This window comes from Candidatus Polarisedimenticolaceae bacterium (genome assembly GCA_036275915.1).
GTDB lineage: Bacteria > Acidobacteriota > Polarisedimenticolia > Polarisedimenticolales > DASRJG01 > DASRJG01.
The window spans coordinates 1-57,671 of sequence record DASUCV010000006.1 but is presented as its reverse complement, the minus strand read 5'-3'; the positions used below and the strand labels follow the sequence as shown (position 1 = coordinate 57,671).

The following is a 57,671-nucleotide window of genomic DNA, read 5'->3' as shown; positions in this document are numbered from 1 at the left end:
GGAACGCGCCGCGGCGATGGGGGTGGCGCTCGTCACGGGGCTCGCGGCCGCACACGTGCTCCTCCGGCCGGGGCTGCCGCAGGTCCACGACGATCTTCACGTGTGGGGGTTCTGGGCGTACGCGCGCGCCGCGCAGGCCGGGCACTGGATGCCGATGTGGATCCCCGACCTCGGCGCGGGGATGCCGCTCCTCCAGTTCTACGGACCCGTCAGCTTCCTCTCGGTCCTTCCCGGGGTTCTCGCGCATGCGGCGCCCGTCGCGCTCTGGAAAGAGGCGATGGTGCAGTCCGACGTGCTCGCGGTCGTCGCGGTGCTCCTCGGCGCGCGCCTCCTCGGCGCCGGATGGCGCGGTGCGTCGGTCGCGGCCGTCGCGATGGCGTTCTCGCCGTGGCGATTGACCGTCGTCAATTTCCGCGGCGCGGTCGGCGAATGCACGGCGCTCGCGTTCGCGCCCATCGTCGCGGCGGCGGTGCTGTCGCTCGCGAAGCGTCCGTCGCGAGGCGCCGCCTGGGCATTTGGAGCCGGGCTCGCGCTCCTCGTGCCGACGCACCTCATCACGCTGTTCTGCCTCGGGATCGCTCTCGTTCCCGCGATCGTCGTACAGGAGCTCGCCGGGACGGAAGCGCCGGTGATGAAGCGATTCGCCGGACTCGCGGTGCCCGGAGCGATCGCGATCGGCCTCGTCGCCGTGTGGCTCGTCCCCTGCATCGTCGAGGGGAAGGACACCAGCCTCTCGATGCAGACCGAGACGCACCGTTACTTCATCTATGACGAGCACGGCGTCGGAGCGCGCGACCTGCTCGTGCGGCGCGAGTGGGACACGCTGCGGTCGTCGCTCAAGGCGAGCGACCGGGCGGCCGGCGCCGAAGGACAGCAGATGCCGTTCTACATCGGCCTCGTGCTGTTCGGAGCGGCGCTCACGTCACCGTGGTGGTCACGGTCGCGTGCGACGTGGGCGCCGGCCGCCGGCGCTCTCGCGGGGCTGGTCTTCTCGAGCGCGCCCGCCGCGATCGCGATGACGCATCTGCCGATGATCCACAAGATCCAGTTCCCGTGGCGGTTCCTGACCGCGGGGACGATCCTCGCATGCTACGCGGTCGGGCTCGGCGTGTCGGCGCTCGTCGAGACGAAGCCGCGGTGGACACGAGCGCTTCCCGTGCTTCTCCTCCCTGCGCTCCTCGTCTTCGACGGCGCGCCCTACACCGGCGCCGCCGGCTGGATACCGCCTTATCACGGCATCACGCACTGGGTGCGCGACCCGAAGAGCAACGGAACGGAGCCGTTCGACACGGTCATGCGCCCGGTCCCGCAAGATTGGTCCGGCGCGTCCGGCCTCATGCGCGTCGGCGATCTCACCCTGCCGCCCGACGACACGACGACTCCCGTCGCGCTCTTCTGGGTCTCTTACCCTGAGTGGATGACGCCGCCTCTCTATCGAGCCTGCCTCGCCGCCGACAGCGCGAACGACTGGGCCGCACTCGGCGTCTCGCGCTTCTTCTTCCCCAATCACGACCACGCCGCCGTGCTCGAGCCCGCGCCGTACGCGGCCTTCGAGCGCGAAGGACGTGAGATCGACGCCGGCGCGTTCACGCGCGAGCCCGGCCACATCGCGCTTCATCTGTCGGCGCCTTCGGGGGGTTCTTCCATCGTCATCCGCGAGCAGATGTTCCCCGGCTGGGAAGCGCGCGTCGACGGCAAGCTCGTGCCGATCGCGACGACGCAGGTCGGCTACATGCGCCTCGCCTTGACGGAAGGCGCGCACGAGGTCGTGCTCGACTACACGCGCCACACGCCAGCGCGGCGCACGGGGCTCGTGATGAGCGTCATGACGATTTTCGTGGCTCTGGCGATACGGAAGAGATCCTAAATCGTCGTCCCGTCGGGGATCACCGCGTTCTTCTTGACGACGACGATCCCCTCGCGGATGGCCCAGTCGGGGCCGTCGGCTTCCTTCACGTCGTCGCGGTTGACGATACGCACGTGGCGGCCGATGCGAGCGTTCTTGTCGACGATGGCGCCCTGGATGAGCGAGCCCTCGCCGATGCCGAGCGCGGGAGATCCGGGCGGGCCGTCGGGCGGGTACGGATCGCTGCCCATGATCAGCGAGCGGCGGACGGTGGCGCGGTTCATCGTCGTGCGCACGCCGATGATCGAGTCCTCGACGGTGCACGCCTCGAGCGTCGTGCCGTCCGAGAGGATCGAGCGGTTGATGCGCACCCCGTTGAGGCGGCTTCCTGGCAGGTAGCGCGGGTGCGTGAAGAACGGCCAGTCGGCGTCGTGGAACGAGAACGGCGGGTCGGGCTTCACGAGGTCCATGTGCGCCTCGTAGAAGGCGCCGATCGTCCCGATGTCGCGCCAGTAGCCGTCGAAGAGGTGCGCATGGACCTTGCCGTTCTTCACCGCCTCGGGGAGGACGTGCTGCCCGAAGTCGTGACGCGTCGGGCTCTCGAGGCACTTCGCGAGGAACGACTTGTCGAAGAGGTAGATCCCCATCGACGCGAGGTACGGGTGGTCGCCGCCGCCTTCGCGCTCGAGACCCTCACGGGCTTTCGCGTCCTTCGGCTTCTCGCGGAACTCGACGATGCGGCCCCTGGCGTCGACGCGCATCGCGCCGAACCCCGCGATCTCGGCCTCGGTGCACGGCAGCGCGGCGACCGTGACGTCGGCCTTCGCCTCGAGGTGCTCCTTGAGGATGCTGCGGTAGTCCATCCGGTACATGTGGTCGCCGGAGAGGATGAGCACGAGGTCGCCGCGCGACTCGAGCACGATCTCGAGGTTCTGCCGCACGGCGTCGGCGGTGCCCTGGAACCACGTCTCGCCGCGCGGCGTCTGCTGCGCCGCCAGGATCTGGACGAAGCCGCGCGAGAAGAGGTCGAACTTGTAGGTGCGCACGATGTGGCGGTGCAAGGACACCGAGTTGAACTGGGTGAGGACGAACATCCGCTCCATTCCCGAGTGGATGCCGTTGCTGATCGGGATGTCGATAAGGCGGTACTTGCCGGCGATCGGGACCGCGGGCTTCGCGCGGTCGCGCGTCAACGGATCGAGTCGGTTGCCTCGGCCCCCGCCCAGAATCACGGTGATGACGTCCTGCTCCCGCCCGAGGACGACGGCCATGGTCTCTCCTAGATGTGGAAGCCGCCGGTGCTCAAGCGGTGCCAGCACGACGCGCAGTACTTCTCGGGCTTGAGGTCGACGTCGGCGAGCGCAGCGGTCGTGAACATCGCGCAGCCGCGGTCGCCGCAATCGGGGAGACCGCGCAGGCGCCCCAAGGTCATGAGCGTGAGCTTGACGAGACGCGCGCGCTGCTTCACCGGATCGGTCTTCCGCTTGTAGAACGCCTCGAGGAGCCGCCGGCTGGAGAGAACGGCGGCCTTTCCCTTCGCATCGATCTCGCCGAAGACGCCGTCGGTCTGCGGCCGGAAGAGATCGACGTCGGTGAAGAACATCGCGAGGTCGGGCGGCCCGGGCGGCGCCGCGGTGCCCGGAGTGCTTCCGATGCGCTTCGCCGCCTTGAGGCGCGGCAGGTCGGCCCGGAGCGCCCCGAGCATCGGCCCCGCCAAGTGCTGCTTGCGCCCCGGGTCGTCCCCCGCCTTCGGAACGGGGGCGGGCTCGCGCAGCTCGACCGTGCCGTGGATCACCTTCGCGACGCGGGTCGCGACCGCTTCGACCTCCGCAACGTCGAACCGGCCGACCGGAATGAAGGCGATGCGGAGATCCATTGGGGAGACTGTACCATCGTCGTGATGGAGACCCACCGCCGCCTGCTCGACGAGATCGAGGGCGCGGCCTCGCTCAGCTCCGGGGACGCGGTTGCGCTCCTCGGGAGCGCCCTCGACGCCGCGGCGCGGGCCGAGGAGAGCGACCGGGATGCGCTCGATCGGAGCGCGCTCCAGATTCTCCGCGACGCCCCGCACCGCGACCGCATCCTCGAGCGGCTCGACCTCGAGTCGCTCGCCGCGCTCTCGGGCCGGGTCGCCGCGCGCCGCGATCGCACCGAAGCGTGGGACCTCCTCGACCTGCTGCGCCGTCCGGCAGTGCTGCGCCGTATCGCGCAGGCCGGCGCCACCGCCGCGTGGGCCGAGCGCATCCTCGCGCTCGTCGACCGATCGAATCTGACGATGGCGACGCTCCTCAGGCGGCGCGCCGCCGAGTACGGCGCCAAGGTCTTCTTCGAGGCCGCGGCGGCCGGCACGCCGCGCAGCCTGACGTGGCGCCAGTTCGCGGCGCGCGTCGAGGCGCTCGCGCGCGGGCTCGTCGCGCTCGCCGCGGGGCGCGAGCCGCGCGTCGCGATCGTGTCCGAGAACCGCCTCGAGATGGCGGTCGCCGATCTCGCGTGCCACGCGGCCGGACTCGTCTCGGTCATGATCCCCGCCTCGGCGACCGAGGCCGACGCGGGGTTCATGCTGCGGCAATCGGGGGCGACGATCGCGATCGGCGGCTCGCGCGAGATCCTCGCGTTGCTCCGGCGCGTCAAGGAATCGATCCCCGGCATGGACGCTCCGGTCGCGATGGACGCCTCGATCGCGGGCGGCCTCACGACGCTCGACGCGATCGCCGGGCGCGCCGGCGAAACGCCGCTCGAGGATCTCGACCGGCGCCGCCTCGCGGTGAGCGCCGGCGACCTCGCGACGATCATGTACACGTCCGGGACGACCGGCACACCGAAGGGGATCTGCTTCTCGCACCGCAACGTCGTCTTCAAGCGGTTCGCGCGCGCGCTGGCGCTCCCCGAGATCGGCGAGGACGACGTCTTCCTCTGTTATCTGCCGCTGTTCCACACCTTCGGCCGCTTCCTGGAGCTCTACGGCTCGATCTTCTGGGGCGCGACGTACGTCGCGCTCGACAACCCGTCGGTCGAGGCGCTCGTCGCGGGCATGCGCCGCTGGCGGCCGACCGTCTTCATCAGCGTGCCGAAGAAGTGGCTCCAGGTCCACGAGACGATCGTGCGCGAGGCCGATCCCGACAAGGTCGGCGACGACGAGATCGGCGCGGCGGTGAAGCGGATCACCGGCGGCCGCCTGCGCTGGGGCCTCTCGGCGGCCGGCCACCTCGACGCCGAGGTGTTCCGCTTCTTCCAGCAGCACGGCGTCGAGCTGATGAGCGGCTTCGGGATGACCGAGGCGACCGGCGGCATCACGATGACGCGCCCGGGCGCGTACAAGGACGACTCGCTCGGGCCCGCGCTGCCGGGGATCGAGCTGCGGATCGACGCCGACGGCGAGCTCGCGGTGCGGGGGCCGTACGTCATGATCGGCCACGTCGCGTCACCGGAGGGCGAGCGCACGCTCGACGCCGATGGGTGGTTCCGCACCGGCGACCTCATGACGATCGACGGCGAACGCCACATCCGCCTCGTCGACCGCAAGAAGGAGATCTACAAGAACATCAAGGGAGAGACGATCGCGCCGCAGCGAATCGAGCTGCTCTTCCGCGACTTCGCCTCGGTCGGCCGCGTCTTCCTCGTCGGCGACCACCGCGAGTACAACACCGCGCTCATCTGGCCGAACCCCGAGACGCAGGACGTCGACTTCGCGTCGATGACCGCCGAGGAGAGAAAGTCCCACTTCCGGTCGATCGTCGCCTCGGTGAACGCGTTCCTCGCCCCCTACGAGCGCATCGTCGACTTCGCGCTCATCGACCGCGACCTCTCGCAGGAGAAGGACGAGCTGACGCCGAAGGGGACGCCGCGCCGCAAGATCGTCGAGACGCACTTCGCCGAGACGATCCGTCTCCTCTACCGGCGCGTGCAGCTCAAGGTCGGCGGCCTCGAGATCGTCTTCCCGAACTGGCTCTTCCAGGCGGTCGGCCTCACCGCGCAGGACCTCACGATCGAGCCGGAGCGGATCGCGCTGCCGGGGCAGCACGTCGGCCTCACGCTGCGGCGTCTCCAGGAGGGCGTCGCGCTCGTCGGGTCGTGTGTGTACGTGCACCCGCCGCGCGAGGCGGTTCCCCTCGGCGTCCTCCTCACCACGCCGCGCCTGTGGATGGGGAACGAGGAGCTGGTCGAGTTCGCGCCGATCGAGACGCGCCTCAGGGAGCGGCCGGGACGCGCCGGGGACATGATCGAGAGGCGAGGGCGTCTCTTCCCCGGGCCGTCCGACCCCGCCCCCGCCGACGCGGTGCGGCGCGCGCTGTCGCTTGCGCACCCGGACCTCATCGACCTCCACGCGGCCGCGCGCCTGCTCGAGTCGTCCGACGAGGACGGCGCGCTCGACGCGGTGCGCCTCCTGGAGCGCGTCGCGGTCGGAGAAGAATCGGCGATCAGCGAGCCGGCGCGCGAGCTGCTTCGCCGGGCGTCGGCGTCGCCCTATCTCGCCGTCCGGCGCCGGGCCTTCACCGTGCTCGTGCCGTTCGAGCGCGAGGGCCGCGTCCAGGGGACGCTGCGGCGATTCCTCGCGGCCCCCGGCGTGCTGCTCGATACGGACACGCGTGCCGCGCTCTGCGAGCGCAACCTCTCCACCGCCCGGCTCGACGCGTTCCTCACCGAGGCGAGCGAGGCCGGCCGCGGAGCGGAGGGAGGTCGCGCGCGCGAGCGGCGCGCCGCCGCCCTCTTCAGGTTCCTGGCGGAGTACGGCGCGTCGCATCCCTCGCGTTACCGCGCGCTCCGCGCCTTCTTCGTTCGCACAATGCTCTTCGCCGCGACCGAGTCCGCGCGCGAGGAGGCATTCCGCGCCCTCGACGATCTGGTCAAGGGTTTCCGCGGATGGCTGGGACCGACAGTGCAGGTCGCGGTCGATTCGGAGACCGGCCAGGAGTACCGGTGGGCGGACGTCGTCGCGTTCGACGACGGCGTTCCGCAGGGCGACCGCGAGCGCATCCTCGGTGCGATCCGCGGAACGTCGTTCCTGCGCGAAGCGGTGTTCCTCTTCTCCGGCGGCGCCGAGCCGCGCCTCCCCGACATTCCGCCGGGTGGGATCTGGATCCGTCCGCTGGGATCGCGCCCCGACAAGTCGGTCTACCGGATCACCGTGCAGACGCGCTTCCAGGGCGCGTACGACCTCGCCGTGAACCTCAACCACGGCCGGCCGAAGGAGCGGGTGCGGGACGAGATCCACTGGCTCGTCCTCTGCGGCGAGCCGGGCACGAGCGATCCCCTCGTCGAGGACTTCGGCGGCTACTGGCCCGAGCAGGACCTCTGGAGCGAGGAGTTCATCCCCGGCGAATCGCTCGACCGCACGCTCCGGCGCGTCGCGCGCCAGGGCGACGAGGAGCGCTTCCGGGGTCTCTGGCCCTACTTCGCGTGGAGCGCGCTCGCCGCGCACGTCGACTTCTGGAACCGCACGGGGCGCCAGCGCGAGATCGCCGATCCCGGCATGGCGAACCTCATCGTTCCTCCGCACGACTACCAATCGGGCGCGCGCATCGTCTCGGTCGCCGCCGTCCGCGAGCACCGCGGGCTCGTCCCGATGCTGCGGTTCTTCCACGAGGAGCTCCTGAAGCCCGTCGAGGCGGCGCATCCGGTTCTTGCGGGCGCGGCCGGCTGGGACATGCTCTTCTCGCCCGTCATGGAGATCATCGGCGAGGAAGAAGGAACGAGGCTCCTTCGCGAAGCGCTCCACCGCGAAGCGAACGGGATGCCCGACGATATGCGGGCGGGGCTCGCGCGCTTCCTGGACGGTGTCGATCGCCTCGGCTTCCGCCCGCTCCGTCTCTACTTCGCGATCCGCCGCTACCGACGCTGGGCCGACCTGTCGGCCGACGCCACCCCGCAGGCCCGCGCCCGCACGATGCACGAGTTCTGGGACACGTACGGCCTGGCGAAGCTCGCTCGCGGCTACCCCGAGACGCGCGCGCGTTTCTTTCTCCAGACCGTGTTCAAGGACTCGCCGGCGCCGCTCGCGGAGGGTCTCGAGGAGATCGTCGGCCGCCTGCGGCGAGGCGAGCTCCCGAGCGACGGCCTCATCGACGCCGTCGCCGACCTGCGGGCGCGCCTCGACGTCTCCGCCGCGGACGACTACTTCCTCGCGCGCCTCTCCTTCCCCTACCTGCGCCCGGAGGACGAGGCCGGCTTCGTCGTCCACGACGCCCCCGGCGGCCGCGCGCAGAACGAGATCGTCGTCACCCTCGAGGACCACGACGGAGCCGCGTTCCAGGTCCGCCACGCGCTCTCACCGAAGGAGGTCGCGCGCCTCCATCGCCTCTTCCTCGCGGCGAGCCTCGATGTCCGCTTCCGCCCCGAGCACCAGTACCTCGTCGCCGTCAACGACAAGGGCACGCTCATCGGCGGCATCGTCTACGAGATCGAGGACGAAGGACGCTCCGCCCACCTCGAGAAGATCGTGGTCGCCGAGCGCTACCGGAAGAAGGGCGTCGCCGACGGATTGATGCAGGAATTCTTCAATCGCGTGAAGGCATCGGGCGCCGGCACCGTGACCACGGGCTTCTTCCGCCCCGAGTACTTCTACGGCTATGGCTTCAAGATCGAGAAGCGCTACGCGGGGCTCGTCAAAGAGCTCTCGTAGGGACCTCCGCGAAACCGTTCCCGGAATGAGCGCATCTACAATGTGAACCGCATGCAGATCGCTCGCTTGATCCTCGCCGTCGTCGCGGCTTACGCCGGGGTCGGCGCCGCCTTCGCGATTCCTTTCCTTTCAAGAGGGATCCTGCGAATCGACCCGGCGGCCCGCGGGACCGGTTGGGGATTCCGGTTGCTCATCCTTCCGGGAGTGGTGACGCTTTGGCCTGTCTTGGCGGCGCGCTGGGCCAGGTCTCTTGGATCGCGATCGTGACGCGCGGAATGCGCAGGCTCCACCGATGGGCCTGGATCCTCCTCGCAATCGCGCTGCCGTTCATCGTGTGGCTCGGGCTCTCCAGGCGCGATGTCCTTCCGCCGTCGCGTGTCCTTCCCGGGATAGCGGGTGAATCGCCGGGCTCCCGATGAGCGCGACGTATCGAGCGATCTCGTGGACCCCCTTCAAGAGACGCTACGACGCGGCGATCGCCGCGGGCGTGATCGTTTACCTGGCGGTCTTCGTGAGCGCCGGTCTTGCGGTCCATCCGTCGGCGACGATCGAGACGATCCTGATCCGCGCCTTGGGCAGTCTGGCATTCGTCCTGCTCACGGTGATCCTCTCGATCGGCCCCGCCTGCCGGCTCGACGTCCGATGGTTACCGCTCCTCTACAACCGCCGCCATCTCGGGGTGACGACCTTTCTCGTCGCCTTGGCGCACGGCGCCTTCGCGACGGTGCAGTTCCATGCGTTGGGCGACGTCTCGCCGCTCGTCAGCCTGCTCGGAGGCGACCCCGGTTTCCAGACGATGGGTCTCATGGCCCTGGCGATCCTGTTCGTGATGGCTGCCACGAGCCACGATTTCTGGCTTGCGACGCTCTCGGCCCCCATCTGGAAGTCGCTCCATGTCGGCGTCTACGCGGCGTACGCGCTCGTCGTCGCTCATGTCGCCTTCGGCGCGCTGCGCTCCGAGGTGCACCCGATCCTCGCGATCGGCACCGGCCTCGACGTTCTCTGGATCGCCGGTCTCCACCTCGCTGCGGGATGGAAGGAGCGCGCTGATGACGCCGAGCGGCCGCGAACTCCCGCGGACTGGATCGACGCGGGCCCGGCGCTCGAGATTCCCGACGGGCGTGCTCGGATCGTGTGCGCGGCCGGCGAGCGGATCGCCGTCTTCCGGTACGGGAACAAGGTCGCCGCGGTCTCGAACCTCTGTCAGCATCAAAACGGTCCCCTCGGGGAAGGACGAGTCTTGGACGGCTGCATCACCTGCCCGTGGCACGGCTATCAATACCTTCCGGAGTCGGGGCGCTCGCCCGAGCCGTTCACGGAGCGGATTCCGACGTTCGACACGCGTCTCATCGACGGGCGGGTCTTCGTGAACCCGCACGCGCACCCGCCGGGAACTCCGGTGCCGCCCTCCATGATCCATGGCTGACCGCGTGCGTCCCGAGGAGCCGTTCTTCGTCGGCTACCTGCCGGCTCCGGAGAGCGCCCGGCGGCGGATGTGGCGCACCGCGCTGGTTTTCATCGTCGCTCTCGGCGGCCTCGCGGCGCTCGTCGCCGCGTCGACGGGACCGTTCGATCGCTCGCTGTTCGAGTTCGACCAGGTGCGCGAGTACCGCGGCACGCTGGAAGCGCATCCCGTCCCCGCCGTTTCGATCGTCGACCCCGGCGCGCGTTCGCCGTTCGGCGTCCGGCGTCTCCTCCTCGTCGCCCCGGGAAAACACGGTGCCGCGACGATCGCCGAAGCGTTCGACGGTGCGCAAGTCACCCTTCGCGGCAAGCGGATCGCGCGGGACGGTCGAGAGATGATCGAAGTCGTCGAAGGCAGCATCGCGCGGGCGAGCGTCCCCGGCGTGCCCGTGCCGGCGGCCTCGATCGACGATCTCGGCACGTGGACCTTGAGCGGTGAGATCGTCGACGGCAAGTGCTTTCTCGGCGTGATGAACCCGGGCCGGCTCGAGGTCCATCGCGCCTGCGCGATCCGGTGCATCAGCGGCGGCATCCCGCCTCTGCTCTACGCCCGGGACTCGAGCGGACGGGAAGCCGAGGTCGTGCTCGTCTCGTCCACCGGGGCTCCCGTCAACCGAGAGGTCCTCGACCTGGTCGCGCGCCCCGTCTCGATCACCGGCCGCCTCGAGCGACGCGACGACCTGTATTACCTGTATGCGGACCCGAGGGAGTACCGGCGACTCGACTGATCAGATCTGCGCGCGCACGTCGAGCTGGTTTCCCTTGCGCCCGCCCCGGACCAGCTCGGTATCGGCGATCCGCCCTGCCACCAAGAGCTTCGCCATCTCGACCGTCCGGCGCGCGAGGGCCTTGGCCCCGTCATGGAGCGCGCGGCTTTCCGCGACGTAACGGACGTTGTTCTCCATGTCTTCCGCGCTCCACCCGCGGGAATGGGCAATGTAGGGAAATTGCGGAAACTGGCAGCCCAGCTCCGCGAAGAACCCCATCATGGAGCCGGCCACCGCTTGCACGTTGTCCTGGCCACCCGTGACGATGAACGACGTCGCCTTGCAGTGCATCAAGCGCCGGTTCGCGATGGTCTCCTGATTTTGGATGCAGTTCATCCGCTCGACCATCTTGTGGTATAGGCTGCTGGCGGTGCCCCAGCGGATCGGCGTCGCGATCACGATCGCATCGGCCCAATGCACGAACGCCTCGTAAACCCGATCCAGCTGATCGGTCGGGTCCATCTGCGTGATCGAGCACGGCCAGGTGCAGGCCCGCGCGCTCTTCGAGTAGTAGCCCTCGCAGGGACGGAACGCGAGATCGCGCAGGCGGATGAGCCGTGTCTCGCACCCCTCCGCCGCGGCCTCGCCTAAGGCCGCGCCGAGCAGCTCGTCCGACGTGCTGAATCGCGGGTGTTCCAGGTTCATCATCGTCGTCGAGATGCCGGCGACGCGGATCGGTCCGGGTTCACGGAGGACATCCCGCGCCAGAGGGTGCGGTTCGTGAGGCTTCTTGTTCCGCTTGGTCGCCGACGCGAGGTCGATCAGAACCCGCCCCTCTTCGACCTTCACCGCATACGCGGGCACGCGGTCTTCCTCGAACCCCGGTTCGCCTTCCCCGGTCGCGCGGTGGAACTTCCAGTAATGCCAGGGGCACACGACATAGTCCCCGTCCAGCGCTCCTTGACCCAGAGGTCCTCCCGCATGATTGCAGGCCCCCGAAATCGCCGAAAATGCACCATCGCGGTGGATCAGCGCGAGACGGGTCCGCCGGACCGTCACCTCCTGTAACGATTGCTTGGAAAGATCTTCGACCGAGCCGACGTCCACCCAATCGCTCACGGCTTCCCCCTTCCCGACGCGCGGGGGAGTCTCGCACGAGCCGTCGCTTCACGAGCCGTGAGTCTTGTGTAACCATCTGGCGGCCCGTGCATCTGAGTGCAGGAGGCCGACCATGCGCGTGGAGGCAGCTCTGGCAGACCGTACGACGGATCTATCGTCCATCCTCACGCTCAACGTCGCCCTTCTGATGCAGGCCGAGGAGCTTCTCGAGCGTATCGACGACGCACACTACCTGAGGACCGACCCTCTATCGCCGGGGGGCGGTATCTCTCTCCACATGCGGCACTGTCTCGAGTTTTACGGCTGCTTCCTTCGCGGACTGCCGAGGGGACGGATCGACTACGTCCGGCGTCAACGGGGAGGAGCGGTCGAAAGGAGCCGCATGGCCGCCCTTCGTGAGGTGCGTGCCACGATCGCCGCTCTCGAGCGGCTCGAGGATGCGGCGATCCTCCCCACGCTCGCGGTCCGCGCGGAGGAGTGCGTGGATGACATCGAGGAGGACTGGACGAGCTCGACCGCCGCGCGGGAAGCGCAGTTCCTCGCGAGCCACACGACCCATCATTTCGCCGTCGTGGCGATTCTCCTGAGGTCCGCGGGGATCGAGCCGCCGGCTGATTTCGGTGTCGCGCCATCGACGCTTCGCCACTGGCGAAAGGAGGCTTCATGATCCCCGTTCGCCGTACCCTCGCCCCGGTCGTCCTGACGGTCGCCCTGGCCGCGCTTCCCGCCTTCGCCCTTTCTCCGGTCAACAAGTCGTTGTTCGGCGGCGTCGCCATCGAGGGTTACGACACCGTCGCCTACTTCACCGACAGCAAGCCGGTCGAGGGGAAGAAGGAGTTCCAGACGACGTGGAACGGAGCGACCTGGCGGTTCGTATCGGCGGAGCACCGGGACCTGTTCGTGAAAGAGCCCGCGAAGTACGCTCCGCAGTACGGCGGGTACTGTGCTTGGGCGGTCGCGCAGAACGATACGGCCGGCATCGATCCGAAGGCGTGGACGATCGTCGACGGTCGCCTCTACCTGAACTACTCGCTCGACATCCAGAAGAAGTGGAGCGCCGACGTCCCCGGGAACATCAAGAAAGGCGACACGAACTGGCCGCACCTGCTGGGCCATTGACCGCATGAGACCTTCGGTGCCGGCGCGGCATCGAAGGCTCCATGGCACCGGCATCCTGTCCCCTGTGCGGTGGCCGGTCCACCGGCGATGAGCTGACGGAATCGCGCTGGCTCGCACCGGAGGTGACCGAGCGCCTCGCGGCCGAGCATCCGGAGTGGCGTCGCGACGACGGTGCGTGCGCGTCCTGCGTGCAGGAGGCGCTCCTCCAGGTTCTCCTTCACCACGGCCACAACGCTTTTCATTCGGGCGTGCAATCGGTCTGGCCGATCGACCCCGAGGCCGCGTTCGGCGCGATTCCGACGCCGCTTCGCTTGCACGCCGACCCACGTTTCGCCGGCCGCGGCACGACGGTCGCCTTCGTCGATGCGGGCTTCTTCCCCCATCCGGACCTCGTCGAGCCTCGAAACCGGATCCGCGCGTGGGCCGACGCCTCGGCCCCGAGCGTGGTCGCTCGGGAATTCGGACCCGAGGAGCGTCCGGCCTGGCCCGGCTGGGACGCAGGGCGTGCCGGGCAGTGGCACGGCCTGATGACGACGAGCGCGGCGTGCGGATGCGGCCGCTTGAGCCGCGGCTTCTACCGCGGGCTCGCGCCCGAAGCGCGGCTCGTGCTCGTCCAGGTTGCGGATGCGGACGGCCGGATCGGGAACGCGGCGATCGCCCGCGCGCTCCGCTGGATCGAGGCGCAGTCCACGAGGCTCGGGATCGGCGTCGTCAGCCTCTCGCTCGGGGGCGACGCCGTCTTCCGGCCGGAGGACGACGAAGTCGATACCGCAGTGGAGGCCCTCGTCCACCGCGAGATGGTCGTGATCGCGGCGGCGGGAAACGACGGCGACCGGCGCCTCGTGCCTCCCGCGAGCTCGCCGCATGCGATCACGGTCGGCGGCCTCGACGATCGCAACGAGTTCGGCCACGACGCCTGGACGATCTGGCACAGCAACTACGGCGAGACGTTCGGGAACATGCCCAAGCCGGAGATCGTGGCGCCCAGCCTGCGCGTCGTGGCGCCGATCCTCCCCGGCTCGGCGCTCGCCGACGAGGCGCCGGCGCTCTTCGCGCGCCGCGGCGATCCCGCCGCCGAAGCGACGCTCGCGGAGCGGAAGATGGTGACCCCTCACTACCAGCACGTCGACGGGACCAGCTTCGCCGCTCCGATCGTCGCCGGGATCGTCGCGACGATGCTCGAGGCGAACGGATCGCTCGGCCCGCGCCGCGTGCGCGAGCTGCTCCAGGCGGCGGCGCACCCGGTGCCCGGGGCGCCGGCGGAGCGCCAGGGGGCCGGCGCCGTCGACGCCGGCCGCGCGGTGGCGCTCGCGCTCGCCGACCTTCATTCGCGACGGGCCGACTTCGCCGCCTCGCCGCTCGTCGAGGGCGCGAGCGTACGATTCCTGCTCCACGATCACGAGGCGCGCGAGGTCGCGGTGCGCGGATCGTGGGACGGCTGGCGTGCACCGGGAACCGCCGCGACGCGCATCGAGAAGGGGCTCTGGGAGGCGCGCCTCTCGGAGCTCTCGCACGGCCGGCACAGCTACAAGTTCATCCTCGACGGCGGGCGGTGGCTGGTCGATCCGGCCAACCCCGCCCGCCTCACCGACGATCGAGGGAACTGGAACAGCGTCTTCGACTACTTCCCGGCGACCTGAACGCGCACGCGGTAGACGCCGGTCCTCGCGGTCATGTAAAGCGTCTTCCGGTCGTCGCCGCCGAAGGCGAAGTTCGCCGGGAGCTCGGGAGCCTTGATCGTCCCGAGGTGCTTGCCATCGGCGGAGAGGACCCACACGCCGCCGGGACCCGAGACGTAGAGGTTGCCGTCGCGGTCGACCTTGAGCCCATCGAGCGCCTCCGGCTCGGGGGCATCCTTCATGTCGAAAAAGACCTCCCCTTTCTCGAGCGTCCCGTCGGCGCTCACCGGATACCGCATCACGACCTTCCGCTTCTCGTCCCAGTCGTCGACGTACAGGAACTTCTCGTCGGGCGAGAACGCGAGCCCGTTCGGTCCGCTGAGCTCCGTCGTCAAGAGCGTGAGCGCGCCGTCCTTGAGGAGATACACGCCGGAGTACGGAAGCTCCTTCCGCGCGTCGTCGAAGAACTTGGGGAGTCCGAACGGCGGGTCGGTGAAGTAGAGCGCATCGTCGGAGCGGTAGACCAGGTCGTTGGGAGAGTTCAAGCGCTTCCCCTGGTACCGGTCGGCGAGGACGGTGAGGGTGCCGTTGCGCTCGAGACGCGTCACGCGGCGGTTGCCGTGCTCGTCGATCGTCAGGCGGCCCTCTCGGTCGAGAGCAAGGCCGTTCGAGCCGGGCTGGCCGTACTCGCCGATGTCGGTCCCGGTGTAGCCGCTCTTGGCCCGGTAGACGGAGAGGTCGCCGTCGCCCATCAAACGGTAGATCGTGTTCGCGTTGGGGTCGCTGAACAGGAGGTACCCGTCGGGATGCCAGACCGGTCCCTCGGTGAACTCGAAGCCTCCGGCGACCTTCTCGATGACGGCGCCCGGAGCGATCACCGCGTCGAGCGCCGCCTCGAGCCGCTCGACCCTTCCCGCGGTCTTGTGCGCGTCCTCGATCCGCTGCGGCTTGTAGAAATCGAGGGTCGCGGAGCGGATCCAGACGTAGTTCGCGGGCAGGTCCGAGAAGGGACCGTTGATCCCGAGGATCGCGACCGTCACCGCCTGGCCCGGGCGGAGATCACGGCCGAGGACGACTCGCTGGGGTGCGTTGTAACCGCGGATCGTTCCGCCGCTTCCGCCGAGGATCACCGGAAAGCGGCCGTCGACGGTCACCTCCGCGTAGTCGTCGACGACGACCTCGAGCACCGCCGTCGTCCCCGCGGTCTCGAAGGCGCCGACGCGCGGCGGGATCGTGAGGTGCAGCCGGTACCAGCCGAACCCCAGCTTCCCGCTCGTCTTGCGCGCCTCGAGCGAGGCCGGGTCGAGCGCCGGCCACGAGGTGTCATCGAACTCGGCGCTCCCCGCGCGCGGCGTGAGGTCGAAGGTCTTGATCTTGGCACCGGTGGGCTTGAGATCGGCTCCGGGCGCGCGGAAGTCGATCGGCACGATCGTCGCGTCCGCGTACTTCCAGACCGCCGCCACCGAGCGTGCGCCGTCGGCGGTCCGGAGGTCGACGATCGCGTCGGCGCGGCCGTCGAGGCCGGTGAGACCGGAAGGGGCGGCGAGCGCGGGGAGCGAGAGGGCCGCCGCGACCAGGAGACCGGCGGGCGCCCTCACTTGATCACCGCCGCGGCCACGCGGGCGATCGCATCGTCCTGCTGCTGGCTCTTCGCGCCCGAGATGCCGATCGCGCCGATGACCTGGCCGTCGGCGACGATCGGCACCCCGCCCATGAGCGGCGTCATGACGTCGACGCCGAGGAGCGCGTAACGTCCGCCGTTGACCGCGTTCTCGAAGGCGATCGTCTCCTTCCTGAAGAGCGCCGCCGTCCGGGCCTTCTGGACCGACACGTCGGCGGCGGCGGCGAAGGTGCCCTCCGGGCGGACCACGAGGAGGACGTGGCCGCCGTCGTCCACGACGGCGATGGCGGGGGCGGCGCCGCCTCGGGCGCCTTCGCTCTCGGCGGCCGCGGCGACGTTGCGCGCGCCGGCGAGGGTGAGGATCTTCTTCTCGGATTTCTCGGGAGCGTCGGACGTCGCGGGCTGCGCGAGCACGGTGCCGGCGAGCGCGGCGCCAAGCGTCAAGAGGAGTGCGGTTCGCTTCATCACGTTCCTTCCTTTCGGTTTGAGTTCGGCATGTGGGATTCGCCGGCACCGCCCGACGTTTCACGTAACCCGCCGCCCGCCCACCGCATCGGAACTCACGAAAGGGGGGCCCGATGACGACCACATCAAGGCGCCAGATTCACTTCGTGAGAGACGGAGAGGCGCTCTCGCCCGCTGCGGCCGAGGCGTTCGTCGACGCCGTCGAGGTCGCGGTCCTCGAGCGCGGGATCGCGGTCGTCGCGCTCTCGGGCGGGACGACGGCGAAGAAGCTCTTCTCGCTCCTCACCGAAACGCCGTTCGCCGAGAGGCTCGAGCCGCTCTGGCCACGCGTCCACGTCTTCTTCGCCGCCGAGCGCCATGTCGGACCGCTCCACCCCGAGAGCCGGTACCGGGTCGTGCACTGGTCCCTCCTGAGCCGCTTCGACGTGCCGGGACGCAACATCCACCGCGTACGGACGACGATGTCGGACCCGCGCCATACCGCCGCCGCCTACGAGAACGAGCTGCGGAGCTTCTTCGCGTCCAAGGGACTGATGCGGGACGGCCTCCCCTGCCTCGACCTCGCCCTCATCGCGCTCGAGCCGGGCTCCGAGCGTGAGGAGATCGCCTCGCGGCGCGACGTCGAAGGCTGCTGGGTCACGACGGACGGCGAGCAGATCCTCCTCACCCTTCCGGTTCTCGGCAACGCGCGGAGCGCGCTCGTCCTCTTCCCGAGTGGCGACGCCGCCGCCGCGGGCTCGGCCGCTCATCTCCTCCGCTTCGTGGCGTGAGGGCGACCGATGCTCCAGGCGCTGCGCTCGCATTGGCCCGAGTACCTGATCGAAGCCGCCTGCCTCGGGCTCTTCATGGTGTCGGCGAACGTCTTCACGACGCTGATCTTCCATCCCGCCTCCCCTTTCGCGCACCGGCTGGGTGACGCGGTGGGCGCGCGCTTCGTCATGGGCCTCGCGATGGGCGGCACCGCGATCGCGTTGATCTTCTCGCCGTGGGGAAAGCGCTCGGGGGCGCACATGAACCCGGCGACGACGCTGACCTTCTTCCGTCTCGGGCGGGTCGGGCCCTGGGACGCGGCGTTCTATGTCGCGTCGCAGTTCGGCGGCGGTCTCGCCGGGACGCTCGTCGCGGCGGCGCTCTTGAGTCGCGCGATCGCCGACCCGACGGTCGACTACGCCGTGACGGTTCCGGGGCCGTGGGGCCCGGGTGCCGCGTTCGTCGCGGAGATCGTCATCACGTTCGTCCTCATGCTCGCCGTCCTCGTCGTCTCGAACACGAAGCGGTGGGCGCGCTTCACCGGCTTCGTCGCGGGGGCGCTCGTCGCCGTCTACATCACTTTCGAGTCGCCGATCTCGGGGATGAGCATGAACCCGGCGCGGACGCTGGGCTCGGCGGTCTTCGCATCGCGCTATACCGCGCTCTGGATCTATTTCACGGCGCCTCTCGCGGGGATGCTCCTCGCCGCCGAGGCGTACGTGCGCACGGGTCACGCCCGGATCGCGCACTGCGCGAAGCATCACCACGAGAACGATCAACCGTGCATCTTTCGCTGCCGCTACGGCGAGCTGAGGTAGGACCGTGGAGAGGAATCACTACGACGTCGTCATCGTCGGCTCGGGCGCGGGGGGCGGAACGCTGTTCCACAAGCTCGCGGTCGCCGGGAAGAATGTCCTGCTCCTCGAGCGCGGCGGCTACGTTCCCCGCGAGAAGGACAACTGGAGCGCGAAGGCGGTCAACGTCGAGGCGAAGTACAACACGAAGGAGACCTGGTTCGACCGCGCCGGGAAGCCGCTCCACCCGCACACGAACTACTTCGTCGGCGGCAACACGAAGTTCTACGGGGCGGCTCTGTTCCGGCTCCGCAAGGAAGATTTCGGCGAGGTGCGGCATCACGGCGGGATCTCTCCGGCGTGGCCGATCGGCTACGACGACATGGAGCCGTACTACCTCGCCGCCGAGCACCTCTACGAGGTCCGCGGCGAGCGTGGCGGCGACCCGACCGAGCCGCAGGCCAGCGGCGACTACAAGTACCCGAAGGTCCCGCACGAGCCGCGAATTGCGAAGCTCGGCGCCGATCTGACCAAGCTCGGCCTCAGGCCGTTTCACGTGCCGCTCGGCGTCCGTCTCGACACCGGGGATCCCAGGAGCAAGTGCATCCGCTGCGCGACGTGTGACGGGTTCCCGTGCCTCGTGTGGGCCAAGTCGGACGCGCAGACGATGTGCGTCGATCCCGCGCTCCTGCACCCGAACGCGACGCTGGTCACCGACGCGCTCGTCGAACGGCTCGAGACCGACGCCACGGGGCGCCGCGTGACGAAGGTTCATGTCACGAGGAACGGCGTCCCCGAGGTCTACTCGGGGGACCTCGTCGTCGTCAGCGCGGGGGCGATCAACAGCGCGGCGCTCTTGCTCCGCTCCGCGTCGGACCGCCATCCGAACGGCCTCGCGAACAGATCGGACACCGTCGGCCGCCACTACATGGGGCACCTGAACTCGGTGGTGCTCGCGATCTCCCCCGACGCCAACCCGACCGTCTTCCAGAAGACCCTCGCGATCAACGACTTCTACAAGGCGAACGGCGAGTGGGAATACCCGATGGGCCACATCTCGTTCGTCGGCAAGATGGACGCGGTCACGCTCTCCGCCGGTGCGCCGAAGCTCGTGCCGGGGATGACGCTCGATCTCATGGCGAGGCACTCGCTCGATTTCTGGCTCACCTCCGAGGACCTCCCCGATCCCGACAATCGCGTCACGCTCGACCGCGACGGCAACGTCGTGCTCGCGTACACGCCGAACAACGAAGAGGGCCACAAGCGCCTTCAAGCGAAGCTCAAGAGCCTTCTGCGCAAGATCGACGGGATGGAGCACTTCGTCCCGCGCGAGCTGTTCGTGGGACAGCGCATCCCCCTGGCCGGCGTCGCCCACCAGAACGGGACGATCCGCTTCGGCAACGACCCGGAGAGCTCGGCGCTCGATCCGAGCTGCAAGGCCTGGGAGCTCGACAACCTCTACGTCGTCGACGGCAGCTTCTTCCCGTCGAGCGCCGCGGTGAACCCGGCGCTCACGATCATGGCGAACGCGCTTCGAGTCGGCGATCACATGCTGGAGCGGATGTCGTGAAGAAGCTCCTCGGCGCGCTCACCCTTCTTCTCGCCCTCGACGCGAGGGCGAAGATCCTCGCCCTCGATTCGGTCTCGATCCCGGTCGCGGATCTCGACCGCTCGATCGCCTTCTACACCGGCGTGCTCGACTTCAAGGCCTCCGGCACCGTGGAGATCGCCGGCGACGACGTCGAGAAGGTGTACGGGGTCTTCGGCGTGCGCGCGCGACTCGTGCGCCTCGAGCTCGGCGACGAATCGCTCCAGCTCGTCCAATTCCTCGCCCCCGAGGGCCGCGCCTACCCCGACAGCGCCCGCTCGAACGACCGCAGCTTCCAGCACGTCGCGATCATCGTGAGCGACATGTCGAAGGCATACGCGCGCCTGCGCGACCACCACGTGCGACACGCCTCGAGCGGGCCGCAGCGCCTTCCCGATTGGAACCCGAACGCCGGCGGGATCGAGGCGTTCTACTTCAAGGACCCCGACGGCCACCCGCTCGAGATCCTGCATTTCCCCGACGGGAAGGGCGCGGCGAAGTGGCACGCGCAGGGCCGCCTCTTCCTGGGGATCGACCACACCGCGATCGTCGTCGGCGCGACCGACACCTCCACGGCGTTCTACGGCGCCGCGCTCGGCATGCGCAAAGCCGGCGAGAGTGAAAACTACGGGACCGAGCAGGAGCACCTGAACAACGTCTTCGGCGCGCGCCTCCGCATCACGGCGATGCGCCTCATGAAGGGCCCGGGCGTGGAGTTCCTCGAGTACCTCGCACCCCAGGGCGGCCGCGAGGCCGCGGCCGACACCCAGGCGAACGACCTCGTCGCGGTGACGACCGTTCTCGTGACCGACGACGCCGACGGCGATGCCGCGGCTCTACGGAAAGCCGGCTACGAGTGGGTCAGTCCCGGCGCCGTCGCCTTGAGCGACCGCGCGCTCGGCCTCGCGAAGGCGGCGACCATCAAGGATCCGGACGGCCATTTCATCCGTCTCGTGCAGGAAGGAGCTTCGAAGTGAGCGACATGATGAAAGCGATCGCGGTCTTCCCGGGCAAGCCCGGCTCCGCGCACCTGGAGACGATGCCCAAGCCGATGGTGAGCGACGTCCCCGGCGGCAAAGGCGTCCTCGTGCGGGTCCTCCGCGTCGGCGTCGACGGCACTGACAAGGAGATCAACGCCGCCGACTACGGCGCCGCTCCCGCCGGCTCCAATTTTCTCGTCATCGGCCACGAAAGCTTCGGCGTCGTCGAGGAGGTCGGCGAGAACGTTCGCGACCTCGTCCCCGGCGACTTCGTCGTCGCGATGGTCCGCCGCCCCGGCTCCAGCATCTACGACCTGATCGGCGAGCAGGACAACACGACCGACGACCACTACTACGAGCGCGGCATCAACCTCCGTCACGGCTACCTCGCCGAGTACTACGTCGACGAGGCGCGCTACATCGTCAAGCTGCCCAGGGTCCTGGAAGAGGTCGGCGTGCTCCTCGAGCCCTACACGATCTTCGCCAAGGGGATCCGCATGGCGTTCGAGGCGCAGCGCCGCCTGAAGGTGTGGCGCCCGCAGAAGGCCGCCGTGATGGGCGCCGGCACCGTCGGAATGCTCGGCACGCTCGCCCTTCGCCTGCGCGGCTTCGAGGTGACGACCTTCGCGCGCAACCCGAAGCCCAACCGCAACGCCGGCCTCGTCGAAAGCCTCGGCGCCCGCTACGTCAACACCACCGAGACGCGGATCCTCGACGCGGCGAAGATGCACGGTCCGTTCGACCTCATCCTCGAAGCGACCGGCAATTCCGGCGTCGTCTTCGAGAGCATGCAGGCCCTCGCCAAGAACGGCGTCCTCGTCCTCGCCAGCGTCACCGGCGGCGACAAGCGCCTCGAGGTCCCCGCCGACAAGATCAACCTCGAGTTCGTCCTCGGGAACAAGCTCATGCTCGGCACCGTCAACGCCGCGCGCGAGGACTTCGAGCAGGGTGTGCGTGACATGGTCCAGTCGGAAGCCGCCTTCCCCGGCTTCCTCGAGCAGTTCCTCACCCACCCGATCGACGGCCTCGAGAGCTACGACAAGATGTTCGACGCTCTCACGAACGCGAAGGACGCGATCAAGGTGTACTGCGTCGTCGGCAAACACGAGATGGCGGCGGCGACGGCTGCCATGGCGGGTCGAGCTTAGGAGCGCAGGCGGAACTCGAACTGGATGAAGAAGTACGTACGCACGGGCTGGCCGTGCGCATCCCGCGCCGGCTTGAACTTCCAGCCCTGCGTCGCCTCGATGACTTGCTTGTCGAACGTCTGGTCGCCTTTGAGCATGCGGACGATCTTCGCGCTCCCATCGGCCTCGACGACGAGCTCGACGAGGATCATCCCCTGCCGCTGGTTCCACCGGGCGTCCCAGGGCCATTTCGGCTCGACCCTCGACACGATCTGTACCGGCTCGAGGTCGAGGCAGCACCACCGTGGAACGTCACTCGCCCCCCCCGCGGCTTCGGTATCGTCGACCAGACGGCCGATGTTGCTCTGAACCGGCCGCCGCGTCTTCCCGGTGCGCCATGTGGCGGTCACCCGTAGCGGCTCCGCGACACGAGGAACGCTGAACTTGAACTTCAAGCTCTCCCACTCGTGCAGCTCCAGCACGATCGAGCGGTCCGGATCGAGATCGGTCGCCAGGGGCTTCCACGTGCCGTCAAGGAACCGCTCGACGTCGAGCGAGGGCATCGCACGCGTGCGGGCGTCGAAGAGCACCGACCCGCCGGCATTGTTCGTGAGGCGACAGCTGAGCGCGATGAGATCGCCGACCTGATGCGCTTCGAGGCAGCTCAACGTCGGCTGCGGTCCGGGATCGAGATCCTCCGCCGTCGGGACGGCCGCGACGAGAACGATCGCCACTAAGATCGCCTGTAGGGCGCTCATGGGTCGGGGGCGAGGACGTGACGAGCGTTCATGGCGCAACCCCCTGTCGGTCAGGATAGGGTCGCCCAACGCCCTCGCCAAGGGGAAATCGGATCTAGCGCAGCGCCGCTCCCACCACCGGGAGCTGCCCGCGCCGGATCACGAGCACAATCGCGCTCGCGACGAACACTACGACCGCGAGGCCGAAGAGCAGGCCGCCGTCGTCCTTGACGACGATGCCGAGTTTGGTGAGGTGGCTCACGATCGCGCCGGTGATCACGCCCAGCGCCAGCAGCGCGCCCAAGGGAACGGTGCGCGGCACCAGGAGCAGGATGCAGGCGATCAGCTCCGCGACGCCGGAGCCGATGCGGCCCCACGGCTCCATGCCGAGCTTGGTGAAGATGTAGACAGACTCCTCGGCACCGGTGAACTTGAAGAAGAGGGTCTGGAAGAGGATCGCGGCGGCGACGAGCTGGAGGATCCAGCTCACCACGGTTTCGGGCTTCGAGAGCGGCACGGCACACCTCCTTGACGAAGGTGGGATGCCCCGTACCGTCAGCGGGTTACGGCCTCAGACGCGCTCGACCTGCCACTCGCAGAGATGGGAGGGCAGGTCGGAGCGGAGGCGCGTCGCGCGATCGCCTGGGCCGAGCGTGAACCCCTGCGCGCTCGAGCCGGAAGGCGTCCTGTACGGAATGATGCGCTCTCCCCCGAGGCCGACGATGGTTTGGCCGTTCTCCGGCACGATCACGTTGTACGGCCAGCCGGGGGCGACATCGACCACGAGCAGGCCGGGGTACTGGTCGACCGGGTGCGGGGTCAGCGGGTTGCGGCTTCCGACGTAGCGTTCCATGCGGAATAGATACCGGTGCTTGGCCGGCGCGTCAATGATGAAACCTCGCCGAGGCACGCGCATCGAACGGTTGGAAAGGGGGCCGCCGATGGGAGACATGCTGTCCGCGAACAGCTTCGACCTCGCCAACATGGTCGCGTACCGGCGTCTGGAATCGAGGGGCGATCGGGCGTTGCTCGTCGCGATCAGCGGGATCGACGCGTCGGGAAAGGGTTGCCTGGCGACGCGGTTGTCCGCGAACCTCAAGCGGCTCGGCTTGAACGTCGCGACGATCGGCATCGATCCCTGGCAGACGTCACCGGCGCTGCGGCAAGAGGCTGCGGACCCGGCGGAGCACTTCTATCTCCATGGATACCGGTTCGACGACCTGTTCGAGCGCGTCATCGAGCCGCTGCGACGGGATCGCGCGATCGACCTCGAGGTCGAGCTCATCGATCCCCACGCCGGTACGCGGTACACCTCGCGCCTCACATACGAGGCGATCGACGTGATCCTGCTCGAGGGGATCTTCCTCTTCAAGCGCGAGCTGCGTGAGCGGTACGACGTTTCGGTCTGGGTCGACTGCGACTTTCCCAAGGCGCTCGAGCGGGCGATCGTCCGCAATCAAGAAGGTTTGCCGGAGGACCGGCTCGTGGCGGATTACGAGCGGGTCTACTTCCCCGCCCAGCGACTCCACTTAGGCGCCGACCGGCCAAGAGAGCACGCGGATTACCACTTTCCGAACCAGCTTCAGCGTCCTCCGGACCAAATCCTCATCTCAAAATTCTTGTAACCAGCCAGGGGCCGGCCGCATCCTAGACGGTGACCGATCGACTCGAGAGGCGGGCCGCGATGGTGACGTGCAAGACGTTCGTCGAGTTTCTGATGGACTACCTGTCCGGGGAGCTCGACGCGTCGCAGCGCGACGCGTTCGACCGGCACGTCGCCGACTGCGTCGCCTGCGTCGCCTACTTGAACACCTATTGCGAGACGATCGAGCTCGAGAAGGCGGCGTTCAAGGACCCTGAAGCGCCGGTGCCCGCCGACGTCCCCGAGGACCTCGTGAAGGCGGTGCTCGCCGCGAGGTCGAGCAAGCGATAAGAGGGGACAGCTTCCGAAACTCCTTCCATCGAGTTTCGGAAGCTGTCCCCTCTGAAACACAACCTTCGCCCTTCGCATCGAAGCGGCGGAGGTCCTCCATGAAATCGTCGACGAACACGCTGACCGCTTCGGAGCGGGCGAGGCTCGCCGAGTCTCCGTCCACCGAGTCGCCGTGGAAGCAGTGGGGCCCGTATCTCAGCGAGCGCCAATGGGGCACCGTGCGCGAGGACTACAGCGCCGGCGGCACGGCGTGGGACTCGTTCCCGCACGACCATGCGCGGAGCCGCGCGTACCGGTGGGGCGAGGACGGGATCGCCGGATACAGCGACCGCATGCAGTCGCTCTGCCTCTCGCTCGCACTGTGGAACGGACGCGATCCGATTCTGAAGGAACGGTTGTTCGGCCTCACGAACGGCGAGGGCAACCACGGCGAGGACGTGAAGGAGCTGTACTACTTCCTCGACGCGACCCCGACGCACTCGTACCTGAAGATGCTCTACAAGTACCCGCAGCGCGCCTACCCGTACGCGTGGCTCGTGGACGAGAACCGGCGGCGCGGCAAGGACCGGCCGGAGTTCGAGCTGCTGGACACCGGGATCCTGGACGACGACCGGTACTTCGACGTCTTCGTCGAGTACGCGAAGGCGGCGCCCGACGACGTGCTCATGAAGGTGACCGTCCACAATCGCGGCCCCGAGGACGCGGCGCTCCACGTCATCCCGCAGCTCGTGTTCCGCAACACGTGGAGCTGGGGCCTCCCGAACGCGGGCCCCAAGCCGGTGCTCTGCGCGGGGAACGGCGGCGAGATCGTGGCACGTCATCACGACCTGGGAACGATGCAGTTCTACGCCGAGGATGCGGCGACGCTCCTCTTCACCGAGAACGAGACCAACGTGCGGCGTCTGTACGCGGTCGACGCACCCGGACCGTTCAAGGACGCATTCCACGAGGCGATCGTCGACGGCCGCACCGAGGCGCTCGCTCATGAGTCGAGCGGGACGAAGGCGGGCATCCAGGTGCAGCGCGAGGTGCGCGCCGGCGGCTCCGTCGTTCTTCGCTTCCGCCTCTCGGCCGCCTCGCACACGCGACCGTTCGCCGACTTCGACGACGTCTTCGAGGCGCGTCTCGAGGAGGCCGACGCCTTCTACGCGGAGGTCCAGAAGGCGATCAAGAGCGAGGACGCGCGTCACGTCCAGCGTCAGGCATTCGCGGGGATGATCTGGAGCAAGCAGTTCTACCACTATGACGTGCCTCAGTGGCTCGCAGGGGACCCCGGCCAGCCCGCGCCGCCGCGGGAGAGGCGGACGGGGCGCAATCGCGAGTGGCCGCATCTCAACAACGCCGACGTCATCTCGATGCCCGACTCGTGGGAATACCCGTGGTACGCCGCCTGGGATCTCGCGTTCCACACCATCCCGCTCGCGCTCGTCGATCCCGCCTTCGCGAAGGAGCAGCTCGTGCTCCTGACGCGGGAGTGGTACATGCACCCGAACGGCCAGATGCCGGCCTACGAGTGGGCGTTCGGAGACGTGAACCCGCCGGTCCACGCATGGGCGGCGTGGCGGGTCTACCAGATCGACCGCGACGCCCGCGGCGGCGAAGGTGATCGCGCCTTCCTCGAGCGTGTCTTCCACAAGCTGATGCTCAACTTCACCTGGTGGGTGAACAGGAAGGACGCCGAAGGCCGGAACGTCTTCCAGGGCGGCTTCCTCGGCCTCGACAACATCGGCGTGTTCGACCGCAGCGCGCCGCTGCCGACCGGCGGGTTCATCAATCAAGCCGACGGCACGAGCTGGATGGCGATGTACAGCTTGAACCTGATGCGCATCGCGCTCGAGCTGGCGCGGACGAACCGGGTCTACGAGGACATCGCCACGAAGTTCTTCGAGCACTTCCTGCACATCGCGGAGGCGATGAGCGCAATGGGCGAGGGCGGCGCCGGGCTCTGGGACGACACCGACGGCTTCTTCTACGACGTGCTCAGCCTCGAAGGCGGCCGCCAGGTGCCCTTGAAGGTCCGCTCGATGGTCGGGCTCATCCCGCTCTTCGCCGTCGAGGTCTTGGAGCCCGAGCTGCTCGAGGAGCTCCCCGAATTCCGGCGGCGGCTCGAGTGGTTCCTGAGCTATCGCCCCGATCTCGCGGCGCTCGTCTCGCGGTGGGAGACGCCGGGGATGAAGGAGCGGCGGCTGCTCTCGCTCCTCCGAGGCCACCGGATGAAGCGGATCCTGCGGCGCTTGCTCGACGAGACCGAGTTCCTCTCCGACTACGGCGTGCGCGCGATCTCGCGCGTGCACAAGGAGCATCCCTACGTCTTCGACGCCCCCGGAGGTGCGCTCACCGTGTCCTACCAGCCGGCGGAATCGGAGAGCGGCCTGTTCGGCGGGAACTCGAACTGGCGGGGGCCGATCTGGTTTCCCGTGAACTACCTCATCTTGGAGTCGCTCCAGAAGTTCCAGCACTACTACGGCGACGACTTCAAGATCGAGTGTCCCGTCGGATCCGGACGCCTCGTCACGATCGGCGAGGCCGCCGACGAGATCGCGCGGCGCCTCACGCGGATCTTCCTCGCGGACGCCGGCGGCACGCGCGCCGTCCTCGCGGGCCATCCCAAGAGCCACGGCGATCCCTGGTTCCGCGATCACGTGCTCTTCCACGAATACTTCGACGGCGACAGCGGCCGCGGCGTCGGCGCTTCGCATCAGACCGGCTGGACCGGCCTCGTCGCGAAGCTCTTGGCCGCGCGCGGCGAAACCAAGCGCGCTCCTCGGGAATCGAAGGCTGCGAACCGATGACACACACCAACACAAGGAGATGATCGATGAACACCCGCACTCTCGTTCGCAGCCTCGCGCTCCCGGCCCTCGCCGCGGTGGCGCTCGCCGTCGCGGCGCCCGCTTCGGCGAACCACGAGCACACGACCTCGACGTTCATGGGCGCGAAGGTCAACGCCGGCACCGTGACGCACGCACTGCTGGGCGGCAAGGAAACGCTGACGCTCTCCGACGACTTCAAGGTCCCCGAGACGCCGGATCCCCACTGGCAGGTCGTCGACTCGCAGGGGAACGTCTACCTCCTCCAGCACCTCGTCGTGAAGGGCGACAAGCTCAACAAGTCGATCACCCTTCCCGCGTACGTCCACGACGTCGCCAAGGTCCAGATCTGGTGCGCCTACGCCGAGGTCGTGCTGGGCGAGGCGTCGTTCCCCTCCCCGGTCAAGTGAGCCGAGTCCCAAGGAGAATGAACATGAGCTCGACCCTCTTCCGCTTGGCCCTCGGCGTCGTCCTCCTGGTCCCCGCCGCCGCGGCCTTCGCCAACCACAGCACGCAGCTCCTGAACCTCAACGCCGAGGGCGTGATCCTCGATGGCTACGACCCGGTCGCATTCTTCACCGAAGGCAAGCCGGTGATGGGAACGAAGACCTACCGGTCGAGCGCCGACGGCGCGACCTATTACTTCTCCTCCGCCGAGCACAAGGCGCTGTTCGACAAGGAGCCGATGAAGTACGAGCCGCAGTTCGGCGCCTTCTGCGCTTACGCCGTCTCGCAGGGACGCACCGCGCCGATCGACGTGAGCACCTTCTCGATCGTGAACGGGCGTCTCGTCATTCAGCACAACGCGCGCGCCGTCCGTCTGTGGAACGAGGACGTGCAGGGCAATCTGAAGAAGGCGGACAAGTACTGGCCGGCCGTCGTCAAGAACGACGGGAAGCAGATCAAGGTCGACGACTGATCAGAAGGGACAGCTTGCGAAACTCAAAGGGGCGGCCAAGAAGGCCGCCCCTTTGAGTTTCGGAAGCTGTCCCCTCTGTCACATGCGAAGGTTGGGATCGAGCAATCCCCGCAGCGCCTGGCGCGCGCGATGGAGGCGCACCTTCACCGCGACCGGCGTGCAGCCGAGCGCCTCCGCGGTTTCCTCGGTCGAGAGCTCCTCGATGTCCCGAAGCAGCAGGACGGTGCGATAAGTGTCGGGGAGTCGCTCGATCGCGGCGCGGACGAGCTGCTGGACTTCGTCCCGGAGGACCAGCTCGTCGGCCGGGGCCCACTCCGACGCCGGCACCGCGATATGTCCGTCGGCTTCGAACCCCGGCAGCAGGTCCTCGATCGACTCTTCCGGACGCGCCTTCTTCGAGCGGAGCTTCATGAGGGCGGCGTTGACGACGATGCGGTGGACCCACGTGGAGAGCGCCGCCCCGCCCTCGAATCGGTCGAGCGCGCCCAGGGCCGAGATCAGCCCGTCCTGGACCGCGTCCTTCGCATCTTCGTCGTTCCGGAGGATCCTGCGAGCGACGGCGAGCAGGCGCGGGGTCTCCGATCGGACGAACCATGCGGTCGCGATCGGGTCGTTCGCTCTCAGCGAGGCCACGAGCGCTTGTGTCTCGGCGATCATGCGGCTCCCCCCTTCATCAGCTCGGCCACGAACGCGGAGACCTTCGCAAAGCGGACCCGGTCGTCGGACCGCAGCTTCTCGATGAGCGCGGCCCCCGCCCGATCCACGAAGCCGACGGCGGACAGGTCGAGTTGGACCCGCCGGCGCTCGGCGAGCACGGTCGTGCACGCATTCTCTAGCTCGGCCACCCAGGGCCCTCCAAGAGTTCCTTCGGCCCGGATCGTCGATCCGTTACACGAGATCTTCAGCATGCCGGATTTGTATTGCACGGCGATTGCCAGGGGGTCAGTCAATAAAGTTGTTTGGATGCAATGACTTAGTGGAGTTACTGCCCACGATATTTCGTGGTTCGTGGGCGCCGGCGCGCCGCGTTGGCGCCGACTACGAAATATCGTGGGTTGCGCGGCGGATGCCGAGCTTCTTCATCTTGCTGCGAAGCGTGTTGGGGTGGAGCTTCAGGATCTTCGCCGCCCCGGCTTCGCCTTCGATGACGCCACGGGTCCGCTCGAGGACCTCGATGATGTGGCGCCGCTGGACGTCCTCGAGCGCGGGCGCCTCGCCCCCCGTCGGTGCTTGCGGAAGCGGTTCCATCGGTCGATCGAGCTGGAATCCGGGCGCCGGGTTCAATTCGTGATCGAGGGTGAGCACGCTCCCCGGCATGAGGACGACGGCGCGCTCGATCACGTTCTGGAGCTCGCGGATGTTCCCGGGCCAGCGGTAGCGGATCAGGCGCTCCATCGTCTCCTGCGAGACGCCGTTCACCGCCTTGCCGAACCGGCGCGAGAACCGCTCGAGGAAGAAGGCGACGAGCTGCGGGATGTCCCCCTTCCGCTCGCGGAGCGGCGGGGCCGTCAGCGGCACGACGTTCAACCGGTAATAGAGGTCGGGACGGAAGCGGCCCCCGCGCATCGCCTCCTCGAGATCGCGATTCGTCGCCGCCAGGACGCGCACGTCGACGCGCACCGTGCGGCTCCCGCCGACCGGCTCGAACTCGTGCTCCTGCAGGACGCGCAGGAGCTTGGTCTGCGTCTCGGGCGGGAGCTCGCCGACCTCGTCGAGGAAGATCGTGCCGCCGCGCGCCAGCTCGAAGCGCCCGACGCGATTCTCGATCGCCCCCGTGAAGGCACCTCGCACGTGGCCGAAGAGCTCGCTCTCGACCAGCCCGGCGGCGATCGCGCCGCAGTTGACCTTCACGAGCGGCCGGCCCTTGCGCGCGCTCCGGTCGTGGATGGCGCGCGCGATGAGCTCCTTGCCGGTCCCCGTCTCGCCGTAGATCAGGACGGTCGAGTCGGTGGGCGCGATCCGCTCGACCGTCCGGAGGACGCTCAGGAGCTGGGGCGAGCTCCCGACCATCTCCTCGAAGTTGTGCTCCTTGCGGATCTCCTCCTGCAGGTAGACGTTCTCGGCCTCGAGCCTGTTCTTGAGCGTCTCGACCTCTCCCAGAGCGGCGCGCAGGTCGTCCTCCGCGCGCTTGCGGCGCTCGACCTCCTGCGTGCGGTCGCGGTAGAGGCGCGCGTTCTCGAGCGAGATCGCCGCCTGCGCGGAGAGGAGGTCGAGGATGCGGATCCGCTCCGCGGTGAACGCGCCGGCCGTCAAGTTGTTCTCGAGATAGAGGATGCCGCCCAGCCTCCCCTGCCGGACGACTGGAACCGAGAGCACCGACTTCGGGCTCCTCGCGACGACGTAGGGATCGCCGCCAAACCGCTCGTCCTTCCCGACGTCGGCGACGACGACACCTTCGCCGGTCTTCCGCACGAACTGCACGACCGCACGGCAGACATCGGCTTCTTCGAGGGGCCGCGACTCGAGCACACGAACCGCCTCGCCGCCGACGCGTCCTTCCGCCTCGACGACGAGCCGCCCGTCCTTCTCCTCGAGAAACACCCCTCGCTCGGCCCCCGCGTTCTCGATCGCGATCGACATGAGCTTGCGGAGCAGCTCCTCGAGGACGATCTCCCCCGAGAGGGCGTGGGCCGCCTTGACGACCGAGGCGACGTCGATCGTCACCCCCTGCACCTCGGCGACCGCAGCGGCGGAGCCCGCTTTCGAGACCGCGCCCCACGCGCGGTAGGCGCGGCGCGCTTCTTCCCGGTGGGCGTGCGCGGCGGTCGGAAGGCCCGCCGCGGCGAACGCCCTCGACGCGAGATCATGGGCGAGCGCTTCGTGCTGGACCGCGTCGTACCGGCGGGCGGCCTGGAGCGCGCTCTCGTAGAGAGTGGTGGCGCCGGCGCGATCGCCGGCGATCCGCCTCGCCTCGGCGTCGAGCGTGAGGTGGAAGCAGAGGAAGTTCTCGGGACAGCTCGCGGCGAGCGCCTCGAGCGTCTCCCGCGCGGCCTCGAGTGCGCGCGCGTCACCGGCGTCGAGCGGCCGCGATCCGTCGTAACCCGATGCGATCGCGAGGCCGCCCCAGTACTCGAGGAGGACCGGCCAGATCGTGCCCCGGCCCCACGGCCCGAGCGCTCGGGCCTCGCGGGCCGCCGCGAGGGCGGCGGGAACGTCGCCGTGCACGACCGCGAGGTGGAGCTGGGCGATCCGCAGCACGGTCATGAAGAACCGGTTCTCGCGATGCCTCGCGACGTACGCCGCCTCGTCGAATCCCGGTCCCGAGAGCGAACACGGGCCGTCCGTTTCGCCGAGGAGCGCCCGGGCCCACTGGAGCATCACCGTGTGCGCGTCGACGAGCCCGTGCATCCTCACCTTCGCCAGGACGGCGAGCGTCGGGACGTAGTCGCGCACGAAGGCGCCGAGGTCCCCGCTCGTCAGGAACGCCGGCCAGCTCTCGGTGAAGGCGCCGTACCCCGCATAGGCGAAATCGCCGTACTCGAGGCCGCTCCGGCAGGCTTCGCGCGCGTGCGGGATGCAGGTGTGAAGCGGCCTCCGCCAGAGCGTGACGTGCGCGTTGAACTGCTGGTGGATCTTGGAGCGGCGCGATTGGTCGGCGAACCGGTCGTTGACCGCGAGCGCGAGCGCCCCCCAGTCGTAGGCCGAGCGGTAATCGCCCCGGTGCGGACCCACCGTGATCGCGTGCGTCACGTAGCCGTATGCCGAATCCTCCGAATTCCCGCGCTCGATCGAGAGACGCACGATCCGCGCGGAGATCAACGACGCGCCCCGCGCGTTGCCCAGGATGTACGCCGGGGCCCACGTCGTCGTGAGGAGCTTGAGCAGCATCCGCGTCTCGGCATCGTCCAGTACCGAAAGGTCGACGAGCGACGCGATCGGCCGGCCGTCGAGCAAGCGCTCGATCGCCGCCATTTCCCCTTCGAGCATCGCCGCCACGGCGTCGGGATCCTCGGGGAACTCCATCCCGAAGAGGGCGCAGCCGGCGAAGCCGATCCGGGCCGCCTCGGCGTAGCGCGACATGTTCTCGTGCTGGACGACACGCAGCTCGTACACGCGGGCCTTGTCGACCATCGTCCGGGCACGCGCGAGCAGGTGCTCGAAGCGGCGCTCGGCCTCGTCGAAGTGACCGCAGAGGTACTCGCACTCGGCGGCCCCGAGATGCACGGCAAAGGTGAATGGACCGTCCGTCGCCCATTGATCCTCTCCGAGCAGCTGGCGGCTGGTCCGGAAGTGCTCGAGGGCCGCCTGGTACGCCGTCGACGACTTCGCGCGGTCACCCGCGATCCGGTTCAGTCGCGCCAGGTCGAAGCGCTCGCCCTCGTCGACGATGAGGCTGCGGCCGACGTTCAGGTGGCCGACCACGTCGAAGATGCGCTCGTCCTCCGCCGCGCGACCCCACGACGCACGCAGGAGCCTCCCGAGGGTGAGGTGCAGCCCCGCCCGCTCGCCGTCCGGCAGCCTCGCGTACGCCGCGTGCTGGACGTGGTCGTGCAGGAAGGCGTAGGTGTCGGCGTCGGGATCGCGGAGCACGAGCCCTTCGTCGAGCGCCTCTTGCAGGCAGGACGCCACCGCTTCGGGGGTCTCGCGGCTCACCGTCGCCAGCGTCCCCAGATCGAAGCGGTTGCCGATGCAGGCGGCGAGCGTGAGGGTCTCCTGCGCGGGGGACGAGAGGCGCTGGATCTTGCGATCCATCAGGTCGATCACGTTCTGCGTCATCGGCGCGCGCGCGATGTCGTCGACGCGGAAGACCCAGCGCGCCTCCTCGGCGTCGAAGCGGAGGAGACCGTCCTGGCCGAGCGACTTCAGGAACTGGATCACGAAGAACGGGTTTCCCTCGGTCTTTCGCGCGACGAGTCGCGCCAGCTCCTCGACCTCGGGATCGTCCCGTTTGAGGCAGTCGGCGACGAGCCGGTGAAGGTCGGGGAGTGTGAGGGGCGACAGCACGATGCGGTCGATCGGGACGGCGGAGGCGGAGAGGCCGGCGATGGCGCGCGTCAGCGGATGGCCGGCATCGACCTCGTTGTCCCGGTACGCGCCGATGACGAGCAGCGCCCGGACGTCGGCGCTCGTGAGGAGGGGCTGGAGGAGATCGAGGCTCGCGGCGTCGGCCCACTGGAGATCGTCGAGGAACACGACGAGCGGATGCTCGGGACCGGCGAGCGCGCCGACGAAGTTCTGGAACGCCATCCGGAACCGGTTCTGGGCCTCGACGGCGGCGAGCGGCGGCGCTGCCGGCTTCTTGCCGACGATCAGCTCGATCTCGGGGATCACGTCGATGAGGACCGCGGCGCTCTCCCCCAGGGCGGCCTCGAGCCTCTGGCGCCGCTCCGCCAGGCGCTCCTCGCTCTCGGTCAGCAGCTGCAGGACGAGCCCGCGGAACGCCTGGACGAGGGCGCCGAACGGGATGTTCCTGGCGCTCTGATCGAACTTGCCCGAAATGAAAGCGCCGCGCTGGCGCACGATCGGACGGTAGAGCTCTTGAATGAGCGACGTCTTGCCGATGCCGGCCCAGCCCGAGACGAGCACCATCGCGGGCGGGCCCTGGCAGACCGCCTCGAACGCGCGGCGGAGCGCGAGCACGTCACGCTCGCGGCCGTACAGCTTCTGCGGGACGAGGAAGCGGTCGGTGACGTCGTGCCGTCCGAGCGGGAACGCCGGGATCTCGCGGAGCGAGCTCCACGCGCGGGCACACGTGTCGAGATCGGCGTGCAGGCCCGCGGCGCTCTGGTAGCGGTCGTCCGCGGACTTCTCGAGGAGCTTCATGACGATCGCCGACAGCGGCTCCGGGACCTCGGGACGGACGTGCCGGGGTGCGTCCGGCGTCCTTGCGATCTGCGCGTGGATGAGCTCGAGGGCGTCCGTCGATCGGAACGCAGGGATGCCGGTCAGCGCCTCGTAGAGCGTGAGCCCGAGCGAGTACAGATCGGTCCGCTCGTCGATGATGCGACTCGTCCTTCCGGTCTGCTCGGGCGAGACGTAGGCGAGGGTCTCGGGCCGCAGCGCCGGGGTCGACGCCGCGCCCGACGTCGCGTGCGCAAAATCGAGGAGCGAGAGCTCCCGGCTGCCGCGCTTGACCAGGATGCACGCCGGTCGCACGTGATGGTGCACGTACCCACGCCGATGGAGCCCGCCGAGGATCGCGCCGAGCTCGAGCCCGAAATGGAGGACGGTCGCGACGTCGAGCGGACCGCCCCCGAGGAGAGCCGAGAGCGGCTCGCCGCCACGGTCCTCGAGGACGAGCCACGACGCCTCCCCGTCGCGCACGACGTCGTAGGCCTTGGGAATCCCGGGGATCGCGAGCGAGGCGAGGAGCGCCAGCTCGCGCCGGGACTCTCCGTGCCGCGACGAGGTGAGCAGGACCGGGGCTCCGTCCGCGATCCGCACGGCGCGCCGCAGCGTGCGCGAAAGCTCTTCGACGACTCGATACCCCGGAACGCCCACGAGGACTCCTGTGCCGGGGAATCAAACCATGGCGAGGCCGTGAGCGTCTACCCGGGCGCCGTGGCGATCTCGATCAGGTTCTTCCGTAGACCGGGACGAGGGCGGCGCGCGTGACGGCGTTCTCCGGCGACGCCAGGAACGCGATCGTCGCGGCGACCTCGTCGACCTTCGGCCACTTCGCGTGGTCGGCGTCGGGCATGTCCTTGCGGTTCGACGGCGTGTCCATGATCGACGGGACGACGGCGTTGACCCAGATTTTCTCGTCGGCGACCTCTTCGGCCAGAGCCAGCGTGAGCGCCGCGACTGCCGCCTTGCTTGCCGCGTAGGCCGACTTGCCGGCGCCCCGGCGCGGCTCGACACCGGGCTGTGCCGACACGTTGACGATCCTGCCGCCGCGCCCGCGCATCTTCTTGATCGCCTCACGCGCGCACAGGAAGGCGGGGATCGCGTTCATGTCGAGCATCGATTGGAACTGCGCGAGCGAGATGTCGTCGACCCGCCCCCATGAGAATCCGCCGGCAGTGTGGATCGACGCCCACAGGTGAGGGACCGTCGCGTAGAACGCCTCGACCGCCCCCTCGTTTCCGAGGTCGGCGACCTCGACGAAGCGCGCGCGATCCTCGAACGGGACGAACTGCTTCCGGGCTTTCGCGAGACTCCGGACCGGCAGGTAGAGCGTCGCCCCTGCGTCGAGGAGGGTTCGTGCGACGGCGCCGCCGAGCTCGCCGGTCGCTCCGGTCACCACCACGTCGCGGTTCGTGAAATCGAAGCTCATCGCATCCCCCTGCTAGACTCCGGCCTCGTGACCGGCAAGATCGTCCGCGCGCTCGCGGCACTCTATCTCGTCCTGCTCGCGGCGTCGTGGATCGTGCGCCACGCGCAGCCGGAGCGCCCGGTTCCCGCAGGCCTCGCCACCGTCGACGTTCCCATCGTCGCGGGGGATCGACCGCAAGCGGGCACGCTCCGCATCGCGTATCGGGATGCCGGTCCTCGAGACCGGCCCGCCGTCATCCTCCTTCACGGCAGCCCGGGCGGTTCCTACGATTTCGACAACGTGCTGCCCGCCCTCGCGAAGGAGTACCGGGTCATCGCCCCCGACCTTCCCGGGTTCGGCGCCAGCGAGCGCCGGATCCCCGATTACTCGTTCCGCGCCCACGCCCGCTACGTCCTCGAGCTGATGGACGCCCTCCGGATCGGCGAGGCGCACCTCGTCGGCTTCAGCATGGGGGGCGGCGTCGTCCTCTCGATGGCCGACATCGCGCCGCGGCGCGTCCGCTCGATCACGATGCTCTCGGCGATCGGCGCGCAGGAGTACGAGCTGCTGGGCGACTACCGGATGAACCACGCGCTCCACGGGATTCAGCTCGCTCTCATCTGGTCGCTGCGGGAGCTCACCCCGCATTTCGGCGCGCTCGACCACAGCCTGTTCGGCGTGAGCTACGCCCGCAATTTCTACGACTCCGACCAGCGTCCGCTGCGCGGCATCCTGTCGCGCTTCGCGGCGCCGATGCTCATCATCCACGGCAAGGAAGACCCGCTCGTGCCGATCCAGGCGGCCGAGGAGCACGCGCGCCTCGTCCCGCAAGCGCGGATCGTCATGACACCCGCCAGTCATTTCATGGTCTTCGTTCGCCAGGACAACCGCCTCCCCGGCGTCGTGCTGCCGTTCCTCGAGAGCGTCGAGCGCGGCGACGCGCCGACGCGCGCGACGGCGGATCCGGAGCGCATCGCCGCCGCGGCGAGGCCGTTCGATCCGAGATCGCTGCCGAAGTTCAAAGGCATCCCGCGCCTCATCGTCCTCGCCCTGATCTCGGCGTCCACTCTCGTCAGCGAGGATCTCTCGTCGATCGGCGCCGGCCTCCTCATCGCCGCCGGACGCCTCAGCTTCCTCGCCGGCACGGTCGCGAGCCTGCTCGGTATCCTGATCGGCGACATCCTGCTCTTCCTCATCGGGCGCACGCTCGGCCGCGCGGTCGTTGCCCGCGCTCCCATGCGCTGGTTCATCACACCTCATCAGATGGAGCGGAGCTCGGAGTGGTTTCGTGAGCGCGGTCCGATGGTCATCCTGGCGAGCCGATTCCTCCCCGGGACGCGCTTCACGACCTACCTCGCGTCCGGCGTCCTTCGCACGCCGTTCTGGACGTTCATGCTCTGGTTCGGGGTCGCGGCGATCCTCTGGACGCCCCTCCTCGTCGGCGTGACGGTCCTCGTCGGCGCGCCGGTTCTCGACGTCTTCGATCGCTTCGAGGCCTACGCGTTGCCCGCCGTCGTCGTCGTGTTCGTGATCGTCACGATCGCGACGCGGACGATCCCCAAGCTCTTCACCTGGCGCGGCCGCCGGCTCCTCGCGTCGGGCTGGCGCCGGCTGGTGCGCTGGGAGTACTGGCCACCGTACGTCTTCTATCCACCGGTCGTGCTCTACGCGGCGTGGCTCGGCGTCCGACTTCGCGGGATGACGCTCTTCACCGCCGCGAACCCCGCGATCGAGGCCGGCGGTTTCATCGGCGAGTCGAAGGCGCAGATCCTGACCGGCCTCGCCCGCGCCGGCGACACAGTGGCGCCGTGGCACCTCGTGCGCGGCGGCGACGCCGAGGGCGTGCGTGACCTGGGGCTCCCGCTGGTCCTCAAGCCCGACGCAGGCCAGCGCGGCTCCGGTGTCGTCATCGCGAAGAGCTGGGACGAGGTCGATGCGTACCTCCGCACGGCGCCGTACGACGTCATCGCGCAGCAGTACGCCCCCGGCGTCGAGTTCGGCGTCTTCTATGTGCGGCGCCCGTCGGAAGACCGCGGGCGTATCTTCGCGATCACCGAGAAGGAGCTCCCCGCCGTGACCGGCGACGGAGCGCGGACCCTGGAGGAGCTGATCCTCACCGACCGCCGTACCCTCCCGATGGCGCCAACCTACCTGGACAAGCAGCACGAGCATCTGCACGACGTCGTCCCGAGCGGAGAACGGGTGCAGCTCGTCGAGCTCGGGACGCACTGCCGCGGCGCCTTCTTCCGGGACGGGATGCGTCACGCCACGCCGGAGCTCGAAGCCGCGATCGACCGCGTCAGCCGCACGTTCGACGGCTTCTGCTTCGGCCGCTACGACGTGCGCTCGCCCTCCGTCGAGGCGTTTCGCCGCGGCGAGCTCAAGGTCATCGAGCTGAACGGCGTGACGTCCGAGGCCACGTCGGTGTACGACGCGGCGAAGGGCCCGTTCGATGCCTACGCGATCCTCTTCCGGCAGTGGCGGCTGGCGTACGAGATCGGCGCGGAAAACCGGGCGCGCGGGGCGCCGACGACGGGACTCCTTCAGCTCGTGCGCATGATCGGCCGCTATCGCGCGGCCGCCGCGCGCCACGTCGACGTCTAGGGGCGGCGCGACTTCTCCCTGAAGCGTCGCGGCGACATCCCGTACCAGCGGCGGAACGCCCGGTGGAAGGCGCTCTGGTCGGCGTACCCGAGGAGGAACCCGACCTCGTAGACGGCGAGCTTCGGGTCGTCGAGGAGACCGGCCGCGAGATCGTGCCGGAGCGCGCCGAGCGCGTCCGCGAACGTCGTCCCTTCGTCGGCGAGCCGCCGCTGCAGCGTGCGCGGGCTCATCGCCATCGTCGCCGCGGCGGCATCGAGGGTGGGCGCGCCGGCGCTCAGGCGCGACCAGAGGACCTGGCGGAGCCGTCCCGTCGTCGTGTTGGCGCCGAGCGCACGCACGGCTTCGTCCGCAAGCTTGTCGAGATACCCGACGAGCGTCGCATCCGCGGACGCCACGGTCGTGTCGAGATCCGCGCCGTGCATGACGATGGCCGCGGGCCGCACGTCGAATTCCAGAGGGCACCGAAAGTGCGCGTGGAGCGCCTGCACGTGCTCCGGCTCCTTCGCCGGGAATCGCACGGCGGCCGGGACGATGTCGCGCCCCGCGATCTCGCGGAGAACGGCGACGATCCAGGCCAGGTTCAGCTCCACGATCTCCGGAATCGACTCGAGGCCGGGGTGGCTCTCGAAGACGATCGTCCCGTCTTGCAGCTCGAAGCGATTCTGGTCGCCCACGATGCGGCCGTAACGCGCCAGACGCGACAGGGCGTCACGCAACGTGGTCGAGTGGAGCATCGCATAGCCGATGAGGCCGGCGTCGCGCGCCCTGCGGGCCGAGCCCGCGCGTACGCCGAACGCGGGGTCGCTCGCCTCGTCGAGCACCGCCCGCACGATCGCGACGAGCGTGCTCAGCGGCATCCGCGCATCGGGATTTCGCAAGGTCGCCTCGTCGATGACGAGGCGCCGGACGAGCCGCTCGCGGTTCACCCCGACCCGTGCGGCGTCGTCGAGCAGGAGCGTGGCGACGCGGACGAGATAGGTCGGCTCGGAAAGTGCCGAAGACATCGGCGAATCCTAACAAAGTCGCCTTCGGCCAGGAAATTGGCGCCCGCGGTCCATGCCCCGGCGCGGCGCCGTTCTTATCGTCCTCGTCAGGAGGACACGATGTCTGGCACGACCGCACCAACGTTCGTCCCGGAGCTTCTTGCCCCCGGGAAGCGAGGACCGAAGCCGAAGGCGCGCCGGAAGGACATCCCTCGCGCCGAGATGGAGCGATTGATCGAAGAGGCGCGCCGGCTCGTGCCGATCTGCGCGCGCGCCTACATGGGCCGCGGCGTACCCATCGACGATCTCGTCGGCGCCGGCAACCTCGGCGTGGTCGAGGGCGCGTACCGTTTCGATCCCGGGCGCGGCGTCAAGTTCGCGAGCTACGCGATGTGGTGGATCCGCCGCGGGATGTCCGCCGCGATCGAGCGCGAGTCGCAGCTCGTCATCGTCCCGCGCTACTCCCGCGACCGGCGGCGGCGCGTTCTCGAGATCCTGTCGAAGACGCGCGACGACGACGGCCCGCAATCCCTTGCTTCCGTCGGTGCGGAGCTCGGCCTGACGGAGCATCAGGTCGAGCGCGCCATGAACAGCTGGAGCGTGATGCTCTCCCTCGACACGCCGACGCGCCCGGAGAGCAAGCGTACGTTGGGGGATACGCTGACGGCGCCGGACGCCGCGGAGCCCGACGAGGTCACGCTCTCCGCGGAGATGTGGCGCCGCATCGGCGACGCGATCGCCGCGCTCCCGAAACGGCAACGCACGGTACTGAAGCTCCGCTACGGTCTCAGCGGCAAGGAGCCGGCCCTGCTCAGCGACATCTCGGCGCTGCTCGGCCTCAGCCGTGAGCGCGTGCGTCAGATCGAGAACGAGGCGCTGGCGCAGGTCAGGCGGAGCCTTACACGGGAACGGCGATCTTCTTCTTCACCCACTCGGTCGTGATGCTCTTCGGGCGCTCGAGCGGAAGGCCGAGAGCGCGGTCGAGGATCAGCGAGGCGAGGACGCCCATGGCGCGCGAGACGCCGAACAGCACGGTGTAGAAGTCGTACTCGACGAGACCGTAGTGGACGAGGATGACGCCGGAGTGGGCGTCGACGTTCGGCCACGGGTCTTTCGCCTTCCCCTGCTTCTGGAGGATGTCGGGGACGATCTCGTAGAGCATCTTGACGATCTGGAAGTTCTCGTCGTCCGGGAGGTTCTTCATCGCGAACTCGCGCTGCGCGAGGTAGCGCGGGTCGGTGACGCGGAGCACGCCGTGGCCGTAGCCGGGGATGACCTGCCCCGAGTTCAGCGTGTCCCAGACGAACGTCGCGAGCTGCTCGCGCGACGGAACGCCACCGCCGAGCTTCTTCTTGACGCCCACCAGCCACCGCATGACTTCCTGGTTCGCGAGGCCGTGGAGCGGGCCGGCGAGGCCGTTCATTCCGGCGGCGAGGCAGAGGTACGGGTCGGAGAGCGCCGAGCCGACGAGGTGCGTGGCATGCGCGCTGACGTTTCCGCCCTCGTGGTCGGCGTGGATCGACATGTAGAGGCGCATCAGCTCGCGGAACCCGGCGTCGTCGAACCCGAGCATGTGCGTGAAGTTCGCCGCCCAGTCGAGCGATTTGTCGGTAGCGGGGGCGAGGTGCTTCCCGCCCTTGTACGAGCGGCGGTAGATGTAGGCGGCGACGACCGGAAGGCGCCCCAAGAGGAGCGCGACGTCGTCGTACATCGCCTCCCAGTGGGCCGACTTCGGCATCCCGTCGCGGTAGCGCTTGGCGAAGATCGAGTCGTTCTGCATCGCCATGATCCCGATCGAGAACTGGGTCATGGGATGGGTCTCGACCGGCAGAGCGTCGAGCGCCTTCATGACGTGTGCCGGAAGGGTCTCGTGAGCGCGCCAGGCCGCGGTGACCTCGGCGGTTTGCGCGTCGGTCGGGATGTCGCCGGTGAGGAGGAGCCAGAACACCGACTCGGGGAGCGGCTGCGAGCCACCGTTGGCGCGCGGCAGCTTCGCCTGCATCTCGGGGATCGTCATCCCGCGGTAGCGGATGCCTTCCGTCGGATCGACCGACGACGTCTCCGTCACCATGCACTTGATGTCGCGCATTCCGCCGTAAGCCTGCGAGAGCGTGACGTCGCCGATGACGGTGTTGCCGTGGGCGCCGAGGATCCCTTCGATCTCTTTCTTGAGGGCGGCGTTCTTTCCGGCGAGGATGGTCTTGAGCGTGGCGGACATGGCGCGATCTCCCGAGGCTCACCCTCGGCGTCGCGCAACGGACTTCAGGGATGAGCCGGAAATCAGGTTAGAGACCGGTGCGCGACCCGTCAAGGCCCGGGCGACGTATTCCCCGGTTCTCGACTCCGGAATTCGCGCGACCTCTTCCGGCGTGCCGGTCGCGATGACGCGACCGCCGCCGTCGCCCCCCTCCGGCCCGAGGTCGATGAGCCAATCGGCGCACTTGATCACGTCCAGGTTGTGCTCGATGACGATGACGGTGTTCCCGGCGTCGACGAGCCGGTCCAGGACCCCCAACAACTTCCGAACGTCGTCGAAGTGGAGACCGGTCGTCGGCTCGTCGAGCAGGTAGACGGTGCGCCCCGTGGCACGCCGCGACAGCTCCTTGGCCAGCTTGATCCGCTGCGCCTCGCCGCCGGAGAGCGTCGTGGCGGCCTGTCCCAGGCGGATGTAGCCGAGGCCGACGTCCTGGAGGGTCTGGAGCTTCTCCCGGATCGCCGGCACGGCCTCGTAGAATGGAAGCGCCTGGTGGACGGTCATCTCGAGCACGTCGGCGATCGATTTCCCCTTGTAGAGGATCTCGAGCGTCTCACGGTTATATCGCCGGCCGTTGCAGGTGTCGCAGGTGACGTAGACGTCCGGGAGGAAGTGCATCTCGATGCGGAGGACGCCGTCGCCCTCACAGGCCTCGCAACGGCCGCCCTTCACGTTGAACGAGAACCGCCCCGGCTGGTAGCCGCGCGCCCTCGATTCCGGGACGAGCGCGTAGAGATCGCGGATCGGCGTGAAGAGGCCGACGTAGGTTGCCGGGTTCGAGCGCGGCGTGCGGCCGATCGGCGACTGATCGATGTCGATGACCTTGTCGATCTCCATGATCCCGGTGATCTTCGCGTGCGCGCCGGGGAGGTCTTCTGCGGCGTGGAGCTTGCGCGCGAGAGCGCGGTGCAGGATCTCGTTGACCAGAGTGCTCTTGCCCGAGCCGGAGACCCCCGTGACGCAGGTGAGCTTCCCGAGCGGGAAGGCGACGGTGACGTTCTTCAAGTTGTGCTCGGTCGCGCCGTGGACGGTGATCGACTTCCCGCTCCCCGCGCGCCGCGTCTTGGGGATGGGAACCGACTCACGCCCCGAGAGGAACGCGCCGGTGAGCGACTTCCGGTCGGCGGCGATCTCGCCCGGGGTTCCCTGCGCGACGATCTCGCCCCCCAGCTCCCCCGCTCCGGGACCGAGGTCGATGACGTGGTCGGACGCCAGGATCGTCTCCTCGTCGTGCTCGACGACGATGACGGTGTTCCCGAGGTCGCGCATCGCGACGAGCGTGTTGAGGAGCTTCCGGTTGTCCCGCTGGTGCAGGCCGATCGACGGCTCGTCGAGGATGTAGAGGACGCCGGTGAGCCGCGATCCGATCTGCGTCGCGAGCCGGATGCGCTGCCCTTCGCCCCCGGAGAGCGTCGCCGCGCCGCGGTCGAGCGTGAGGTAGCCGAGGCCGACGTTCTCGAGGAAGCCGAGGCGCTCCTTGATCTCCTTCATGATCGGCGCCGCGATCTGCCGCTCCTTTGCGTCGAGCTTGAGGGCGTCGTACATCCGGATCGCGCGGGCGACCGAGAGCGACGTGTGCTCGGCGATCGTCTTCCCCTCGAGCTTGACGGCGAGGGTCTCCGGCTTGAGGCGCGCGCCGTGGCACGCCGGGCACGGGTGGACCGACATGAGCTTCTCGAGCTCCTCGCGGCGCGACTCCGAAGCCGTGTCGCGGTACTTCCGCTCGAGCGACGGGAGGATCCCGTCCCACGTCCGCTGCCACTCGTAGCTGCTGCGCCGCCCTTCCCACTTGAACTTGAACTCGCGCTCCCCCGCCCCGTCCCACAGGACCTTCTTGAACGCGGGCGGGAGCTTCTCGTACGGCGTGTCGACGCCGACCTTGTAGGCCTTGAACACGCCCGACTCGAGCACCTGGTACCAGTTCGCGTCGCCCCAGGCGAGCGCGCCCTCGCGCAGCGTCATCGCGGGGTCGCGGAGGATCTTCTCCTTGTCGAACGACTTGCGGACGCCGAGGCCGTCGCATTCCGGACAGGCGCCGTAGGGCGAGTTGAACGAGAACATCCGCGGCGCCAGGTCGCCGACCGAGATCCCGCAGTCGATGCACGCCAGGTGGCGCGAGAAGAGGAGGTCGCGCTTCCCGTCGACGTCGATGACGACGAGCCCTTCCGCCGCGCCGAGCGCCGTCTCGACCGAGTCGGTCAGACGTCCCTTGACCTCGGGTTTCACGACCAGGCGGTCGACGACGATCTCGATCGTGTGCTTCTTCTGCTTGTCGAGGTCGATCTCGTCGGCGAGGTCGCGGACCTGGCCGTCGATGCGCGCGCGCACGAATCCCTTGCGCGCCATCTCCTTCAGCTCTTTCTTGTAGATCCCCTTGCGGCCGCGCACGATCGGCGCCATGACCTGGATCTTCGCCCCTTGTGGCAGCTCGAGCACCGCGTCGACGATCTGCTGGACCGTCTGCGAGGTGATCGGCTTCCCGCAGTTCGGGCAGTGGGGCTTCCCGATCCGCGCGAAGAGCAGGCGCAGGTAATCGTAGATTTCCGTGACCGTCCCGACGGTCGAGCGCGGGTTCCGCGACGTCGTCTTCTGCTCGATCGAGATCGCGGGCGAGAGCCCTTCGATCGACTCGACGTCGGGCTTCTCCATCATCTCGAGGAACTGCCGCGCATACGCCGACAGCGATTCGACGTAGCGCCGCTGGCCCTCGGCGTAGAGGGTGTCGAACGCGAGGGAGGACTTCCCGGAGCCGGACACACCGGTGATGACGACGAGGCGGTTCCTCGGGATGGTCAGGTCGATGCGCTTGAGGTTGTGCTCCGCGGCGCCGCGGATCACGATCTCGGTGGCGGCCATCTCGTCTCCGGTGCCTTCGGAACGGGCGCATTCTAGGGCATCATCTCCGGCGGTGCCCGATGGCCTCCCCCGCGAAACGCTTCCTCGTCGTGATTTCCGTCGGGGCGGCGCTCGTTCTCGCGCTCCTTCTCGCCGCGCGGCTCGCCCTCCCCGGCTGGCTCCGCGGGAAGGTCGAGCGTCTCGCCGGCGAGGCGACGGGCCGGGCCCTGACGATCGGAGGCCCGCTCGACCTGTCGCTGTTCGGATCGCCGACCCTCTCCGTCAAGGACGTGCGGTTCGCCAACGTGCCGGGCGGATCGGAATCGTCGATGGTGACCGCGGGGCGGCTCGCCGTCTCGATCGATCTCCGAAGGCTGCTTTCGGGAGAGATCCACGTTCGCCGCGTCGAGCTGGAGGATGTCCGGGTGCTCCTCGAGCGGTCGAACTGGCATTTCGAGCTTCCGCAACGGCCGCCTTCCAGGAAGAAGGCCCCCAAGGTCGTCGTCGACGAAGCGGCGCTCCGGAATTTCCGGCTCGTCCACCGCCCCGGCCTCGAGCTGGGAATCCAGTCGTTCACGGCACATCGCGACCCGGCGACCGACATGGTCGCGGTCGACGGCCGCGGCGACTTCAATGCCGCGCCGTGGCACCTCGCGGGGACCGTCGGCACGGTCGCGAGCATCCTCGAAGGACGCGACGTCGATCAGACGTTGACCGGTGGGATTGGGCAATCGACGCTGTCGGTCGAAGGCCACCTCCGTGATCCATTGACGCTCGGCGGCCCGAGGCTCGGGATCGACGTCGCGGGTCCCGACGTCGCGGTCGCGCTGGCGGTCTTCGGCCTTCGCTCGCCCCTCGCCGGCCCGTTCAAGCTCGAGGCGAAGCTCTCGCCGCAGGGGGACGACGTCGGCGTGGAGGTCGTCGCGGGCGTCGGCGGCGTGGAAGCGAAGGCGACGGGAGCCGTCGACTCGCTCCTCGGACTTTCGCGCGCGGAAGCGGTCGTCGAGGCGTCCGGTCCCGACGCGGCGGTCATCGGCGGCTGGACCGGTGTGCGTGGGCTCCCCACGGGGCCGTTCCGCGCCGCGGGCAAGGTGGTCTGGGCCGACCGCGCCGTAGGGCTCTCCGATGTCGACGTCGCGGCGGGAGGGATCGACGCCCGCGTGAGCGGGACGATCGGCACGACGATCGAGCTCGACGTCGACGCTCGCGGCCGCGACTTGGCGGTGCTGAGGGCGGTGTCGACGGTTCCGCTTCCCGCGGGGCCGTTCACGGTCGACGGACGGTTCACACGCCGGGGGCGCGTGCTCGCAATCGGCGCAACGACGGTGCACGTCGGTGAGACGACCGTCCACGCGTCCGGCACGATCGGCACGCCTCCCGGTTGTCGCGACCTCGACCTCACCGCCGAAGGGAGCGGCCCTGACGCCTCCATTTTCTCCGCGCTCGCGACGGTGCACCTTCCCGCCGAGCGGTTCGACGTGCGCGGCCGCGTGGCGCTCGAGGGCGGAGCGATCGGCCTCCACGGGGTCGAAGGACATCTCGGCGCGAGCGCGTACGGCATCGACGGCACGCTTATGCCGGTGCGAGGTCTTGCCGGCTCGCGCGCCCGTGTCCACGCCGGAGGAGAGGACTTGGCCGGTGCGCTCATGCCGTTCGGCGTGACGGGCCTTCCCGCGCAGCCGTTCGACGGCGGCGGCACGGTGGGGATCTCCGGCGGTGCCTACGATCTGGAAGGCGTCGTCGCCCACGTCGGCGGCATGGACGCCACCGTCGAAGGCCGCGTCAGCGTACCGGTCACCGCCGCCACGTCTCTCGCCGCGCACGTATCCGGGAACCACCTCTCGGACCTCGCCGCGTGGGGCGTCCATGCCACGCTTCCGCCCGATCCGTTCGAGGCGGAGGGCACGCTGCGCATCGACGGCGGCGTCTACCGCGTCGAGCGCGGCACCGGCACGATCGGGTCCGACACGCTCACGGCGGATGGGATCGTCGCCCCCGCGTACGACCTCGATCTCCACGCCGTGGGCCCGCACCTGCCTTCGATCGCTCGCTTCTTCGAGGACGGCTCCTTGCCGCATCTTCCCGATACGCCGTTCGACGTGAAGGCCCACGCTCGCGGGGCCGACGGCGGCGTTGGCGTCCGCGGTGGCGAAGGCACGATCGGGAACCTCCACCTCGCGGTCGACGGCACGGTCGGGACGGCGACCGATGCGACGATCGCCGTCGACGCTCCCGACACCACGGTCGCGTCCGAGCTCGCCGGCGTTCACCTGCCCGACGGCGTGCTCCGCGCCCGCGGGCGCATCCGGCGCAAGGACGGCGTCACCGGACTCGACGGCGTCAAGATCAACCTCGGCTCCGCGTACGCCGAGGTCTCCGGAACCGTCGGCGACGTCCAGTCGCTCGACGTGGACGTCGAGGGCCCCGATCTCGCGGCGATCGTGGGCCCGCTCACGGGCCTGTCGCCGCTCCCGACCGACTCGTTCGCCGCGGAGGGGCACTTCCTGGGCGACCGCCGGCGCATGACCTCGGAGGGTTTCTCGGCGCGGCTCGGCGACAGCGACGTCGCCGGCTCGATCGCGCTCGCGTTCGGGGACAAGACGACGATCGACGCCGACCTGCGGTCGAAGCGTCTCGACGTCGCGCGGCTGATCTCCGGATTCACCGAGCCGCCGGCCGAGAAGGCCCCCGCGGTCGCCGCCAAGCGAACACACGTCATCCCCGACGCCGCGATCGACCTCACCGCGCTTGGCCGGCTCGAGGCGCGCGTCGTTCTCCGGGCCGACGAGGTCGCTTTCCCCGGCGTTCCCCTGCGCGACGTCTCGATCGAAGCGCGCGCTCACGACGGCGGCCTCCACGTCGAGCGCCTCGAGGGCACGGGCTTGAACGGCGGACACCTCATGACGCACGCGGCGCTCACTCCCGCGGACGACGGCTACGCGTTCGACGGCGGCCTTCGCCTCGACGGCGGGCGCTTCACTCTTCTCTTGAAGAAAGACGGATCGCCGAAGGATGCCCCGACGCTCGACGTCGACACCGAGCTTGCAGGGAAGGGAAGAACCCTCCACGAGATCCTCGGCGGGAGCGACGGCAAGATTCTCGTGCAGCTCGGACCCGGGCGCCTACCGAAGACCCTTTCGTCCGGCTTTCTGGTCTCCCTCCTCGACACGCTCAATCCGTTCCGGAAGACGAGCCCCGATACCCCTCTCGAATGCGGGATCGCGGCGGCGGCGATCGAGGACGGGAAGGTCGTCGTCGATCCGATCGCGACGCGCACCGACAAGCTCACGATCCTCGGCCGGGGCAAGCTCGACCTCTCGACCGAAGAGATCAACCTCACCTGGACGCTGAAGCCGCGCAAGGGGGTCGGGGTCAGCCCGGGCACGATCGCGAACACATTCATCAAGCTCGGCGGCACGCTCGCGGACCCCAAGATCGACGCCAAGCCGCTCGAGGCCGCCGCGACGACCGGCGCGGCGGTCGCGACGGCCGGCATCACGATCCTCCTGAAGGGGTTCTACGACCGGATCACGGCCGAGACGAACGTCTGCGCCAAGGCGCTGAAGAAGGTCCGCAAGGAAGAGGAGAAGCGGGCCGCCGCTACCGCTCCCGACGCAGCGGGAGAATGAGCATCGCGACCCCCGCGATGACGGCGCCGATCCCGGCCCATGTCGGGATCGCGACGTGCTCCTCCTCCTTGACCTTGAAGTCGAAGGGGCCGATCGACGCCTTGTGGCTCTCCTTCGTGTAGTTGAAGCCGCGGTAGACGAGGATGACGACACCGGCGGCGACCAGGACGAGCCCGAGGATCTTCTTCGCGTTCATGATGGAGAGATACCACAGAAGCGTGCCTTGTTAGAATCCCCCCCGTGCGCACCCTCCTCGTGGCGGCTTCCCTGCTCGCGCTCGGCGTCGCGGCGCAGAAGCCGGTCATCTACGACCCCGATCCGACGCAGAACGGCGCGGGCGAGCTGACCGGCGAGACGTGGGGCAAGATCGGGCCCACCGCCGCGATCCGCCTCACGCGCATCGACGACGCGACCCGCACGCGCTACATCCACGCGCGCGGCGGCCTCGAGCTCGACCCGTTCACGACCGCGCCCGACCACCCGGAGGGGTTCTTCTCGTTCCACATCATGATCGAGAACCTCTCCGAGACGCGGATGGTCTTCCAGCCGCAGGCGTGCCGCCTCGTCACGAGCTGGATGGACTCGGCCGGGCCGATCGACCTGCCCATGATCATCACCGCCTTCCAGATCAACGACCGCGAGCCGCCGAAGAACATCGAGCGGATCCGTGGCGCGATCATCGACGGCGAGGTCGTCCTCGGCCCCGGCGAGAAGCGCGACGGCCTCCTCATCTACAAGGCGATCGACCCGCAGACGAAGAAGTATCAGGTCGACATCTCGGCGACCCTGACCGACGGCAAGGCGTTCGGCTTCAGCGCGTTCTACAAGAAGCGGAAGGTGAAGTGAGCGCGATCAAGCTCGACGGCACCGCGGTCGCACGTGCGATCCGCGACGAGGTCGCCGCCGGCGTTTCCACGCTGGGGCGCGCGCCCGGCCTCACCGTCGTCCTCGTCGGCGAGTCCCCCGCCTCGGTCGTCTACGTGCGCGGGAAGGAGAAGGCCGCGCGCGAGGCCGGCATGCGCTCGGAGGTGCTGCGCCTCCCCGGCTCGGCGAGCGAGCGGGAGGTCCTCGCCGCCGTCGCGCGCCTGAACGCCGACCCCGACGTCCACGGCATCCTCGTGCAGCTCCCCCTTCCCGCCGGCATCGACGCGCAGCGCGTCCTCGAGGGGATCGACCCCGCGAAGGATGTCGACGGCTTCCACCCCGAGAACGCCGGCCGCCTGCTCATCGGCCTGCCCGGCTTCGTCCCCTGCACGCCCGCGGGGATCGTCGAGCTGCTCAAGCGCCACGACGTGCCGCTCGCCGGGAAGCACGCCGTCGTCCTCGGCCGCAGCAACATCGTCGGCAAGCCGATGGCGATCCTCTTGCTCCGCGAGAACTGCACCGTGACGGTCTGTCACTCGCAGACGCCGGACCTCCGGACGATCGCCGCGCAAGCCGACCTCCTCGTCGCCGCGATCGGCAAGCCCGGCTTCGTCGGCGGCGGCTTCGTCAAGCCCGGCGCCGCGGTCGTCGACGTCGGCATCCACACGCTGACCGACGAGGCCGCGGTGCGCGCGGTCTTCGGGAACGACGAGGCCAAGCTCCGCCTCCTGCGCGAGAAGGGCTCGGTCCTCGGCGGCGACGTGCGGCCCCACGAAGCCGCGGAGCGCGCCGGGTGGCTCTCCCCCGTCCCCGGCGGCGTCGGCCCACTCACGATCGCCATGCTCCTCAAGAACACGCTCGACGCGGCGCGCCGGTGCTACGCGTCGGTCTGACCGGAGGGCTCGCCTCCGGCAAGAGCACCGTCGCCGCGATGTTCCGCGAGCTCGGCGCGACCCACGTCGACGCCGACGCGATCGCGCACCAGTTGCTCGCACCGGGCGGACGGGGCGTCGCGGCAGTGACGGCGCGCTTCGGCACCGTCGATCGCGGCCGCCTCGGCGCGATCGTCTTCAGGGACGACGCCGCGCGCGCCGACTTGAACGCGATCCTTCATCCGCTCATTCGGGAGGAGATCGTGCGCGCGACATCCACCCTCCCCGGAACGGCCGTCGCCCTCATCGACGCCGCGCTCCTCGTCGAGACCGGGATGTACCGGGGCTACGACGCCCTCGTCGTCGTTTCGTGCCGTCCCGAGACGCAGATGGCACGCGCGGTCGCCCGCGGCATGTCCGAAGCCGACGCACGGGCGCGCCTCGCCGCTCAGGCGCCGCTCGAGACGAAGACCGCCGTGGCCGACTTCGTCATCGACACGGAGACGACGCTCGACCGAACGGCGGAGCAGGTGCGCGCGGTGTGGGAGAAGCTGAAGCGGAGAGCCTAGCTGTCGGCGTCTTCCTCGCTTGCCTCGAGCCCGCCTTCCGCCGCCTGATCGAGCAGGTCGCTCGCGCGGTCGGCGTCGGACGCCGGGACGACGAGGTTGATCGGACGGCCGAAGGTGATGCCGGGCCCTTCGGAGCCGAGGTCGTCCGCGGTGATCGCGGCGTCGATCCCTTCGGCTTCGAGCAGACCCTTCGCGATCTCGGCCTCACCCTTGTCGGTGAACGATTTGACGATGACGGGGTCGTTCATGCGGGCACCTTCACGCCGGCCCCCTCGTGGTCCTTGACGACGGTGATCCTGTTCTCGTCGTCGACGAGGACGATCCGGGGGACATGGCCGGCGACACGATCATCGTCCACGGCGCAGTAGGAAGCGATGATCACCTTGTGGCCCACCTCGACGAGGCGTGCGGCCGCCCCGTTGATGCAGCAGGCGCCGCTGCCGCGCGCGCCCTCGATGAGGTAGGTGGAGAAGCGGCTCGCGTTGTCCACGTCGTAGACGTCGATCCGCTCGAACGGCACCATCCCGCATGCATCCATGAGGTCGCGGTCGAGCGTGAGGCTCCCCTCGTACTCGACGTCGCACTCCGTCACCGTGATCCTGTGGACCTTGGCTCGAAGCATCTCTCGTGTCATTTTCGAGACTCCTTCCACCGGGGTCGCTCCTCGTCGCCGAGTGAACGCCGCGGTTTCACCGACTACTCTAAGATGCGCGTCCCGTCGCCGTCCACCGAAGCCTCAGGCGCGGAGCGGCAGATTGTCGATCAAGCGCGTCGTTCCGGCGAAAACGGCGGCGACGAGCAGCAGGTCGCCCTGGGCGCGGGCCACCGGCTCGAACGATTCCGCATCGACGAGGGCGATGTAATCGATCCGCAGCAACGGCTCCGCGTCGATCGGCGCGCGGGCGGCGGCGAGGATGGCATCGGGGTCGGTCGCGCCCTCGGCGAGCGCGGCACGGGCCGCCTCGAGCGCGCGCGGGATGGCGGACGCGGCACGGCGCTCGTCCGCGGACAGGTAGACGTTGCGGCTGGAGAGCGCGAGGCCGTCCTCGTCGCGCTTCGTCGGCAGGACGAGGATCTCGACGTCGAGGAGGAGGTCGCGGGCCATCTTCGTCACGACGGCGACCTGCTGGGCGTCCTTCTGGCCGAAGATCGCGACCTGCGGCTTCACGACCTCGAAGAGCTTGAGCACGACGGTCGCGACGCCGCGGAAGTGCCCGGGCCGGCTCTTCCCCTCGAGGACGTCCGAGATGCCGGCGACCTCGACGAACGTCGAGACGCCCGCGGGGTAGATCTCGTCGGCTTCGGGAGCGAACACGACGTCGACCCCTTCGGCGGCGAGGAGGTCGCAGTCCCTCGCGAGGTCGCGCGGGTAGCGCGCGAAGTCTTCGCCGGGACCGAACTGCGTCGGGTTGACGAAGATCGAGACGACGGTGACGTCGACGTGGGCGCGGATCCGCCGCGCGAGCGCCAGATGTCCTTCGTGGAGGTACCCCATCGTCGGGACGAGGCCGATGCGCTCGCCGCGGCTCCGGGCGCGCGCCGCGACCTCCCTCATCCCGTGGACGCGGCGGACGACGTCCATCAGCCGTAGGTCTCGTCGTTGGACGGGAAGGTGCGGTTCTGCACGTCGGCGGCCCACCGCCGGATCGCTTCGGCCGCCGCGCCGTGGAGATCGGCGTAGCGGCGCACGAACTTCGGCACGTCGCCGGGAAGCATGCCGAGCAGGTCGTGGATGACGAGAACCTGGCCGTCGCACGCGGCGCCCGCGCCGATCCCGATCGTCGGCACCGGCACCGCCTCGGTGATCCGCTGCGCGACCGCCGACGGGACGCCTTCGAGCACGATCGAGAAGACGCCGGCCTCGGCGAGCGCGCGCGCATCGTCGACGAGCGCGTCGGCCGCGTCCTTCGCCTTGCCCTGGACCTTGTAGCCGCCCATCGCGAGCACCGACTGGGGCGTGAGGCCGAGATGGCCCATGACCGGGATCTCCGCGTCGAGGATCGCGAGGATCGCTTCCAGCCGCTTCTTGCCCCCTTCGAGCTTGACCGCGTCGGCGCCGGCCTCGCGCACGAACCGCGCGGCGTTCTTGACCGCGTCGTACGGCCCGGTGTGGAACGACAGCCACGGCATGTCGGCGATGAGGAGCGCTTCACGGCGCCGTCTCCCCACGGCCTTCGCATGGTGGAGCATGTCCTCCATCGTGACGGGCAGGGTCGTGTCGTGGCCCATCTCGACCATGCCGAGGGAGTCGCCCACGAGCATCGCGTCGACGCCCGCGGCTTCCGCGGCCGCGGCGGTCATGGCGTCGTACGCGGTGAGGACGACGAGCGGAGGTCCGGACTTGCGCGCCCGGAAGGCGGGGACGGTCATCATCTTCGGCCTCCTCATCTGCCCGCTCCTTGCGGAGTCGAGCGACTTAAGCCGAGGTGCTCAACGGTCGATAGTACTGCACGCCCCGTTCCATCCGCCGGATCTGGGCGATCAGGTCGTCCAGCTCCTTCTCGTGATGGACGAAGTCGATCTGGTTCGTGTCGATGACGAGCAGCGGTGTCGTCGTGTAGTTGAAGAAGAAGTAGTTGTAGGCCTTCGCGACCTCGGTGACGTAGGCCTCGGAGATCTCCGACTCGTAATCGCGCTTCCGGCGCTTGATCCGCTCGATGAGGCGCGGGGTGTCGGCCTGCAGGAAGATGACGAGATCGGGCTTCGGCACCTGCGGCTCGAGCATGGCGTAGAGCTTGTCGTAGATGAGCAGCTCCGAGTCGTCGAGATTCAGGTACGCGAAGATCTTGTCCTTCGGGAAGATGTAGTCGCAGACGGTGACCTGCGAGAAGAGCGTGCGCTGCGACAGCTCCATGAGCTGGCGGTACCGCGAGAGCATGAAGAAGAGCTGCGCCTGGAACGCCGCGCCGGTCTTGTCGTGGTAGAAGTCGCGCAGGAACGGGTTCTCGACGCGCTCGAGAACCTTGTGCGCCTCGAAGCGTTTGACGAGCAGCTCGACGAACGACGTCTTGCCGACCCCGATGGGGCCTTCCACGGCGATCGACCGGAATTTCATAGAGCGCGCGAGTATACGGAAAGCGTTTCCGGCAAGGCAAGGGGACCGCGGCGGCGCACGGCGTGCGGGTCGTGGAGCCCCGCGAGCGCCCCGGCGACCGTGCGCGCGCCGACGACGAGGTCCGGCGCGATCTCGGCGAGCGGCTCCAGGACGAAGGCGCGCTCGCCCATCCGGGGGTGCGGCAGCGTCAGCTCGGGCGACGCGCGCCGCTCGTCGCCGAGGAGCAGCAAGTCGAGATCGAGCTCGCGGGGAGCGTTCCGAACGCTGCGCCGCCGGCCTCGGGCGGCTTCGATCGCGAGGAGCGCATCGAGGGCGCCTTCGGGCGGCAGCTCGGTCTCGACGCGGACGACCATGTTGAGGAACCAAGCTGGCCCGGCGCCCCCGACCGGCTCGGTCTCCCAGACCGACGAGGCGGCCGTCACGCGCAGTCCGGCGGCGTGCATGGCGAGGATCCCGGCCCGGAGGTGCGCGTCGCGATCTCCCACGTTGCTGCCGAGCGCGACGTAGCCGGTCACGGGGCCGATCTTAGCCTCAGTTGAAGGGGGGGAGCCCCGGCCGCTAGAATGGCGCCCTTTCCACGCCCTGACCGATGGGGGGAGGTTCCGACCGACATGGCCACCGCGAAGAAGAAGACTGCCGGCCCTGAAACGCCCGGGGAGACCCCCGCGCGCCCCGCGCGGTCGATCCCGCGCAACATCGCGCAGTACGAGGCGGCGCTCGCCGCGTTCTCCGCCGGGGCGGAGGCGTTCGGGAAGGGGCAGTTCGCCCAGGCGCGCACGCAGTTCGCCGCGGTCATCGACGCGGCGAAGGGCGACGAGCCGATCCTCGCCGACCGCGCCCGCACCTACGCCTCGATCTGCGACCGCAAGCTCGCGGGACCCGAGTCCGGCCCCGACGACGCCGAGTCGCTCTACCACCGCGGCGTCGTGCTGGCGAACGCGGGACGCCTCGACGAGGCGTGGTCGACCCTCGAGCGCGCGCTCACGGCGCGCCCCGGCGACGCCAGCATCCTCTACGCGCGGGCGTCGGTGCGCGGCCTCCAGGGGAACGTCGAGGGCGCCGCGTCCGAGCTGAAGAAGGCGCTGACGATCGACCCGACCTTCCGATTCCACGCCGCGTCCGACTCCGACTTCGACTCGGTCCGCGACGAGGCCGCGTTCATCGACGTCATCGAGCCGAGTCACGCGGGGGCCTGAGCGTGCCCGGAAAGCGGGCGCCGCTGACCGTCCTGATCCTCGCGGCCGGCCAGGGCACGCGCCTGAAGTCGAAGACGATCAAGCTGCTCCACCCCGTCGCCGGTCAGCCGATGGCGACGTGGGTCGCGCGTGCCGCGGCGGGGCTGAAGCCCGATAAGACGGTCGCCGTCGTCGGCTTCCAGTCGGAGCAGGTCGAGGCGGCTCTCGGCGATCTCTGCGACGCCTTCGTCCTCCAGCGCGAGCAGCGCGGGACCGGCCACGCGGTCCTGCAGGCCGCCTCGGCGCTCAAGGGCGCCGGCGGGCCACTCCTCATCGTCAACGGCGACCTGCCGAGCCTGCGCGCGGAGACCCTCGCCGCGCTCATCGCCCTCCACCGCAAAGAAAAGGCGGCGCTGTCCCTCGTCACGACCGTGCTGCCCGACGCGACCGGCTACGGCCGCATCGTCCGCGACGGCGGCGGCCGGGTCGAGCGGATCGTCGAGCACAAGGATGCGACGGCTTCGGAGCGCGCGCTCCGGGAGATCAACTGCGGCATCTACTGTGCCGATCCCACGCTCCTCTTCCCCCTGCTCCGCAAGCTGCGCCCGGACAACGCCCAGGGCGAGTACTACCTCACCGACGCCGTCCACGCGCTGATCAAGAAGAAGGCGAAGGTCGTGGCGCTCGTGCACGGCGCGTCCGACGAGGTGCTCGGCGTCAACACGCGTGCCGAACTGGCCCGCGCGGGAGCCGAGCTGTACGCGCGCAAGGCGACAGCGCTCCAGGAGGGCGGGGTGACCCTTCTCGACCCGTCACGCACCTGGGTCGACCCGAGGGCCTCCATCGCCCGAGACGTCGTCCTCTACCCCGATGTCATCGTCGAGGGGGAGACGACGATCGGCGAGGATTCCGTCGTCCGCCCGGGGTGCCGGCTGAACGGCGTACGCCTCGGGCGCGGGGTCGAGATCAAGGACCACAGCGTGCTCGAGGACGCCGTCGTGGGCGACTTTGCTTCCGTCGGCCCGTTTGCGCACCTCAGGCCCGGCTCGGTCCTCGAGCGGGACGCGAAGGTCGGCAACTTCGTCGAGCTGAAGAAGACGACCCTCGGCCGCGGCAGCAAGGCGTCGCATCTCGCGTACCTGGGCGACGCGCAGATCGGCCACGATTGCAACATTGGAGCGGGGACGATCACCTGCAACTACGACGGCGTCCACAAGCACAAGACGACGCTCGGCGCGGGGGTCTTCATCGGCAGCGACACGCAGCTCGTGGCGCCGGTCTCCGTCGGCGAAGGCGCCTACGTCGGCGCGGGGACCACGGTCACCGACGACGTCCCGGCCGGCGCGCTCGCACTCTCGCGGGTCCGGCAGCTCAACCTCGAGGGGTGGGTCGCGCGGAAGAAAAAGAAGGCCGCGGCCGGGTCTTCCCATCATTCCTGATTGCAACCGCCGTTCGGCGGCATTATTCCTTTAGTCTTCGACCGGGGAGGATCGGCATCCATGTGCGGCATCGTCGGGTACATCGGCGCGAAGGATCCGGTCGAGGTCCTCATCGAAGGCCTCCGGAAGCTCGAGTACCGCGGCTACGACTCCGCCGGGATCGCCGTCGTCAACGGGAACGGTGAGCTGAGCCTCCGCCGCGCCCCCGGCAAGCTGCGCGACCTCGAGCGCGTCCTCGCGGAGAAGCCGATCCACGGCCGCTACGGGATCGCGCACACGCGCTGGGCGACGCACGGCCGCCCCACCGAGGAGAACGCGCACCCGCACCGCGACTGCACGGGGCGGATCGTCGTCATCCACAACGGCATCATCGAGAACTACATCGAGCTCAAGCACGAGCTTCAGGCCAAGGGGCACAAGTTCGTCACCGAGACCGACACCGAGATCGTCGCGCACGCGCTCGAGCAGGCGATGAAGGACGGCGCGACGGACCTTCCGGTCGCCTTCCGCTCGATCCTCCCCCGCTTGCGCGGGATCTACGCGCTCGTCGCGCTCTCCGTCGACGCCCCGGACACGATCGTCGCCGCGCGCGTCGGCCCGCCGCTCGTCGTCGGCATCGGCAACGGCGAGTACTTCGTCGCGTCCGACATCCCCGCGATCCTCTCGCACACGAAGGACGTCGTCTTCATGGACGACTACGAGATCGTCGTCGTGAGGCCCAGCGGGGTGAGCTTCCTCAAGATCGACGGCACGCCCCTCGTCAAGGAGACGACGCGGATCCCGTGGGATCCGATCATGGCGGAGAAGGGCGGCTACAAGCATTTCATGCTCAAGGAGATCCACGAGCAGCCCCGCGCGGTGCGCGACACGCTGCTCGGAAGGGTCTCGCTGGAGGACGCGTCGGTCCACCTCGAGGAGATCCAGGTCCCCGATGCCGCGCTCGCCAAGGCCGAGCGCATCCAGATCGTGGCCTGCGGCACGTCGTGGCACGCCGGCCACGTCGGCAAGTTCCTCATCGAGCAGCTCGCGAAGATTCCGGTCGAGGTCGATTACGCCTCGGAGTACCGGTACCGGAAGCCGATGCTCGACGCGAAGTGCCTCTCGGTCTTCATCTCGCAGTCGGGCGAGACGGCCGACACGCTGGCCGCCGAGCGCGAGGCGAAATCGCAGGGGGCGCTCGCGCTCGCGATTTGCAACGTCCGCGGCTCAATGCTGACCCGCGAGTGCGACGGCACGATCTACACGCACGCCGGCCCCGAGATCGGCGTCGCCTCGACGAAAGCGTTCACGAGCCAGATCACGGCGCTGGCACTGCTCGCCTTGAAGCTCGGTCGCGTGCGCAAGACCCTCTCGGACGCGGAGAGCACCGAGATCATCCGCGCGCTCTACCACATCCCCGCGCAGATGGAGCGTTACCTCACCGATGACGCACCGGTCGTCGAGCTGGCGAAGACGTTCCACCAGCACCGCGACTTTCTCTACCTCGGCCGCGGCGTGAACTTCCCGATCGCGCTCGAGGGGGCCCTCAAGCTCAAGGAGATCTCCTACATCCATGCCGAGGGCTACCCCGCCGGCGAGATGAAACACGGCCCGATCGCCCTCATCGACGAGGACATGCCGGTCGTCGCCCTCGCGCCGACCGACGGCGTCTTCGAGAAGATGCTCTCCAACATCGAAGAGGTGAAGGCGCGCTCCGGCATCGTCATCGCCGTGACCGACGAGCACGAAGGCGACGTCGCCCGCAAGGCCGACTTCGTTCTCACCGTCCCGAAGACGCACGAGCTTCTCTCGCCGCTCCTGACGGTGATCCCGCTCCAGCTGCTCGCGTATCACATCGCGCTGCTCCGCGGCTGCGACGTCGATCAGCCGAGGAACCTCGCGAAGAGCGTCACAGTCGAGTAAGAGGGGACAGCTACCGAATTTCCACCCAAAGTCAGAGGGGTGGTTTCGTCACACACAACTCAGTGCCTGTTGTGTGTG

48 protein-coding genes (1 of these 48 running past the window's edge) are annotated in these 57,671 nt (G+C 69.1%); 26 read left to right on the top strand and 22 right to left on the bottom strand.

Annotation, left to right across the window (positions count from 1 at the left end; translation table 11 throughout):
* A protein-coding gene (locus VFV19_06325; GenBank protein ID HEX4823909.1) for a hypothetical protein crosses the window boundary here: on the top strand, positions 1-1,867 show its 3' portion. The gene continues 155 nt to the left of window position 1, outside the view; the window shows 1,867 of its 2,022 coding nt (coding positions 156-2,022); the start codon falls outside the window, past its left edge; the stop codon is at positions 1,865-1,867.
* Here the strand turns inward: VFV19_06325 and VFV19_06320 are convergent.
* Positions 1,864-3,117: a glucose-1-phosphate adenylyltransferase gene (locus tag VFV19_06320; protein HEX4823908.1), complete on the bottom strand. Its 1,254-nt coding sequence runs from the start codon at positions 3,115-3,117 to the stop codon at positions 1,864-1,866. The two genes, VFV19_06325 and VFV19_06320, sit on opposite strands and share 4 nt — an antisense overlap.
* Before the next feature lie 8 nt (positions 3,118-3,125).
* Positions 3,126-3,722: an archaemetzincin gene (locus VFV19_06315; GenBank protein HEX4823907.1), complete on the bottom strand. Its 597-nt coding sequence runs from the start codon at positions 3,720-3,722 to the stop codon at positions 3,126-3,128.
* A 24-nt stretch (positions 3,723-3,746) separates the two neighbouring features.
* Here VFV19_06315 and VFV19_06310 point away from each other — a divergent pair, with 24 nt between their 5' ends.
* The 3 genes from VFV19_06310 (at position 3,747) to VFV19_06300 (ending at position 10,657) form a co-directional block, all read left to right on the top strand.
* Entirely contained in the window at positions 3,747-8,465 is a 4,719-nt protein-coding gene (locus VFV19_06310; protein HEX4823906.1) for a GNAT family N-acetyltransferase, read from the top strand.
* A gap of 415 nt (positions 8,466-8,880) precedes the next feature.
* Positions 8,881-9,891, top strand: coding sequence for a Rieske 2Fe-2S domain-containing protein (locus VFV19_06305; GenBank protein HEX4823905.1), 1,011 nt, complete (start codon positions 8,881-8,883; stop codon positions 9,889-9,891).
* Positions 9,884-10,657 (top strand): hypothetical protein, encoded by a 774-nt coding sequence (locus VFV19_06300; protein ID HEX4823904.1) that lies wholly within the window; start codon positions 9,884-9,886, stop codon positions 10,655-10,657. The genes VFV19_06305 and VFV19_06300 overlap by 8 nt, the downstream gene beginning before the upstream one ends.
* Here the strand turns inward: VFV19_06300 and VFV19_06295 are convergent, their stop codons facing one another.
* The gene (locus VFV19_06295) at positions 10,658-11,755 is read right to left on the bottom strand and encodes a Rieske 2Fe-2S domain-containing protein (protein HEX4823903.1); all 1,098 of its coding nucleotides are present in this window, start codon (positions 11,753-11,755) and stop codon (positions 10,658-10,660) included.
* Between the two features lie 112 nt (positions 11,756-11,867).
* On the opposite strand from VFV19_06295, the gene VFV19_06290 reads away from it, so the two are divergent.
* From VFV19_06290 to VFV19_06280, 3 genes are read left to right on the top strand one after another with little or no spacing between them, the layout of a single operon-like run.
* The gene (locus tag VFV19_06290; protein ID HEX4823902.1) at positions 11,868-12,422 is read left to right on the top strand and encodes a hypothetical protein; all 555 of its coding nucleotides are present in this window, start codon (positions 11,868-11,870) and stop codon (positions 12,420-12,422) included.
* A complete protein-coding gene (locus tag VFV19_06285; GenBank protein ID HEX4823901.1) occupies positions 12,419-12,874 on the top strand; it encodes a YHS domain-containing (seleno)protein in 456 nt (151 codons plus the stop codon). The genes VFV19_06290 and VFV19_06285 overlap by 4 nt, the downstream gene beginning before the upstream one ends.
* Before the next feature lie 41 nt (positions 12,875-12,915).
* Positions 12,916-14,514, top strand: coding sequence for a S8 family serine peptidase (locus tag VFV19_06280; protein HEX4823900.1), 1,599 nt, complete (start codon positions 12,916-12,918; stop codon positions 14,512-14,514).
* Here VFV19_06280 and VFV19_06275 read toward each other — a convergent pair.
* Both VFV19_06275 and VFV19_06270 read right to left on the bottom strand, forming a co-directional pair.
* Positions 14,496-16,091: an SMP-30/gluconolactonase/LRE family protein gene (locus tag VFV19_06275; GenBank protein HEX4823899.1), complete on the bottom strand. Its 1,596-nt coding sequence runs from the start codon at positions 16,089-16,091 to the stop codon at positions 14,496-14,498. The two genes, VFV19_06280 and VFV19_06275, sit on opposite strands and share 19 nt — an antisense overlap.
* Positions 16,088-16,579, bottom strand: coding sequence for a heme-binding protein (locus tag VFV19_06270; protein HEX4823898.1), 492 nt, complete (start codon positions 16,577-16,579; stop codon positions 16,088-16,090). Before VFV19_06270 ends, VFV19_06275 begins: the two co-directional genes overlap by 4 nt.
* Before the next feature lie 146 nt (positions 16,580-16,725).
* Between VFV19_06270 and VFV19_06265 the strand changes: the two genes are divergently transcribed.
* From VFV19_06265 to VFV19_06245, 5 genes are read left to right on the top strand one after another with little or no spacing between them, the layout of a single operon-like run.
* The gene (locus VFV19_06265) at positions 16,726-17,349 is read left to right on the top strand and encodes a 6-phosphogluconolactonase (protein HEX4823897.1); all 624 of its coding nucleotides are present in this window, start codon (positions 16,726-16,728) and stop codon (positions 17,347-17,349) included.
* 9 nt (positions 17,350-17,358) lie between these two features.
* Entirely contained in the window at positions 17,359-18,147 is a 789-nt protein-coding gene (locus VFV19_06260) for an aquaporin (protein HEX4823896.1), read from the top strand.
* 4 nt (positions 18,148-18,151) lie between these two features.
* Positions 18,152-19,693: a GMC family oxidoreductase gene (locus VFV19_06255; GenBank protein HEX4823895.1), complete on the top strand. Its 1,542-nt coding sequence runs from the start codon at positions 18,152-18,154 to the stop codon at positions 19,691-19,693.
* Positions 19,690-20,688: a VOC family protein gene (locus VFV19_06250; GenBank protein HEX4823894.1), complete on the top strand. Its 999-nt coding sequence runs from the start codon at positions 19,690-19,692 to the stop codon at positions 20,686-20,688. Before VFV19_06255 ends, VFV19_06250 begins: the two co-directional genes overlap by 4 nt.
* Positions 20,689-20,693: 5 nt before the next feature.
* Positions 20,694-21,839: a glucose 1-dehydrogenase gene (locus VFV19_06245; protein HEX4823893.1), complete on the top strand. Its 1,146-nt coding sequence runs from the start codon at positions 20,694-20,696 to the stop codon at positions 21,837-21,839.
* Here VFV19_06245 and VFV19_06240 read toward each other — a convergent pair.
* The 3 genes from VFV19_06240 to VFV19_06230 form a co-directional block, all read right to left on the bottom strand.
* On the bottom strand, positions 21,836-22,552 hold the full coding sequence (locus tag VFV19_06240; protein HEX4823892.1) for an energy transducer TonB: 717 nt from the start codon (positions 22,550-22,552) through the stop codon (positions 21,836-21,838). The two genes, VFV19_06245 and VFV19_06240, sit on opposite strands and share 4 nt — an antisense overlap.
* Positions 22,553-22,670: 118 nt before the next feature.
* On the bottom strand, positions 22,671-23,072 hold the full coding sequence (locus tag VFV19_06235; protein HEX4823891.1) for a DoxX family protein: 402 nt from the start codon (positions 23,070-23,072) through the stop codon (positions 22,671-22,673).
* A gap of 54 nt (positions 23,073-23,126) precedes the next feature.
* Positions 23,127-23,408: a hypothetical protein gene (locus VFV19_06230; GenBank protein ID HEX4823890.1), complete on the bottom strand. Its 282-nt coding sequence runs from the start codon at positions 23,406-23,408 to the stop codon at positions 23,127-23,129.
* Between the two features lie 88 nt (positions 23,409-23,496).
* On the opposite strand from VFV19_06230, the gene VFV19_06225 reads away from it, so the two are divergent.
* The 5 genes from VFV19_06225 (at position 23,497) to VFV19_06205 (ending at position 28,217) form a co-directional block, all read left to right on the top strand.
* On the top strand, positions 23,497-24,180 hold the full coding sequence (locus VFV19_06225) for a hypothetical protein (protein ID HEX4823889.1): 684 nt from the start codon (positions 23,497-23,499) through the stop codon (positions 24,178-24,180).
* Between the two features lie 29 nt (positions 24,181-24,209).
* On the top strand, positions 24,210-24,488 hold the full coding sequence (locus VFV19_06220) for a zf-HC2 domain-containing protein (protein HEX4823888.1): 279 nt from the start codon (positions 24,210-24,212) through the stop codon (positions 24,486-24,488).
* Between the two features lie 98 nt (positions 24,489-24,586).
* The gene (locus tag VFV19_06215; protein HEX4823887.1) at positions 24,587-27,280 is read left to right on the top strand and encodes a hypothetical protein; all 2,694 of its coding nucleotides are present in this window, start codon (positions 24,587-24,589) and stop codon (positions 27,278-27,280) included.
* 26 nt (positions 27,281-27,306) lie between these two features.
* Positions 27,307-27,708 carry a hypothetical protein gene (locus VFV19_06210; GenBank protein HEX4823886.1) on the top strand — a complete coding sequence of 134 codons (402 nt, stop codon included), beginning with the start codon at positions 27,307-27,309 and terminating at the stop codon, positions 27,706-27,708.
* 23 nt (positions 27,709-27,731) lie between these two features.
* A complete protein-coding gene (locus VFV19_06205; protein ID HEX4823885.1) occupies positions 27,732-28,217 on the top strand; it encodes a YHS domain-containing (seleno)protein in 486 nt (161 codons plus the stop codon).
* Positions 28,218-28,295: 78 nt separating this feature from the next.
* Here the strand turns inward: VFV19_06205 and VFV19_06200 are convergent, their stop codons facing one another.
* The 4 genes from VFV19_06200 to VFV19_06185 all read right to left on the bottom strand — a co-directional run bounded on the left by VFV19_06200 (position 28,296) and on the right by VFV19_06185 (position 35,433).
* Positions 28,296-28,874 (bottom strand): sigma-70 family RNA polymerase sigma factor, encoded by a 579-nt coding sequence (locus VFV19_06200; GenBank protein ID HEX4823884.1) that lies wholly within the window; start codon positions 28,872-28,874, stop codon positions 28,296-28,298.
* Positions 28,871-29,062 carry a hypothetical protein gene (locus VFV19_06195; protein ID HEX4823883.1) on the bottom strand — a complete coding sequence of 64 codons (192 nt, stop codon included), beginning with the start codon at positions 29,060-29,062 and terminating at the stop codon, positions 28,871-28,873. The genes VFV19_06200 and VFV19_06195 overlap by 4 nt, the downstream gene beginning before the upstream one ends.
* A 193-nt stretch (positions 29,063-29,255) precedes the next feature.
* Complete coding sequence (locus VFV19_06190; GenBank protein HEX4823882.1) at positions 29,256-34,658, bottom strand: sigma 54-interacting transcriptional regulator; 5,403 nt, start codon at positions 34,656-34,658, stop codon at positions 29,256-29,258.
* Positions 34,659-34,731: 73 nt separating this feature from the next.
* Positions 34,732-35,433: an SDR family NAD(P)-dependent oxidoreductase gene (locus VFV19_06185; protein ID HEX4823881.1), complete on the bottom strand. Its 702-nt coding sequence runs from the start codon at positions 35,431-35,433 to the stop codon at positions 34,732-34,734.
* Between the two features lie 27 nt (positions 35,434-35,460).
* On the opposite strand from VFV19_06185, the gene VFV19_06180 reads away from it, so the two are divergent.
* A complete protein-coding gene (locus VFV19_06180; GenBank protein HEX4823880.1) occupies positions 35,461-38,016 on the top strand; it encodes an alpha/beta fold hydrolase in 2,556 nt (851 codons plus the stop codon).
* Here the strand turns inward: VFV19_06180 and VFV19_06175 are convergent.
* Entirely contained in the window at positions 38,013-39,020 is a 1,008-nt protein-coding gene (locus VFV19_06175) for an AraC family transcriptional regulator (protein ID HEX4823879.1), read from the bottom strand. The two genes, VFV19_06180 and VFV19_06175, sit on opposite strands and share 4 nt — an antisense overlap.
* Before the next feature lie 99 nt (positions 39,021-39,119).
* Here VFV19_06175 and VFV19_06170 point away from each other — a divergent pair, with 99 nt between their 5' ends.
* Positions 39,120-39,941: a sigma-70 family RNA polymerase sigma factor gene (locus VFV19_06170; GenBank protein HEX4823878.1), complete on the top strand. Its 822-nt coding sequence runs from the start codon at positions 39,120-39,122 to the stop codon at positions 39,939-39,941.
* On the opposite strand, the gene VFV19_06165 is transcribed toward VFV19_06170, so the two are convergent.
* A complete protein-coding gene (locus VFV19_06165) occupies positions 39,898-41,217 on the bottom strand; it encodes a citrate (Si)-synthase, eukaryotic (GenBank protein ID HEX4823877.1) in 1,320 nt (439 codons plus the stop codon). The two genes, VFV19_06170 and VFV19_06165, sit on opposite strands and share 44 nt — an antisense overlap.
* A gap of 18 nt (positions 41,218-41,235) precedes the next feature.
* Positions 41,236-44,109 (bottom strand): excinuclease ABC subunit UvrA, encoded by a 2,874-nt coding sequence (gene uvrA / locus VFV19_06160; GenBank protein ID HEX4823876.1) that lies wholly within the window; start codon positions 44,107-44,109, stop codon positions 41,236-41,238.
* 59 nt (positions 44,110-44,168) lie between these two features.
* Between uvrA and VFV19_06155 the strand changes: the two genes are divergently transcribed.
* Positions 44,169-47,717: an AsmA-like C-terminal region-containing protein gene (locus VFV19_06155; GenBank protein ID HEX4823875.1), complete on the top strand. Its 3,549-nt coding sequence runs from the start codon at positions 44,169-44,171 to the stop codon at positions 47,715-47,717.
* Here the strand turns inward: VFV19_06155 and VFV19_06150 are convergent.
* Positions 47,689-47,913, bottom strand: a complete 225-nt coding sequence (locus VFV19_06150) for a hypothetical protein (GenBank protein HEX4823874.1) — start codon at positions 47,911-47,913, stop codon at positions 47,689-47,691. The two genes, VFV19_06155 and VFV19_06150, sit on opposite strands and share 29 nt — an antisense overlap.
* A gap of 44 nt (positions 47,914-47,957) precedes the next feature.
* Here VFV19_06150 and VFV19_06145 point away from each other — a divergent pair, with 44 nt between their 5' ends.
* Genes VFV19_06145 through coaE form a run of 3 tightly spaced genes read left to right on the top strand, consistent with a single transcriptional unit; the run spans position 47,958 to position 50,022 of the window.
* Positions 47,958-48,563 carry a hypothetical protein gene (locus VFV19_06145; protein ID HEX4823873.1) on the top strand — a complete coding sequence of 202 codons (606 nt, stop codon included), beginning with the start codon at positions 47,958-47,960 and terminating at the stop codon, positions 48,561-48,563.
* Entirely contained in the window at positions 48,560-49,474 is a 915-nt protein-coding gene (locus VFV19_06140) for a bifunctional 5,10-methylenetetrahydrofolate dehydrogenase/5,10-methenyltetrahydrofolate cyclohydrolase (GenBank protein HEX4823872.1), read from the top strand. Before VFV19_06145 ends, VFV19_06140 begins: the two co-directional genes overlap by 4 nt.
* Positions 49,456-50,022 (top strand): dephospho-CoA kinase, encoded by a 567-nt coding sequence (gene coaE / locus VFV19_06135; GenBank protein HEX4823871.1) that lies wholly within the window; start codon positions 49,456-49,458, stop codon positions 50,020-50,022. Before VFV19_06140 ends, coaE begins: the two co-directional genes overlap by 19 nt.
* Here coaE and VFV19_06130 read toward each other — a convergent pair.
* From VFV19_06130 to folK, 6 genes are all read right to left on the bottom strand, one after another.
* Complete coding sequence (locus VFV19_06130; protein ID HEX4823870.1) at positions 50,019-50,270, bottom strand: DUF2007 domain-containing protein; 252 nt, start codon at positions 50,268-50,270, stop codon at positions 50,019-50,021. The two genes, coaE and VFV19_06130, sit on opposite strands and share 4 nt — an antisense overlap.
* Positions 50,267-50,656, bottom strand: a complete 390-nt coding sequence (gene panD, locus VFV19_06125) for an aspartate 1-decarboxylase (protein HEX4823869.1) — start codon at positions 50,654-50,656, stop codon at positions 50,267-50,269. Before panD ends, VFV19_06130 begins: the two co-directional genes overlap by 4 nt.
* A 102-nt stretch (positions 50,657-50,758) precedes the next feature.
* On the bottom strand, positions 50,759-51,604 hold the full coding sequence (gene panC / locus VFV19_06120) for a pantoate--beta-alanine ligase (protein HEX4823868.1): 846 nt from the start codon (positions 51,602-51,604) through the stop codon (positions 50,759-50,761).
* Positions 51,604-52,410: a 3-methyl-2-oxobutanoate hydroxymethyltransferase gene (panB, locus tag VFV19_06115; protein ID HEX4823867.1), complete on the bottom strand. Its 807-nt coding sequence runs from the start codon at positions 52,408-52,410 to the stop codon at positions 51,604-51,606. Before panB ends, panC begins: the two co-directional genes overlap by 1 nt.
* Positions 52,411-52,438: 28 nt before the next feature.
* Positions 52,439-53,077, bottom strand: coding sequence for a deoxynucleoside kinase (locus tag VFV19_06110; GenBank protein ID HEX4823866.1), 639 nt, complete (start codon positions 53,075-53,077; stop codon positions 52,439-52,441).
* On the bottom strand, positions 53,074-53,592 hold the full coding sequence (gene folK / locus VFV19_06105) for a 2-amino-4-hydroxy-6-hydroxymethyldihydropteridine diphosphokinase (protein HEX4823865.1): 519 nt from the start codon (positions 53,590-53,592) through the stop codon (positions 53,074-53,076). Before folK ends, VFV19_06110 begins: the two co-directional genes overlap by 4 nt.
* A 96-nt stretch (positions 53,593-53,688) precedes the next feature.
* Between folK and VFV19_06100 the strand changes: the two genes are divergently transcribed.
* From VFV19_06100 to glmS, 3 genes are read left to right on the top strand one after another with little or no spacing between them, the layout of a single operon-like run.
* Complete coding sequence (locus tag VFV19_06100; protein ID HEX4823864.1) at positions 53,689-54,273, top strand: tetratricopeptide repeat protein; 585 nt, start codon at positions 53,689-53,691, stop codon at positions 54,271-54,273.
* Between the two features lie 2 nt (positions 54,274-54,275).
* A complete protein-coding gene (gene glmU / locus VFV19_06095) occupies positions 54,276-55,691 on the top strand; it encodes a bifunctional UDP-N-acetylglucosamine diphosphorylase/glucosamine-1-phosphate N-acetyltransferase GlmU (protein ID HEX4823863.1) in 1,416 nt (471 codons plus the stop codon).
* Between the two features lie 60 nt (positions 55,692-55,751).
* Positions 55,752-57,593 (top strand): glutamine--fructose-6-phosphate transaminase (isomerizing), encoded by a 1,842-nt coding sequence (gene glmS, locus VFV19_06090; protein ID HEX4823862.1) that lies wholly within the window; start codon positions 55,752-55,754, stop codon positions 57,591-57,593.
* Positions 57,594-57,671 lie beyond the last annotated feature (78 nt).

Excerpts from the sequence above, each read along its gene's own strand:
- VFV19_06315 (HEX4823907.1), bottom strand. The coding sequence starts at position 3,722 with ATGGATCTCCGCATCGCCTTCATTCCGGTCGGCCGGTTCGACGTTGCG.
- VFV19_06320 (HEX4823908.1), bottom strand. The coding sequence starts at position 3,117 with ATGGCCGTCGTCCTCGGGCGGGAGCAGGACGTCATCACCGTGATTCTG.
- VFV19_06290 (HEX4823902.1), top strand. The coding sequence starts at position 11,868 with ATGCGCGTGGAGGCAGCTCTGGCAGACCGTACGACGGATCTATCGTCC.
- panC (HEX4823868.1), bottom strand. The coding sequence starts at position 51,604 with ATGGACGTCGTCCGCCGCGTCCACGGGATGAGGGAGGTCGCGGCGCGC.
- VFV19_06260 (HEX4823896.1), top strand. The coding sequence starts at position 17,359 with ATGCTCCAGGCGCTGCGCTCGCATTGGCCCGAGTACCTGATCGAAGCC.
- uvrA (HEX4823876.1), bottom strand. The coding sequence starts at position 44,109 with ATGGCCGCCACCGAGATCGTGATCCGCGGCGCCGCGGAGCACAACCTC.
- VFV19_06245 (HEX4823893.1), top strand. The coding sequence starts at position 20,694 with ATGATGAAAGCGATCGCGGTCTTCCCGGGCAAGCCCGGCTCCGCGCAC.
- panD (HEX4823869.1), bottom strand. The coding sequence starts at position 50,656 with ATGACACGAGAGATGCTTCGAGCCAAGGTCCACAGGATCACGGTGACG.
- VFV19_06100 (HEX4823864.1), top strand. The coding sequence starts at position 53,689 with ATGGCCACCGCGAAGAAGAAGACTGCCGGCCCTGAAACGCCCGGGGAG.
- VFV19_06225 (HEX4823889.1), top strand. The coding sequence starts at position 23,497 with ATGGGAGACATGCTGTCCGCGAACAGCTTCGACCTCGCCAACATGGTC.
- VFV19_06210 (HEX4823886.1), top strand. The coding sequence starts at position 27,307 with ATGAACACCCGCACTCTCGTTCGCAGCCTCGCGCTCCCGGCCCTCGCC.
- glmS (HEX4823862.1), top strand. The coding sequence starts at position 55,752 with ATGTGCGGCATCGTCGGGTACATCGGCGCGAAGGATCCGGTCGAGGTC.
- VFV19_06175 (HEX4823879.1), bottom strand. The coding sequence starts at position 39,020 with ATGTCTTCGGCACTTTCCGAGCCGACCTATCTCGTCCGCGTCGCCACG.
- VFV19_06150 (HEX4823874.1), bottom strand. The coding sequence starts at position 47,913 with ATGAACGCGAAGAAGATCCTCGGGCTCGTCCTGGTCGCCGCCGGTGTC.
- VFV19_06310 (HEX4823906.1), top strand. The coding sequence starts at position 3,747 with ATGGAGACCCACCGCCGCCTGCTCGACGAGATCGAGGGCGCGGCCTCG.
- VFV19_06230 (HEX4823890.1), bottom strand. The coding sequence starts at position 23,408 with ATGGAACGCTACGTCGGAAGCCGCAACCCGCTGACCCCGCACCCGGTC.
- VFV19_06185 (HEX4823881.1), bottom strand. The coding sequence starts at position 35,433 with ATGAGCTTCGATTTCACGAACCGCGACGTGGTGGTGACCGGAGCGACC.
- VFV19_06300 (HEX4823904.1), top strand. The coding sequence starts at position 9,884 with ATGGCTGACCGCGTGCGTCCCGAGGAGCCGTTCTTCGTCGGCTACCTG.
- panB (HEX4823867.1), bottom strand. The coding sequence starts at position 52,410 with ATGAGGAGGCCGAAGATGATGACCGTCCCCGCCTTCCGGGCGCGCAAG.
- VFV19_06130 (HEX4823870.1), bottom strand. The coding sequence starts at position 50,270 with ATGAACGACCCCGTCATCGTCAAATCGTTCACCGACAAGGGTGAGGCC.
- VFV19_06170 (HEX4823878.1), top strand. The coding sequence starts at position 39,120 with ATGTCTGGCACGACCGCACCAACGTTCGTCCCGGAGCTTCTTGCCCCC.
- VFV19_06215 (HEX4823887.1), top strand. The coding sequence starts at position 24,587 with ATGAAATCGTCGACGAACACGCTGACCGCTTCGGAGCGGGCGAGGCTC.
- VFV19_06165 (HEX4823877.1), bottom strand. The coding sequence starts at position 41,217 with ATGTCCGCCACGCTCAAGACCATCCTCGCCGGAAAGAACGCCGCCCTC.
- VFV19_06280 (HEX4823900.1), top strand. The coding sequence starts at position 12,916 with ATGGCACCGGCATCCTGTCCCCTGTGCGGTGGCCGGTCCACCGGCGAT.
- VFV19_06285 (HEX4823901.1), top strand. The coding sequence starts at position 12,419 with ATGATCCCCGTTCGCCGTACCCTCGCCCCGGTCGTCCTGACGGTCGCC.
- VFV19_06110 (HEX4823866.1), bottom strand. The coding sequence starts at position 53,077 with ATGAAATTCCGGTCGATCGCCGTGGAAGGCCCCATCGGGGTCGGCAAG.
- VFV19_06205 (HEX4823885.1), top strand. The coding sequence starts at position 27,732 with ATGAGCTCGACCCTCTTCCGCTTGGCCCTCGGCGTCGTCCTCCTGGTC.
- VFV19_06270 (HEX4823898.1), bottom strand. The coding sequence starts at position 16,579 with ATGAAGCGAACCGCACTCCTCTTGACGCTTGGCGCCGCGCTCGCCGGC.
- VFV19_06155 (HEX4823875.1), top strand. The coding sequence starts at position 44,169 with ATGGCCTCCCCCGCGAAACGCTTCCTCGTCGTGATTTCCGTCGGGGCG.
- VFV19_06200 (HEX4823884.1), bottom strand. The coding sequence starts at position 28,874 with ATGATCGCCGAGACACAAGCGCTCGTGGCCTCGCTGAGAGCGAACGAC.
- VFV19_06305 (HEX4823905.1), top strand. The coding sequence starts at position 8,881 with ATGAGCGCGACGTATCGAGCGATCTCGTGGACCCCCTTCAAGAGACGC.